This window comes from Bradyrhizobium sp. SZCCT0231 (assembly GCF_018130245.1).
GTDB lineage: Bacteria > Pseudomonadota > Alphaproteobacteria > Rhizobiales > Xanthobacteraceae > Bradyrhizobium > Bradyrhizobium japonicum_F.
The window spans coordinates 225,658-282,220 of the sequence record NZ_JAFCKP010000006.1 but is presented as its reverse complement, the minus strand read 5'-3'; the positions used below and the strand labels follow the sequence as shown (position 1 = coordinate 282,220).

General features: G+C 64.3%; 51 protein-coding genes (2 of these 51 running past the window's edge). 26 read left to right on the top strand and 25 right to left on the bottom strand.

Features of this window, described 5'->3' with window-relative positions:
• Positions 1-790, bottom strand: the 5' portion of a protein-coding gene (locus JQ566_RS17990) for a glycosyltransferase family 4 protein (RefSeq protein ID WP_349643333.1). It extends 308 nt beyond the left edge of the window; the window shows 790 of its 1,098 coding nt (coding positions 1-790); its start codon is at positions 788-790; the stop codon falls past the left edge of the window.
• Positions 791-1,080: 290 nt separating this feature from the next.
• Here JQ566_RS17990 and JQ566_RS17985 point away from each other — a divergent pair, with 290 nt between their 5' ends.
• The gene (locus JQ566_RS17985) at positions 1,081-2,538 is read left to right on the top strand and encodes a lipopolysaccharide biosynthesis protein (RefSeq protein WP_212374033.1); all 1,458 of its coding nucleotides are present in this window, start codon (positions 1,081-1,083) and stop codon (positions 2,536-2,538) included.
• A 19-nt stretch (positions 2,539-2,557) separates the two neighbouring features.
• Complete coding sequence (locus tag JQ566_RS17980) at positions 2,558-3,919, top strand: polysaccharide pyruvyl transferase family protein (protein ID WP_249139529.1); 1,362 nt, start codon at positions 2,558-2,560, stop codon at positions 3,917-3,919.
• 25 nt (positions 3,920-3,944) lie between these two features.
• Here the strand turns inward: JQ566_RS17980 and JQ566_RS17975 are convergent, their stop codons facing one another.
• The 7 genes from JQ566_RS17975 to JQ566_RS17945 form a co-directional block, all read right to left on the bottom strand.
• Positions 3,945-5,072 (bottom strand): acyltransferase family protein, encoded by a 1,128-nt coding sequence (locus JQ566_RS17975; protein ID WP_212374030.1) that lies wholly within the window; start codon positions 5,070-5,072, stop codon positions 3,945-3,947.
• A gap of 231 nt (positions 5,073-5,303) precedes the next feature.
• On the bottom strand, positions 5,304-9,212 hold the full coding sequence (locus JQ566_RS17970) for an RHS repeat protein (RefSeq protein ID WP_212374028.1): 3,909 nt from the start codon (positions 9,210-9,212) through the stop codon (positions 5,304-5,306).
• A 502-nt stretch (positions 9,213-9,714) separates the two neighbouring features.
• Positions 9,715-11,106 carry a hypothetical protein gene (locus tag JQ566_RS17965; RefSeq protein ID WP_212374026.1) on the bottom strand — a complete coding sequence of 464 codons (1,392 nt, stop codon included), beginning with the start codon at positions 11,104-11,106 and terminating at the stop codon, positions 9,715-9,717.
• Entirely contained in the window at positions 11,103-12,377 is a 1,275-nt protein-coding gene (locus tag JQ566_RS17960) for a glycosyltransferase family 4 protein (protein ID WP_212374023.1), read from the bottom strand. Before JQ566_RS17960 ends, JQ566_RS17965 begins: the two co-directional genes overlap by 4 nt.
• A gap of 29 nt (positions 12,378-12,406) precedes the next feature.
• Positions 12,407-13,741, bottom strand: a complete 1,335-nt coding sequence (locus JQ566_RS17955; RefSeq protein WP_212374021.1) for a hypothetical protein — start codon at positions 13,739-13,741, stop codon at positions 12,407-12,409.
• A gap of 109 nt (positions 13,742-13,850) precedes the next feature.
• Positions 13,851-14,990 (bottom strand): glycosyltransferase, encoded by a 1,140-nt coding sequence (locus JQ566_RS17950; RefSeq protein ID WP_212374019.1) that lies wholly within the window; start codon positions 14,988-14,990, stop codon positions 13,851-13,853.
• 259 nt (positions 14,991-15,249) lie between these two features.
• Positions 15,250-16,353 carry a glycosyltransferase family 4 protein gene (locus JQ566_RS17945; protein WP_212374127.1) on the bottom strand — a complete coding sequence of 368 codons (1,104 nt, stop codon included), beginning with the start codon at positions 16,351-16,353 and terminating at the stop codon, positions 15,250-15,252.
• A gap of 181 nt (positions 16,354-16,534) precedes the next feature.
• Here JQ566_RS17945 and JQ566_RS17940 point away from each other — a divergent pair, with 181 nt between their 5' ends.
• Positions 16,535-17,422, top strand: coding sequence for an aldose 1-epimerase family protein (locus JQ566_RS17940; protein WP_212374016.1), 888 nt, complete (start codon positions 16,535-16,537; stop codon positions 17,420-17,422).
• A gap of 55 nt (positions 17,423-17,477) precedes the next feature.
• Here JQ566_RS17940 and JQ566_RS17935 read toward each other — a convergent pair whose 3' ends face one another.
• Positions 17,478-18,326, bottom strand: a complete 849-nt coding sequence (locus tag JQ566_RS17935) for an MBL fold metallo-hydrolase (RefSeq protein WP_212374014.1) — start codon at positions 18,324-18,326, stop codon at positions 17,478-17,480.
• An 86-nt stretch (positions 18,327-18,412) separates the two neighbouring features.
• Positions 18,413-19,570, bottom strand: coding sequence for an acyltransferase family protein (locus tag JQ566_RS17930; RefSeq protein WP_212374012.1), 1,158 nt, complete (start codon positions 19,568-19,570; stop codon positions 18,413-18,415).
• Between the two features lie 287 nt (positions 19,571-19,857).
• Between JQ566_RS17930 and JQ566_RS17925 the strand changes: the two genes are divergently transcribed.
• Positions 19,858-20,673: a response regulator gene (locus JQ566_RS17925; protein WP_212374010.1), complete on the top strand. Its 816-nt coding sequence runs from the start codon at positions 19,858-19,860 to the stop codon at positions 20,671-20,673.
• 56 nt (positions 20,674-20,729) lie between these two features.
• Here JQ566_RS17925 and JQ566_RS17920 read toward each other — a convergent pair whose 3' ends face one another.
• Positions 20,730-21,530, bottom strand: coding sequence for a transglycosylase SLT domain-containing protein (locus tag JQ566_RS17920; protein ID WP_212374008.1), 801 nt, complete (start codon positions 21,528-21,530; stop codon positions 20,730-20,732).
• 249 nt (positions 21,531-21,779) lie between these two features.
• On the opposite strand from JQ566_RS17920, the gene pgm reads away from it, so the two are divergent.
• The 4 genes from pgm (at position 21,780) to JQ566_RS17900 (ending at position 26,551) form a co-directional block, all read left to right on the top strand.
• A complete protein-coding gene (gene pgm, locus JQ566_RS17915) occupies positions 21,780-23,426 on the top strand; it encodes a phosphoglucomutase (alpha-D-glucose-1,6-bisphosphate-dependent) (RefSeq protein WP_212374005.1) in 1,647 nt (548 codons plus the stop codon).
• A 327-nt stretch (positions 23,427-23,753) separates the two neighbouring features.
• The gene (locus tag JQ566_RS17910) at positions 23,754-24,803 is read left to right on the top strand and encodes an aromatic ring-hydroxylating dioxygenase subunit alpha (protein WP_212374004.1); all 1,050 of its coding nucleotides are present in this window, start codon (positions 23,754-23,756) and stop codon (positions 24,801-24,803) included.
• Between the two features lie 3 nt (positions 24,804-24,806).
• The gene (locus tag JQ566_RS17905) at positions 24,807-25,559 is read left to right on the top strand and encodes a GntR family transcriptional regulator (RefSeq protein WP_212374002.1); all 753 of its coding nucleotides are present in this window, start codon (positions 24,807-24,809) and stop codon (positions 25,557-25,559) included.
• An 11-nt stretch (positions 25,560-25,570) separates the two neighbouring features.
• Positions 25,571-26,551, top strand: coding sequence for a PDR/VanB family oxidoreductase (locus JQ566_RS17900; RefSeq protein WP_212374000.1), 981 nt, complete (start codon positions 25,571-25,573; stop codon positions 26,549-26,551).
• Between the two features lie 141 nt (positions 26,552-26,692).
• On the opposite strand, the gene JQ566_RS17895 is transcribed toward JQ566_RS17900, so the two are convergent.
• From JQ566_RS17895 to JQ566_RS17885, 3 genes are all read right to left on the bottom strand, one after another.
• The gene (locus tag JQ566_RS17895) at positions 26,693-28,654 is read right to left on the bottom strand and encodes a putative bifunctional diguanylate cyclase/phosphodiesterase (RefSeq protein WP_212373998.1); all 1,962 of its coding nucleotides are present in this window, start codon (positions 28,652-28,654) and stop codon (positions 26,693-26,695) included.
• 171 nt (positions 28,655-28,825) lie between these two features.
• On the bottom strand, positions 28,826-29,686 hold the full coding sequence (locus JQ566_RS17890) for a DMT family transporter (RefSeq protein ID WP_212373996.1): 861 nt from the start codon (positions 29,684-29,686) through the stop codon (positions 28,826-28,828).
• Positions 29,687-29,752: 66 nt separating this feature from the next.
• A complete protein-coding gene (locus tag JQ566_RS17885) occupies positions 29,753-30,313 on the bottom strand; it encodes a TetR/AcrR family transcriptional regulator (protein ID WP_249139527.1) in 561 nt (186 codons plus the stop codon).
• Between the two features lie 363 nt (positions 30,314-30,676).
• On the opposite strand from JQ566_RS17885, the gene JQ566_RS17880 reads away from it, so the two are divergent.
• On the top strand, positions 30,677-31,621 hold the full coding sequence (locus JQ566_RS17880; protein ID WP_212373994.1) for a hypothetical protein: 945 nt from the start codon (positions 30,677-30,679) through the stop codon (positions 31,619-31,621).
• Between the two features lie 11 nt (positions 31,622-31,632).
• Here JQ566_RS17880 and JQ566_RS17875 read toward each other — a convergent pair whose 3' ends face one another.
• Complete coding sequence (locus JQ566_RS17875) at positions 31,633-31,998, bottom strand: nuclear transport factor 2 family protein (protein WP_212373986.1); 366 nt, start codon at positions 31,996-31,998, stop codon at positions 31,633-31,635.
• 99 nt (positions 31,999-32,097) lie between these two features.
• Here JQ566_RS17875 and JQ566_RS17870 point away from each other — a divergent pair, with 99 nt between their 5' ends.
• From JQ566_RS17870 to hemC, 3 genes are read left to right on the top strand one after another with little or no spacing between them, the layout of a single operon-like run.
• Positions 32,098-32,688, top strand: coding sequence for a TetR/AcrR family transcriptional regulator (locus JQ566_RS17870; RefSeq protein ID WP_212373984.1), 591 nt, complete (start codon positions 32,098-32,100; stop codon positions 32,686-32,688).
• A gap of 52 nt (positions 32,689-32,740) precedes the next feature.
• The gene (locus tag JQ566_RS17865; protein ID WP_212373982.1) at positions 32,741-34,366 is read left to right on the top strand and encodes a GMC family oxidoreductase; all 1,626 of its coding nucleotides are present in this window, start codon (positions 32,741-32,743) and stop codon (positions 34,364-34,366) included.
• Positions 34,367-34,391: 25 nt separating this feature from the next.
• A complete protein-coding gene (hemC, locus tag JQ566_RS17860) occupies positions 34,392-35,372 on the top strand; it encodes a hydroxymethylbilane synthase (RefSeq protein WP_212373980.1) in 981 nt (326 codons plus the stop codon).
• Positions 35,373-35,541: 169 nt separating this feature from the next.
• Here hemC and hemE read toward each other — a convergent pair whose 3' ends face one another.
• The gene (gene hemE, locus JQ566_RS17855) at positions 35,542-36,576 is read right to left on the bottom strand and encodes a uroporphyrinogen decarboxylase (RefSeq protein WP_212373978.1); all 1,035 of its coding nucleotides are present in this window, start codon (positions 36,574-36,576) and stop codon (positions 35,542-35,544) included.
• Positions 36,577-36,682: 106 nt separating this feature from the next.
• Between hemE and JQ566_RS17850 the strand changes: the two genes are divergently transcribed.
• On the top strand, positions 36,683-36,898 hold the full coding sequence (locus tag JQ566_RS17850; RefSeq protein WP_212373976.1) for a hypothetical protein: 216 nt from the start codon (positions 36,683-36,685) through the stop codon (positions 36,896-36,898).
• A gap of 174 nt (positions 36,899-37,072) precedes the next feature.
• Positions 37,073-38,974, top strand: a complete 1,902-nt coding sequence (locus JQ566_RS17845) for a diguanylate cyclase (protein WP_212373974.1) — start codon at positions 37,073-37,075, stop codon at positions 38,972-38,974.
• A 156-nt stretch (positions 38,975-39,130) separates the two neighbouring features.
• On the opposite strand, the gene JQ566_RS17840 is transcribed toward JQ566_RS17845, so the two are convergent.
• Positions 39,131-39,349, bottom strand: coding sequence for a SlyX family protein (locus JQ566_RS17840; protein ID WP_212373972.1), 219 nt, complete (start codon positions 39,347-39,349; stop codon positions 39,131-39,133).
• Positions 39,346-40,092 carry an oxygen-dependent tRNA uridine(34) hydroxylase TrhO gene (gene trhO, locus JQ566_RS17835; RefSeq protein WP_212374124.1) on the bottom strand — a complete coding sequence of 249 codons (747 nt, stop codon included), beginning with the start codon at positions 40,090-40,092 and terminating at the stop codon, positions 39,346-39,348. The genes JQ566_RS17840 and trhO overlap by 4 nt, the downstream gene beginning before the upstream one ends.
• 234 nt (positions 40,093-40,326) lie before the next feature.
• On the opposite strand from trhO, the gene ggt reads away from it, so the two are divergent.
• From ggt to JQ566_RS17810, 5 genes are all read left to right on the top strand, one after another.
• Complete coding sequence (ggt, locus tag JQ566_RS17830; protein WP_212373971.1) at positions 40,327-41,913, top strand: gamma-glutamyltransferase; 1,587 nt, start codon at positions 40,327-40,329, stop codon at positions 41,911-41,913.
• Between the two features lie 67 nt (positions 41,914-41,980).
• Positions 41,981-42,445 (top strand): FKBP-type peptidyl-prolyl cis-trans isomerase, encoded by a 465-nt coding sequence (locus JQ566_RS17825; protein ID WP_212373969.1) that lies wholly within the window; start codon positions 41,981-41,983, stop codon positions 42,443-42,445.
• A gap of 148 nt (positions 42,446-42,593) precedes the next feature.
• Entirely contained in the window at positions 42,594-43,097 is a 504-nt protein-coding gene (locus tag JQ566_RS17820; protein ID WP_212373967.1) for a cupin domain-containing protein, read from the top strand.
• Positions 43,098-43,225: 128 nt separating this feature from the next.
• On the top strand, positions 43,226-43,654 hold the full coding sequence (locus tag JQ566_RS17815) for a VOC family protein (protein ID WP_212373965.1): 429 nt from the start codon (positions 43,226-43,228) through the stop codon (positions 43,652-43,654).
• A gap of 35 nt (positions 43,655-43,689) precedes the next feature.
• Positions 43,690-44,178 carry a VOC family protein gene (locus JQ566_RS17810; protein ID WP_212373963.1) on the top strand — a complete coding sequence of 163 codons (489 nt, stop codon included), beginning with the start codon at positions 43,690-43,692 and terminating at the stop codon, positions 44,176-44,178.
• 116 nt (positions 44,179-44,294) lie between these two features.
• Here JQ566_RS17810 and JQ566_RS17805 read toward each other — a convergent pair whose 3' ends face one another.
• Together JQ566_RS17805 and JQ566_RS17800 are read right to left on the bottom strand one after the other, a co-directional pair.
• Positions 44,295-45,452 carry a hypothetical protein gene (locus tag JQ566_RS17805; RefSeq protein WP_212373961.1) on the bottom strand — a complete coding sequence of 386 codons (1,158 nt, stop codon included), beginning with the start codon at positions 45,450-45,452 and terminating at the stop codon, positions 44,295-44,297.
• Between the two features lie 2 nt (positions 45,453-45,454).
• The gene (locus JQ566_RS17800; RefSeq protein WP_212373959.1) at positions 45,455-46,156 is read right to left on the bottom strand and encodes a FecR family protein; all 702 of its coding nucleotides are present in this window, start codon (positions 46,154-46,156) and stop codon (positions 45,455-45,457) included.
• 233 nt (positions 46,157-46,389) lie between these two features.
• On the opposite strand from JQ566_RS17800, the gene JQ566_RS17795 reads away from it, so the two are divergent.
• Positions 46,390-47,637: a phospholipid carrier-dependent glycosyltransferase gene (locus JQ566_RS17795; protein WP_349643332.1), complete on the top strand. Its 1,248-nt coding sequence runs from the start codon at positions 46,390-46,392 to the stop codon at positions 47,635-47,637.
• 54 nt (positions 47,638-47,691) lie between these two features.
• Here JQ566_RS17795 and JQ566_RS17790 read toward each other — a convergent pair whose 3' ends face one another.
• Complete coding sequence (locus tag JQ566_RS17790) at positions 47,692-48,333, bottom strand: OmpA family protein (protein WP_212373955.1); 642 nt, start codon at positions 48,331-48,333, stop codon at positions 47,692-47,694.
• A gap of 361 nt (positions 48,334-48,694) precedes the next feature.
• Between JQ566_RS17790 and JQ566_RS17785 the strand changes: the two genes are divergently transcribed.
• The 3 genes from JQ566_RS17785 to JQ566_RS17775 all read left to right on the top strand — a co-directional run bounded on the left by JQ566_RS17785 (position 48,695) and on the right by JQ566_RS17775 (position 50,559).
• Positions 48,695-48,931: a hypothetical protein gene (locus JQ566_RS17785; protein WP_212373953.1), complete on the top strand. Its 237-nt coding sequence runs from the start codon at positions 48,695-48,697 to the stop codon at positions 48,929-48,931.
• A gap of 118 nt (positions 48,932-49,049) precedes the next feature.
• On the top strand, positions 49,050-49,295 hold the full coding sequence (locus tag JQ566_RS17780; protein WP_212373951.1) for a hypothetical protein: 246 nt from the start codon (positions 49,050-49,052) through the stop codon (positions 49,293-49,295).
• A 103-nt stretch (positions 49,296-49,398) separates the two neighbouring features.
• Positions 49,399-50,559 (top strand): winged helix-turn-helix domain-containing protein, encoded by a 1,161-nt coding sequence (locus JQ566_RS17775; RefSeq protein ID WP_212373949.1) that lies wholly within the window; start codon positions 49,399-49,401, stop codon positions 50,557-50,559.
• Positions 50,560-50,676: 117 nt separating this feature from the next.
• Here the strand turns inward: JQ566_RS17775 and JQ566_RS17770 are convergent, their stop codons facing one another.
• Positions 50,677-51,591 carry an NAD(P)-dependent oxidoreductase gene (locus JQ566_RS17770; RefSeq protein ID WP_212373947.1) on the bottom strand — a complete coding sequence of 305 codons (915 nt, stop codon included), beginning with the start codon at positions 51,589-51,591 and terminating at the stop codon, positions 50,677-50,679.
• A 202-nt stretch (positions 51,592-51,793) separates the two neighbouring features.
• On the opposite strand from JQ566_RS17770, the gene JQ566_RS17765 reads away from it, so the two are divergent.
• On the top strand, positions 51,794-52,819 hold the full coding sequence (locus JQ566_RS17765) for a LacI family DNA-binding transcriptional regulator (protein ID WP_249139526.1): 1,026 nt from the start codon (positions 51,794-51,796) through the stop codon (positions 52,817-52,819).
• On the opposite strand, the gene JQ566_RS17760 is transcribed toward JQ566_RS17765, so the two are convergent.
• Complete coding sequence (locus JQ566_RS17760) at positions 52,785-53,261, bottom strand: ribosomal maturation YjgA family protein (RefSeq protein WP_212374122.1); 477 nt, start codon at positions 53,259-53,261, stop codon at positions 52,785-52,787. The genes JQ566_RS17765 and JQ566_RS17760 overlap by 35 nt on opposite strands.
• Before the next feature lie 168 nt (positions 53,262-53,429).
• On the opposite strand from JQ566_RS17760, the gene JQ566_RS17755 reads away from it, so the two are divergent.
• Positions 53,430-54,791, top strand: a complete 1,362-nt coding sequence (locus JQ566_RS17755; RefSeq protein ID WP_212373943.1) for an MFS transporter — start codon at positions 53,430-53,432, stop codon at positions 54,789-54,791.
• Between the two features lie 49 nt (positions 54,792-54,840).
• Here JQ566_RS17755 and JQ566_RS17750 read toward each other — a convergent pair whose 3' ends face one another.
• Together JQ566_RS17750 and JQ566_RS17745 are read right to left on the bottom strand one after the other, a co-directional pair.
• Positions 54,841-55,188: a type II toxin-antitoxin system PemK/MazF family toxin gene (locus JQ566_RS17750; RefSeq protein ID WP_212373941.1), complete on the bottom strand. Its 348-nt coding sequence runs from the start codon at positions 55,186-55,188 to the stop codon at positions 54,841-54,843.
• Positions 55,185-55,406, bottom strand: coding sequence for an antitoxin MazE family protein (locus JQ566_RS17745; protein WP_212373939.1), 222 nt, complete (start codon positions 55,404-55,406; stop codon positions 55,185-55,187). The genes JQ566_RS17750 and JQ566_RS17745 overlap by 4 nt, the downstream gene beginning before the upstream one ends.
• 181 nt (positions 55,407-55,587) lie before the next feature.
• Between JQ566_RS17745 and JQ566_RS17740 the strand changes: the two genes are divergently transcribed.
• A protein-coding gene (locus JQ566_RS17740) for an efflux RND transporter periplasmic adaptor subunit (RefSeq protein ID WP_212373937.1) crosses the window boundary here: on the top strand, positions 55,588-56,563 show its 5' portion. Its footprint extends 131 nt past the window's final position; only the first 976 of its 1,107 coding nucleotides appear in the window; the start codon lies at positions 55,588-55,590; its stop codon lies off the right edge, out of view.

The following is a 56,563-nucleotide window of genomic DNA, read 5'->3' as shown; positions in this document are numbered from 1 at the left end:
GGGCGACCACGGTCGCGGATTGAAACAGTCGGCCGGTATCGGCAGGCGAAATGTAGGCGTTGATGGTCTTGACCGTCGGCATCGCCTCCATCCGCGCTCCGAGCCGCGTCATCTCGGGGCCGCGGCCGGCGACGATCGCCTCGTGCGCCACGCCGCGCCCGGCCAGGATATCGATCGCATCGATGAAGACGTCGAGCCCCTTGTAAGCCCACATCCGTCCAAAAAACAGGATGCGTGCGGCTTCGGGCGCGGTGGCCGCACGTCCGGCTGGTGGAACCATGAGCACGCCGTGCATGCTGGAGAGCGTTTCGCCCTTGAAGTCGGGCGAGGCGCGGCGAAAATCGGCGATACAGCTCTCGCCATGCGTGGTGACCACCGACGCGGCTGCGCGCATGCGCCCGCGCCAGGCATCTTCGCGTGGCGAGGTGCCGGAGCCGCCTTCCGAATGCGGAATCGCATCGTGAACCGTCAGCGCCAGCGGAATGCCGAGCGGACGGAGCAGCTGGATCAGCTTGGACGTGTAGATCTCCGGAACTTCGTGACAGTGAAGCACGTCCGGACGAAACGATATTATGTCGAGGAAGGATGCGGGGATGCCGATCGCGCCGCCGCGGCGCAGGCTCAGGTCGCGGATCCGCGTCTCGAACGGCGCCGCCACCGCGATATCGGCCAGTTCCCATTGCTGGTTCGCATCCTTGCGGTTGAGCACGAGGCGTACGTCGCAATGATGCGCCAATCCCGATGCGAGCCGGTAGGAATATTCCGCAAAATGCGGTGCGTAGATGGCCACACGCAAGCGCCTGGAGTTACGGAGAGAACGCTGAGCGGGCGAATTCATCAAGGCATCCATTTTGCATCACTTCGCAAAGGTTGATTGGAGTGTAGTCCACGATTTGAACTCACTTCCACTCTAAATCGGAATCGTGACGGCACTCATCTGATTGCCATCACTCCGTCGTAATGTAGCGAGCATTCAGTGCTCCGCCGTGATCGGAGATGGTGACGTCGCGGCAGCATCGCATGCCACGTCATCTAGTCTGCGATTGTGGTCGGATCTGTCGAAATTGGGTCGAATTGTTGATGAACGCCACGCAGGGCAAACAACATCAGGTCGTGGTTGCCTTGTTCTGGTCGCTTGCCCAGAATTGGGGCGGCCGGGCGCTGTCGTTCATCCTGTTCCTGGTGCTGGCACGGCTGCTCGATCCCGCGGATTTCGGTCTGGCGGCGTTGGTCGCCTTCATTCTGTTGCTCTTGAGCTCGATCGCGGAATTCGGCTTCGGTGATGCGTTGATCCAGCGGCGCACGCTCGAGCCTGCCGATGTCACGCTGCCCTTCTTCTGCTCGTTTGCAGCTTCCACGATCCTGGCGGTTCTGATTGCTGTCCTGGCGACGGATATCGAACATTGGCTCGACGTGAAAGGGCTCGCGCCGCTGTTGACGGCTGCGTCCCTCTCCCTCCCGATCGGCACCGCGACCCTGTTCCAGGAGGCGCTTTACAAGCGTCAGATGGATTTTCGCGTGCTCGCGGTCAGGACCATGGTCGCGACGGCCGTCTCCGGTGTCGTGGGAATTGCCTGCGCCTATGCCGGATTCGGCGCGCTCAGCCTCGTGATCCAGGTGGTCGTTCAGAGCGCGGTCAGCGGTTTGTGGCTCTGGAGCCAGCCGCGGTGGCTGCCGATGCGCGGCTACGATTCCAGAAGCTTTCGCGAGCTCTCCGGCTATAGCGTCCATGTCGTGCTGAACCGGCTGCTGGATTTCGCCATCGTTCGCACCATCGACATGATCATCCTGTCGCTCTACGGCGTCGCAGCCCTCGGCATCTACACAGTCGGTGCGCGGGTTTACATCATCCTGATGCAGCTGCTCACCCAGGCGGTCATGGACGTCGCGTTGAGCGCGCTGTCCAAGATCGCTCACGAGCGCGACCGTATCGCCGGCGCTTACTTGCGTAGCGTCAGTCTCGGCGCGCTGGTCGGCTCTCCCATCTTCGTGCTGCTTGCGGCGATTGCGCCGGAGTTTTCCCTGCTGCTGTTCGGCGCGAAGTGGAGCGGCAGCGAAGCGGTGATGCGGCCGCTGATGCTCATTGGCGCGATCCAGACGGTGCAATTCGTCAACAGCGCCTATTTCGGCGCGCTGGGTAAGCCGAATTACGTCTTTGGGCTGAACATCCTCAAATTCTGCGCGGTCGTGCCCGCAATGTTCCTGCTTCCGTCGCGCGACATTGGTCAGCTGGCGACGATATTCGCGTTCGCACAGCTTGTGGTGACGCCCGTGACGTTTGCGCTGGCGCTGCGGTTGCTGGGCCTGAGCTGGAGCCAGTTTCTGCGTCCCATCGCAGGCTGCCTTTGCGCGATTGTGCTGGCCTACGGCGCAGTCGTGCTGTGCCGCGCGGCGACGCCGGACATCAACCCGTATTTGCGGATGGGGCTGCTGTCGTCATGTTTCGGCGCGGTCTATCTGATGAGCATCCTGCTGTTCTGGCGGAAGCAGCTGTTCTCGCTGATCGATTTCGTCGTGAAGCGCGGTGCGACCGCCTGAGGAAGACGAGGAGGACGATTTGAAGCAATTGATCCCGGTGCCCGTGCGCAGGCAGCTCCGAGGCTGGCTCAACAGCGCGAAGAACACGCCCTTCGCGGTCGATCTCCTCGAGCTGCGCAGGTGGCAGATCGCCAGGAAGGGTATCGGCGTCAATGTGGCGCCGCGCAACGATCCGCGCCGGCTCGTCCTGTTGCCGTCGGACCCCTGGAGCATTCATCAGTCACGCGGCGATGAGGCGATGATCGAAGCTGCTGCCGGCGAGATGAAGCGGGTCTATCCCGATCTCGAGATCTACATCGTCACCGCCACCAGCGCGGCGAGCGCGGACGTGCGCGCCATGGGTTTCAAGCCGCTCGAGATCTGGAAGCAGCCGTTTTCCTATGAGACGGTCGCGCAGGAGCTCTCGATCACCCGGCCGGATTTCGGCGTGATCCTGGGGGCCGACGTGCTCGACGGCTACTATTCTCCGGTGGATGCCGCGCGCATGCTGCTGGTTGCCGATCTGATGGCGGCGTTCGGCGCCAAGGTCAGCGTGCTCGGCTTCAGTTTCAACTCCCGTCCCGCGAAGGCACTGCGCGAGGTGTTCCGGCTGCTCGATCCGGGCGTGGTCCTGAATCTGCGCGATGCGATATCCCTCCAGCGTTTCGACGACTTTGCCCGGAAACGCGCGCGTCTGGTCGCCGACGCGGCGTTCATGCTGACGCCGCGCGCCGACACTGCGGCCGTGAAGCAGATCGCGGTCAGGATCGCGCAGCAACGCGAGCAGGGCCGCAAGGTCTTCGTCTTCAACATCCATCCGATGCTGTTCAAGAAGCCGGAGCCCGCCAAGCTGGAGCGGATGATAGAGCTTGCGGCGGATGCCATGGCGCGTCTGTCACGGCAGCATGATGCAAGCTGGTTGCTGCTCGCACATGACTACCGTCCCGGCATCGCCGACGACAATTGCCTGCGGCCGCTGGCCGCCCGACTTCAGCCCGCGCTCGGGGAGCACGTGCACCATGTCGAACAGGTTCTATCAGCGGGCGAGATCAAGGCCGTTGTCGGTCTGGTCGACGGCGTGATCACCGGCCGCATGCATCTGGCGATTGCGGCGCTGGGGCAGGGCACGCCCGTGGCGGCGATCACCTACCAGGACAAGTTCCAGGGCCTGTTCGCGCATTTCGGCATCAGCGAGCAGCTGCTGCTCTCGCCGGCTCAGTTCCTCGTCGGGGACAGCTTCGAGGCGTTTCTGCTGCACTTCCTCGGCGCGTACCGGGCCGCTGGCGAGCAGGTCCGTCAGATGCTGCCTGATGTCATGGACTTGTCCCGTGCCAATGTCGCTCCCTTGCTGGACGATGGCGCGCCGCGGATCGTGCCGGAGGCCGGCGGCAAGGTCGCCTGAACTCTCCGACCTCTTCCGACAGGCGTCAGTTGACCGCCCGCTCGGTGTTCTCGAAGCGTATGGCGGGTTCGGCTGCGACCGCCTGCGCCTTGCGTGATGACGCAACGCCAATGTCAGCCCAGCGATTGATGAAGCGCCGCGCGGGATTTTCGAAATAGGCGTAGGTGCGATCTGCGATGATGGTGAGGACCGCACAACATGCCAGGGCGTACAGGCCAAACTGATCCGGGCGCAGCTCGAGCCAGGTCCACAACGGCTTGAACACGGCAATAAGGACCGCATCGTGCAGCATGTAGATCGCGTATGAGGTGTTGCCGAGCCGTCCAAGCAGGCGCGCGCCCGGAAACTCCTTGAAGGCGCTTTCGCCGACCGCGGTGAGCAGGATGGCGCAGGAGAACAGCAGAATGGCCAGATCCGGCTTGGCGAAGACGTTGAGGACGAGCACGGAAAGGCCGAACACGCCGATGCCGGCGAAGACGACCGGCTTGCGCCGGTAGGGACCCGACATCCGGAACAGAATGGCGAGCAGGATGCCGTTCAGGAAGCTTGGCAGCGCGCGGAGCATGCCGTAGTCGAAATTGGCACCATACATCTGCGACCGTTCCTGCCAGATCGGCAAATGGCCGTGGGCAAGGACCAGATAGAGCGCCGCCACGATTGCGCCGAGCACGACTGGCTGGACCTTGCGTGCAAGCAGCATCAGGAGCGGAAAGATCAGATAGCAGAAGAATTCCGCGCTGATCGACCATGACGGCGAGTTGAAGCTGAGATGATTGGTGACGCCCCAGGCCTGGAGCAGCAGGAGATTGTACAGGAAATCCAGCGAGGTTGACCGCGCCGTGCGCTCCAGACCGACGCCGATGAGCACCACGAAGATGAGCAGGCTCAGCAGGTGCAGCGGATAGATCCGCGCGATGCGCCGGATCATGAACCGGGAATACGCCCGTACGCCGCGCGCGTCGGAAGGATAGGAATAGGAGATCACGAAGCCGGACAGGATGAAGAACATGTCCACGAACAGGCCAAAGGACCCGTTCCAGGTCGGCGAAATGCCTGGGTCGATCATCTTGAGATGGAAGATGAAGACACCGAGGGCGGCAACGAAGCGATAAAAGTCGAGGACGACAAAACGTCTTGCTTCACTGGCTTCCATCGGGCGTCGAATTCCTTGCGGCGTTAGCCCCTTCTAGGGACCAATTGTGACGCAAGTTCGCTGCGATCGCTGGGCGTACAGCACGAACGCAAAGTTGCAGAACACCATCTGCTCGCGAGCAGCGTATCTTCGTCGGTCGAATTGTGCCTCTCGATGAGGCAGGCGCCTAATGAACGGGCCGGAACCTTGGCTGGTCCCGGCCCGCGTGAGATGCAGTTCTGTCCAGTCGGCTCAGACGAACAGGAAATCGTGGCTGGTCAGGCTGCTGACATAGACGTTCTTCAGGAGGATCGAGTCGTTGGCCGAGAACGTGATGAGCGCGTTCGTGCCGGACTGCGTCATCTGCAGGTGGCTGTAGTCCGCGGCCAACAGCTTCGAGATCTGGACCACGTCGTGGTTCGTGCCGTCGCCGGCCTGGAAGTTGAGGATCTGGTCCTGGCCATGATCGTAGGCGATGGTGGTCGAGTTTGGCGCGGCCGAGAACACGTCGTTGCCGGCCCCGCCCTGGATCGTCACGCCGCTCGCGACGGCCGTGACGTTGTGGGTGCCGTCGGTCTTGGTCTGATCGAAGAACTGCAATGCGCTGGCGCTGTTGTAGTTCTCGTGCTGGGTCGTGCCGGCCTGTCCGTTGAAGTTGAACAGGAAGACGTCCTTGGTGCCGTCGGCATTGTTGGCGATCTCCTGGGTCTTGGTGCCGACGCTGTTGTAGATATCGGTCAGCTTGCTGCCGTCGTCGTGGATGACCTGGGTATAGTCCAGAGTGCCGTCGGCGTGGGTCCGCGTGAGCTCGACCAGCTTGCCCGAGGCGTCGAGGTGCTGATGCTGGGTGGTGTAGGACTGCCCGGTGACGTTGTAGTTCCAGTTGTCCGACGTGCCATCGGCATTCTTGATGTAGGCGGCGGTCTTCACGCCGCCGGTGTAGACGGTCGTGGAGTTGTAACCATCGCTCTTGGTCGTGACCTCGCTGGTGATGACGCCGTTGGCATCGTACCAGTCCGAGGTCTTGGTACCGTCTGCACTCTGCACCAGCGTGAAAGCCAGGCTGTTATCGGCGTGGGTGCGCACGATGTTGGTGAGGAAGCCGGTCGTATCGTAGGTGTCGTGCTCGTTGGTGTAGTTCTGGCCGACGACGTTGAACTGGAACACGTCCTTCGAACCGTCGGCGTGGTAGTCGGTTTCCGTCTTCTTGACGCCTGATGCGTCGTAGTTGGTGACGACGCTGCTGCCGTCGCTGTTGACGACCTGGGTGTAGTCGAGCGAGTTGTCGGCATGCCAGCGGATCACCTCGGTCGTCTGGCCGGATGGATCGAGGTGCTGGTACTGCGTGGTATAGCTCTGACCGGTGATGTTGTAGCTATAGTTGTCGTGGCTCATGTCCGCGTTGGTGATGTAAGCCGCGGTCTTCACGCCATTGGTGTACACGGTGGTCGAGCTGTAACCGCTCGCCTTCTGGACGACCTCGCTGGTCAGGACGCCGCTGGCGTCGTACCAGTCCGTCGTCTTGGTCCCATCGCTGCTCTGCACCAGCTTGAACGCCATGCTGCCGTCGGCGTGCTTGCGGATCAGCGTGGTGAGGAAGCCGGTCGCATCGTAGATGTCGTGCTCGGTCGTGTAGTTCTGGCCGGTGATGTTGAACAGGAAGACGTCCTTGCTGCCGTCGGCGTGCAAGTTGGCTTCCTTGATGCGCGTTCCCGCGGCATCGTAGTTGGTGATGACGCTGCTGCCGTCGGCGTTGATGACCTGCGTAAAATCGAGCGTGCCGTCGGCATGCTCGCGGGTCACGGCCGTGATCTTGCCGGACGGATCGACGTGCTGGATCTGTGTGGTGTAGCTCTGGCCGGTGATGCCATAGGCGTAATTGTCCTGGCTGCCGTCGGCATACTTGATGTAGGCGTTGGTCTTCACGCCGTTGCTGTAGGTCGTCGTCGAGGTGGTGCCGGCGGCTGTCTGCACGACCTCGCTGGTGAGGGCGCCTGCGGCATTGTACCAATCAGTCGTCTTGGTGCCGTCGGTGGTCTGGACCAGCTTGAAAGCGAGACTGCCGTCGCTGTGCAGACGCGTCAGGCTGGTGAGGAAGCCGGTCGCGTCGTAGACGTCGTGCTCGGTGGTGTAGTTCTGGCCCGTGATGTTGTAGGTCCAGACGTCCTTGCTGTGATCGGCATGATATGTGGTCTGCACCAGCTTGACGCCGGTGGCGCTGTAGGTGGTGATCACGCTGCTGCCGTCGCTGTTGTAGACCTGGGTCGAGTCCAGCGTGCCGTCGGCGTGGCTGCGGGTCACCGAGGTGACCTTCCCGGAGGCATCGAGGTGCTGCACCTGCGTGGTGAAGCTCTTGCCCGTGATGCCGTAGGTGTAGTTGTCCTGCGAGCCGTCGGCGTTCTTGACATAGGCGGCGGTCTTTACGCCGCTCGTGTAGAGCGTGGTGGAGTAATAGCCGTCGGACTTCTGCACGACTTCGCTCAGAAGGATGCCGGCGGTGTTGTAGGTGTCGGTGGTCCTGGTTCCATCGGTGGCGATGTGAACGAATTTCGTCTGCACGCCGGCGGTGTAGCTGATCAGATCCTTTGAACCGTCGGTGTAGGCCACGGTGGTCGAGGTCGGCTGCCCGCTCGAATTGAGGCCGGTGTCGGACTTCGACAGCAGGTGTCCGCTGGCGTCATAGGTCTTCGTGTTGCTCCAGGTCGCGGCCGTATTCGTCACCGAGAACGAATATCCGCCCTGGATCTTGGACAGCGCGCTGCCGTAATGGGCGATGATGTAGTCCATCGTCGCCTTCGAGGCGACCGGCAGGACGTGGGAGTCGGTCAGCGTGATGCTCTGCAGCGCCGTCGAGTCGCTCAGATCGGACAATTGCGGCACGATCTCTGCAGCCGTCCCGCTGACGCTGGTCCGGGTGTCCACGGGAGGCGGCGTGGTCGGGGGCGCGTCGATCTCGATGATCAGCGGGTGATCGCTGACCGGAATGGTAATGGTGCTGACGTCGGTGTAGCTGGCGATCGCCGTGGTTCCCGTCAGCGTGTCGTACACCTTCACCGTATGATGGACGGCGCCGAGGTTCACCGTGACGGTCTGGGCCGCATTGGACAGCTCGGTATCGGTCGCATCGTTCCAGAGCTTCGGCTCGGCCCAGACGACGAGCTCGTAGGCGCCGTTGCTCTTGCCGAGCACCATGCTGTTGCCCGAGGCGGGCATGTTGCTCAGGGTGTAGTTCAGCGGATCAGTCGGCTGCAGGCCGCCCTTGCCGTCGTCGGCCAGAATGGTCGTGAGATTATGAATCGCCGTCGCGGCGAGCTTGGGCGTGCCGTCGGAATTGAACAATCCGAAGTTCGCCTCGGGGTTGGTGTTGGCGGCCGAGGAGTCGCGGTCGAACAGCTCGTAGAGATAAGTCGCGCTGACGCCGGCCTTGTAGGCATCGACCAGCGTGTTCAGGATCGATTTGGCCTGCACCGTCTCGTTGACGCCGAGATATTGGGTGTTGGCCTGCGTGGTGTAGCCGGTCTCGGTGATGACGACGGGCTTTCCCGGTGCCGCGGTCATAACGGCGCTGAGCGTTGCCGCGATGGAGCTGCCGGTGGTCAGGCTGGTGCTGACATAGGCGTGGGCGTTGGCATAGTCGACCGAGCCCGACATGTTGCCGAGCTGGCTGTAACCTTGCGGATCGTTGTAGGCCAATGACAGATTGTAGACGGGGATGCTGGCGAGCGCGGCGTTAGAATTGACGGCCTGATAGAGCGCGCTCTGGAACTGAGCCGCGGCCGAGAGGCTGGAGCTGCCATTGTAGCTGAAGGGCTGGTGATTGGCCTCGTTGAGGCCCTCGATGGCGCTGATGCTGCCCGCGTGGGTCGTCGCGAACTTCTCGAGCGAGGCGATGTATTTCTGAAGTCCGGTCGTCCCCATCTGCGGCAGGGCGGAGGAGACCAGGAAGTCGAACTTGTAACCGGCGGCGGCGAGACCCTCGACCACCGGTTGCGCAGCGGGGCTGGTTCCCATCGCGTCGCGGAGTTGGGTGACGCCGAGATATTTGAGGTCATCGACCATCACCGCGAGATTGTTGTAGCCGGTCCACCCGAAACCGGCATGCGTGTTGACGCCGATGGAGTTGACGAAGCCGTTGGCGGACAGGATGGTTTGATCTGACATTGCTCACTCGATTTCAGCGCGAACGAAATTGCTCGCAGGGATTTGCGTTCAAGCTTCTCTGTCGAGTGTGAATTTCAGATAAAAATGGAAGCTACAAATCGCGAGCGAACTGGGTTCCTTGCGCAGGAACCGATTTGCTCGTGTCGCAGCAGAATATTGATGCGATGCCGGTGCAGCATGGCGTGAGGAAGGCACTTTCAAGATTTTCGCGTTTTGCACTGCTGAATGTATGCGCATGCCGTACGAATACGACGAGTTTGCAATGGAACATGCGGCACTCTTGCAGTGCTCGACACCGGCTAAGGGCACTCATCGCTTCCGCAATCCAACGGGGTCCGTGATCTGCAGTCCGGAATTCCTGCACAGGGCGTTTGCAGATGCCGTTTCTATGGGCGGTTAAAGCACAGGATATACCCGCAGCGGTTGTGTTTGCCCGATGATGGTGCACGCACACGCTGCGGGAGCCGAGACAGGTGATCCGCAGACTGGCCGGTGCAGCGAATCAGCTGCGGCGAGCGAGCATGAGAAAGTCGCCGCGCCATGCGATGACCGCCGTCGCGAGCGCAGCGATCGCGATCTTGCCGGCGAGCCATGCTGCGGGCTCGGTCGGCATCGAACCGAGCGAGCCGATCAGGATCGCGGCCACCAGCGCCTGCACGACCAAGGACCAGCGCGGGAATGCCTCGAACCGCAGCGTCGGACCGAGCGCGACCAGGATCGTTGCAATGGTGGCTAGCGAAGCACAGTTCATCGCCCCCCGCGGCGACAGCCCGGCCGACACCGCGATCAGGGAGAGGGCCACGACGATGGCGAGCTGGCCGGCCGCGACCAGGACCAGCCTGGTCGCCAGCTTCTCGAGGTGGGGGACAACCGCGATCGTCGCCTGCAAATGGGTATGCAGGAAATAGAAGGCGGCGATCGCAGGCGCCGTCTCCAGGAATCCGCCCAGGCTCTCCTGCGGCACCAGGATTCGCGCAGCATCGGGAATGAAGCCGACCAGCCCGCCGAGCAGCACGAGGGTCGTGCAGATCATGAACTCGAACATGCGGCGTGCCGATTGCACTGATTTTGTGCCGGTCCCGTGCTCGAAATCGTCGACCACCTCGGGATAGCTCACGGTGTGGATCGCCGCATTGAGGACCCAGAAGGGGCGTTGCAGCAGGTCGAGCGCGATCGAAAATCCGGCGCCCGCCCCCGTCGCACCCAGCCGGCCGATGACGATGACACGGAGCAGCACCGGCACCGACAAATGGATGACGGACGCACCTGCGGCGAGCATGCCGTAGCGGGAGAAATCCTTCCAGTCGGCGAGCATCGTCCGCAGCGAAACGCGCTCGAGGGGGGTGCGATAGGCCACCAGCCCGGCGACGAGGCTCAGCGCGTGGCCCCCGCTAACGCCGAGCAGCGCCGCTTCGGCCGTTCCTGAAATCGCGGCTCCCGCGGCGGCCCCGGTCAGGAGAGCGGTGGCGCGAAACGCCAGAAGAAAGGACGCGATGCCCAGCCGATCGGACAGGCGGACCGACAGGAAATAGAGATCCGTCAGGCCCTGGAGCACGGATATGCCGAGGCCGAGCGCGATGATCCCTGTCGGGAGCGCGCTGGCCAAGGATGCGCAGCTCCCGATCACGACGAGCGCGCCAGCACTCGACAGGCCTGCGGCGAACAGCGACCACCTCAGCCGCGCCGCCTTGCTCTCCCTCGCCGCCGCCAGAAAGCGCAGTCCGGCAAGCTGCAGCCACTCGAACATCAGGACGCAGAGTAATTGGCTCGAGGCCAGCGTGAAGGAGAAACTGGTGTAGGCGGCGGCGGGCAGCAGATGGCTGATCGCGAAGATCAGGATAATCGCCGCGGCACTCTGATAGACGTAGCCCGCCATCGCGAAGAGGCGTGTCATCTCGGAATGAGGCGCTCCTTGCCGACGGCCGGTCCCTGCGGCGCTTCAGTCATTGCTGCGCGCATGCGCGACATCCGTTGCTCGCGCAATTGCTCATACAGGTTCTTGTATGAAGACAGCACGTCGGCAAATATCCACTTGTTGGTATCGGCGATCAGGCGTCGGCTGATCTCGTCGATCTTGTGCGGATCTGACGCGACTGCGAGCATGCTTTTGGCCAGGGATTGTGGATCGGCGTCGGTCAGCCAGCCCGTCACGCCATGCTCGATGACCTCGGGCATGCCGCCAAAGCGCGTTCCGAGCAGCGGCCTGCCGGCCGCCTTGGCATCTGCGACGACCAGTGGACCGGGGTCGTGCCAGATCGACGGCGCGATCACCACGTCGACCTGCTTGTAGAAATCGTCCGGCACCACGAAGCCCATGAACTCTATTCGCGCATGCGGCGCAAGCTCCCTCAGGCGGCGTTGCTCTTCCTCGCTGACACGGCCGGCGATCATCATCCGGATGCGATCGCGGGGCAGCAGGGCAAGGGCCCGCATGAGGTTGTCGATGCCCTTCTCCTCCGTGAGGCGGCCAATGAACCCGAACGTCACTTCCGTGGTGCAGATCGGACGAGGATAGGGCGCGCGCGGCGGCTCGGTCGACGCGTTGCGGATCACGGTGCGGATCGGCGTCTCCGCGAACATGCCCATGTCGGTATGAATGGACAGCACACGCTCGCTCACGCCGACCACGGCGCTGAGCCAATGCGTGGCCCGCTTGCGATGAAAGCTCAAAATTCCGCAGCTCGTGCAGGTGTGCTCGCAGGAGCGTCCCTTGTCGAAGCGGGAGCAGCGTGGACAGGTCAGATAATAATCGTGAAGCGTATGGAGCACCGGCACGCCGAGCTGGGCGGCAACGCGCCAGATCGCGGTGGTGAGACCCGATAAATTGTTGGAGTGCAGGACGTCCGGCTTGAAGGCCTGGATTCGCTCCGCGATCAGGGGCGCCTGCATTTGCCAGTCGTCGACCGCGTGCCAGATGCTGCGTAAGGCGGCGTTCTTCTGCTCCGTGAAGGGCAGATAGACGTTTCGCACCGGCGCGGAATAGATGTCGATGCCGCTGCAGGTTTCGCGCTCCTGCCCAGGGGACGATGCGGCGCGGATCACCTCCACCTCATCGCCACGCTGCGCCAGGCCTTCGGCGAAACGTCGCGCGAAGATCTCTGCACCGCCGACGATCTTGGGTGCCAGAGGCGTCGGATAAAGCGTGGACGTCAAAAGAACTTTCATCGCATAACCTCATCTCTGCAAAATCGCGCCTACCGCGCCGGACGTATCTCCAGGGCGGGAATGGCACCGTTGGTGGCTGCAATAAGAACCGGCGTGCTCGAAACCGGAATCCAGGCCCCGGATGCCGGTCTTGCGGCCGCATCGCACGGCAGTGCATAGGTTGCGCCGTGCTCATCGCCTTTGAGCCGGATTTCGTAACGTCGATCCGGAGCCTCGGACCAGACCGCAACTCTGCCGCCGGACGTCGTTGATGCATTGATCGACACGACGCCGCTGGCGAGCTCTCGTCGCTCGGCACTCAGGCTGGAGCGAATGAAAGCCCAGGCGCCCTGGGCCGCACAGGCGACGGGCTTTGGCGAATTGTCGAAGCGATAGAGGCCGAAATTGTGCTCCAGCTCCGATGGATTGTTGCCGCTGTCCTTGAGCTCGTAGATCCAGATTCCCTTGAGCCAGCGCGTCGCGGTCGACGCCCACAGGATGAGCTGCGCCGTATTGTCGGCCTGGGCCTGTTCGCTGACGCCGCATTTGTTGGTGGCCGTGGTCCAGCCGGTCTCGGTCACATAGATCGGGAAGTCGGGATTTCCGCTCGCCTGGCCGACGAGCCGGTGAAACGCCGTGAGCCGCTCGATGATTTCGGCCGAGGTGCGCTTGCTCGGGCCCATGCAGAAATTGTAGAGATGGATCGAAGCGCCGTCGGCATATTGCAGAATGCCGGTCCGCAGCATCTTCTCCGTCCATGTCCAGCCCGGATCGTCGCCGAGCGCTCCGACCAGGAAAGGCGCATTCGGGGCAACCCGCTTGACCGCCGGTCGTGTGGCCTCGGCAAGCGCCAGATAGTTCTCCGGTGAGAAGGCGGCATCCTTTTTCGCCGCCAGGTTCCACTCGTTCCAGAGCTCGAAGAGGGGATGCTGCGCCACGACGGATTGCGCCGCCGCAGCGGCATAGTCGGCGAACCGCTGCCGCGCCTCATCGGTCGTCGGCGGCGAGGAATTCGGAACGAGATGATGGCCGAAGGCGAGGATCAGGAGGGGACGTGCGACGCCGGATTTGACTTGCGCCTCGAGCCTGCCGAGCCTGGGCGTGAAGCCCATCCGGCGTCCTCCCACCTCGAAATCGGACCAGGGGAAATCGTCGCGGAAGGCGTTGAGGCCGAGTTGCTTGATCTGGGCGATGTTCTCTGCAGGCACGTATCCCCGCGCGCTCACCGGCCCGCCCAGCCCCTGATGGGTGCCGACCCCGAGCAGGAATCGAGTGTCGAGCGGTTGAGCGTGCTGAGCGCAGGCCGGGACCGACAGAAGAATGGACGAGATGAGGCCCGCGAGGCGGAGGACACTGTCGCGAACCAAGGTGCGTGGGCGTGTCATGGTCTAGATCATGCTCACGCGCGATGCACTGGCGGTGATATCAAGCCCGGCTCAGGGCATCGCCGTCGCGCCTTCCTGCATCTGCGAGGGCAAGCGTGCATGTTGATCATCAGAAATTCTTGGAGAGATCCGACTGCAGCCCCGCCTTCGTTTCGACGGGTGTCCGGTCGTCCTGTAGGAGCTCGATATAGACCTGCTGCAATTGTCCATGCGTCTTCTCGACGTCATACAGCTGCTTGAAGCGGTCGTAGCCGCGTTGCCCAAGCACCTTGAGATCGAGATCGAGCGCTCGCCGGAAACCGTCGACGAGCGGCTGAACGGCGACGGGATCGCAAAGCACGCCGGTGACGCCGTCGACGACGAGCTCGGGCAATGCGCCGCTGCGGAACGCCAGGATGGGCTTGGCCGCGCGCATCGCCTCCAGGGCAACGAGACCGAAGGCTTCCCATCGCGACGGAATCACGACGAGGTCGGCGGCCTCGAGCTGGGTCTCGATGGCCGGGCGGTCCAGCCAGCCCAGCAGGGACACGTTGGACGGGACCGTCGGGCCTTCATACTTGTTGACGACGGAGGCGCCGACCATGCGGACGTCGAGGACATCCTCGAGCGAGCGTGCCGCTTCGATCAGGAGATCAAAGCCCTTCTGCCGGTCCAGGCGTCCGATGAACAGCACCTTGACCTTCTTGGAAGTCCAGTCCGCCGCAACGGGCTGCGGCGTGCGGCTCTTCGAGATGCCATTGTGGACGATGGTGAGGCGGTCGGCAGGAATTCCCGCGCGGACCGCTTCATTGAACTCGTCGCCGGAGATGCAGATGATTCGGTCCGATGTGCGCGCGAGAAGATTCTCCGCCGCCTTTGTCATCACATGACTGAGGCGGCCGGTCTCGCGCGAAAACGCCCAGCCGTGCGGACAATAGACGACGCGCGGTCCGCCCGAGCGGGCCGCCAGCGCGGGCCGAAGCACGAGGCCTGCAAACGAGGAATGCAGGTGCACCACGTCCGGTCTGAAGGCATCCAGCGCTTGCATGCTTGCGCGCAACATCTGGAACAGCCCGGAGACGCTGCGGCCGGATCGATCGAACGTCGTAATCTGGTTGTCATCGATCGCGCCGAGATCGCGACGATGATCCGACGGCACGACATAGTGCACGTTCTCGGCGCCGAAGCTCGCCTGCTGCTGCGGATGCAACTCGTTCAGATAGCTCGCAATCCCGCCACGGATCGTCTCGGCGACGTGCAGCACTTTCATCGTTGGCCTCGCATAAGGCTGCGTCGGAGAGCCGGACATCGTGGATCCCTGTTTTGAGCGTCACTGATGGCGGCACAGTTCCTCGAATACGTAGCGATATTGGGGCGGCGATGTGGTGATGTTGCGCCAAGGTCTTTGGTGCTTGCGATCACCCGCAGCAACGAAAAGAAAAAGTGTCATGGAACTAAGCAAAGGAGCTGCGAGTTGCAAATCCCTTGTGCAAAAACCATTGCGCGCAGCAGGCGAGCTGCGTCGAATTTCAAGCAGCGCTGGCGACGTTCGCTGGGCCGGCGAGGTGATCGAGCAGGGCCTTCGCCGATTTCTTCCACGAATAGAATGTCACGCGATCCCGTTGCCGCATGCGTTCCTGGTCCGAGATCGCGCCGAGTGCCAGTCTTTCGAGCATGAGCTGCTTCAACGCTTCGGCATCAGTGGCGCGAAAATACGCAGCCGCGTCACCGCAGGTCTCCACGACGGCATCGGCCGTCGAGGCGATGACCGGGCAACCGAAGATCATGGCTTCGAGCGGCGGCACGCCGAATCCCTCGTAAAGCGAGGGAAACACGAATGCCGATGCGTGCGCGTACAGCGCCGCGATCTCGCTGTCGGTCAGGCGGCCGGCGAGCAGCAGCCCCGCAGCCCCTTCGCCCGAATTGTCCTGAAACACCTTGCTGTTGTCGCCGCCCACGATGACCAGGGGAACGTCGGCCCGGTCGAGCAGCTGCATGGCACGGATCGCGACGGAAAGATTCTTGTTCTTGGTCCTCGAGCCCACATAGAGGAAGAATTTCTGCGGCTGAACCCCGAGCCGGGCAATGATGCCGAGATCTGGTTTCGTCTTGGCGAAGTGCTCTGCGCTGTTGGGGAAGACCGGGATCGCCGTTGCCGATAGATTCAACACCTCGGCGAGCTCTCCGCGCGAAAAAGCCGATACGGTTGCGATGCTTGCGTGCCGGGCGAGCAGCCGGCCCATCGTTCGGTGAACTGCCAGATAGCGCCAGTTGAAGAAGTCGGGCCGGCGAAAGACCTGGGCGTCGTGGATGACGACAATGTGGTCGCGATGGAAGACGGGACCGGAATTGGCCAGGCTGATCAGGCGGCCTCCGGCAGCGGCGCGCGCGAGATCGATTTGATCCCAGGCATGCCCATGCAACCGGCCGACAGTGCGGATCTTGATCCGATCGAGATCAAGCTTTTCGCTTGCATCCGCGGGCGTCAGCAACTGCCAATCTGCATTGCGCAGCGAGGCCGGAGTCTGCTCGGACGCCAGCAGCACGTCGATGGCCTTGACCATTTCGGCGGCATAGCGCTGAACGCCCGTGAGCTTTTGCGACAGAAAGCGGCCGTTGATGAAGAGTTTCAATTGACTACCACGATGGTTCAGCGGAGTCCCGGCCGGGTTTGCGGGGAGCTCGCGGTGGAGGAACCGCAAGTGAGCAATCGTTAGGTACAGAAATATGACGCAACTCGGCATGGCTCCGAGGCGCCGCATGCATGGCCGGCGCCGCCTTGCTGCGTGTGAGTCCGCAGTGTAGAGGTCGGCAATGACCGATGACACCCACTCCATTCGCAGCGGCTCCCTCACCGCGACCGTCAAGGCGCACGGCGCCGAGCTGTGCTCGCTGAAGGACGGCGGCATCGAATTCCTTTGGCAGGCGGGTCCGGAATGGCCGCGCCACGCGCCGCTGCTGTTCCCGATCGTCGGGCGCCTTGCCGACGACGAATTGCGGCACCAGGGCAAGACGTATCGGCTGACCCAGCACGGCTTTGCCCGCGACAGCCGCTTTGTGTGGGCAGAACGCGGCGAGAGCCGCTGCACCCTGGTGCTCGATGACAATGAGGCGACGCGCGCGCTCTATCCGTTCGCGTTCCGGCTCACGGCTGGCTATGCGATCGATGACACCGGCCTCGATCTGACGCTCACGATCGCCAACACCTGCAAGGAGACGTTGCCGGCGTCGATCGGCGGCCATCCCGCCTTCAATTGGCCGCTGCAGCCCGGCGCGGCAAAGGAGAGCTATGCGCTGACTTTCGCGCGCGCAGAGTCGTCCCCGGTCCGCCGTCTCGATGGTGGACTGCTGCGCCCGGCAGTGGAGCCGAGCCCGGTCAAAGGTGCCGCGCTCTCATTATCCGAATCCCTGTTCACCGACGACGCCATCATCTTCGACCGGATCGAGAGCACTTCGGTCCGCTATGCCGCGGGGCAGGGTGCATCGACGGGGCCCTGGTTGAAAATGTCATGGCGCGGCTTTCGCGAGCTCGGCGTCTGGTCGAAGCCGTCAGGTGCGCCGTTCCTCTGCATCGAGCCCTGGCGCGGCTATGCCAGTCCCGCCGGCTTCCAAGGCGAGTTCACCGACAAGCCGGGGCTGATGCAAATCGCGCCGGGCGCTGAGGAAGAATTATCCTACCGGATTGAGATCGGATCGTCCTGACGCCGGACAGCTTCCGCACGCGTGATCAATTGCGGCGCGCGTGCCTCGATGATGCTCAGACCTCGATGCGCATGAGGTCCTCGCCGAGCACGACCGGCCCCGCATAGTCCTGCCTGACATCCGCCAGCAGCGCGTTCAACATGGCATCGTCGGTGCGCGGCCGGTGATGGGTCAGCGCGAGCTTCCTGACGCCCGCCTTGGCCGCGATCTTGCCGACGGTGTCGCCACAGGCGATCGTGTATTTCGCAAGCCGGCGCAAATGCTCGTTGTTGATCTCCGGCGTCGCCAGGAAGCAGCATTGGACAAGCAGGTCGGCTCCCAATGCCAGCCGCTCGAGCCCGGGGCAGGGGACGGTGTCGCCGGAAATTGCAATGACCTTGCCCTCCGCTTCGAAGCGGTAGCCGAGACACATCCAGCGCGCGAGGAAGGCCGGCGGCATGTCGAGGCCATCGCCATGCGAGACCAGCTCGGCGCTGATCTTCCAGCGCCCGGTGTCGAGAACGGGACCCGGCACGATGTCCGTAGCGGCGACAGGCTTCCAGCCGCCGAAGCTGGGCTCGCCCTTGTCCCGCCACGCGATGTCCTTGTCGTAGACCTGCGTGATCAGCGTGCTGACGAGCCGCTCGGTATCCGGCGGTCCATAGACGCGCAGCGCGTCCTTGCGCCCGTGCATCCATGAATTCAGCATCACATCGTAGAGGTCACCGATGTGGTCGAAGTGATGATGGGTGAGAAAGACCGTGTTGATGGCGCCGAGCGGCACGCCGGCCTTGCTGAGCTGCAGCACGACGCCGCGGCCTGCGTCGAACAGGATATTCTCGTCGCCGAGCCTGATCAGCGTGGTCGTCGCCATGCGGCGCGGGTCCGGGCGCGGACCGCCGGTGCCGAGCAGTATGACCTCCATGACGCCACCTCCAGCGTGAAGATATTCACACTAGATTCGAAGGCGGCAGCGAGGCAAGCCGCGTCACGCCGTTGGGCACCGGGCGTTCAGTGCAGACCGGCCACTGTGGCGGCGATGGTCGGCCGGAGGGTTGACTGGCGCGATTCCTGAGACGTCAGGCGGTGCGCCAGATCCTGGGCGCGCCGTTCCACCAGATGCCATGTTGCGCGTGCGACGAGATAGCTCAACGCGGCGCTGACGACATAGGCGATGAGCAGCGAGACCAGTCCATCCGCGAGCGGCCAGAGCTGGCGCAGGCCATAGATCACCGCGAAGTGCGACAGGTACATCGAATAGGAGTTGCGGCCGAGCGCCTCGAGCGGCTGGAAGCGGATCGCAAGCTTGATGCAACCGGCAACCAGCGCGCCGAGCACGAAATTGATCATCAGATAGTTGAACTCATGCGAGCCGGTCGCGCGGTCGGCAGCGAAGGACAGCGCGATGAAGACTGCGACGATGGCGGCGTCGGACCTGGCGAAGCCGTCGCGCAGTGCGAAGAACAGCGCGCATCCGACCAGGAAGACCGGAAGCTGGTTCAGGAAGCTGATGTGCAGCGTGGTCCAGACGAAGGCCTCGTGGCCGGGGCCGTAATAGGCCGAGAACAGCGCGAAGGCCCACGGCTTGAACAGGCAGACATTGACGAGATGCAGCACGATCGCCAGCGCGAGATAGAGATGACGGCGCGAGCCGAACGCGGTGATCAGAAGCGGGAAGACGAGATAGAAGGTCATCTCGGCCGCGATCGACCAGTCGCCGGGCACCACGCTGTTGACGCTGTCCGGCCAGAAGCCGTGCAGGAACGTCGCGGTCAGGATCACTTGAAGGGCCCCGATGCCGTTGGGCGCGTTGTCGCCCGGTCCGGTACCGTTGATGACGAGGTAGGCCGGGATCGCGAGCCAGAACAGCGGCGCGATGCGCAGGAAGCGGCGGATGTAGAATTTGCGCGTCGGGCTGGTTTCGACACGCTGCGTCCACATCAGGCACATCGTCATGGCACTGACGAAATAGAACACGTTGACGCCGGTCCAGCCGCACATGAAGGCAAAATCGACGGCACGGATGTTGGACGGAAATGACTGCGACACGTGAATCGCCATCACGCCGGCGATGGCGAGGCCGCGCAGGACGTCGAGCGTGTGCGAACGGCCGAAAGGCACCGTGCCTTGCTCGGTTCGACCGGCGGCCGATCGGGCCTGTCCCTGCATCACGCCTGCTCCGTGGTTCGCATTTGCAGGCGGGACAATAGAGGCGCGAGGGGGTCTTCCGAAGCCGAAGCCCTTCTTTACGTTAACCGCGGCTCAATCCAAAGCCGGATGTGCGGGATCGGCGGCTTTGGGTTGGTGCGAGGCCGCTTGTGCGGCCGTCCGTGCAAGGATGCGCGGAATGAGAATTGTGCGCCAGTTCATACTTAATGCTGCGAGATCATGACCAATATTGTTTGCACATCACAACGCGCCTAGTATCGCGGCAATTTCGGGGGCTCGAACAGGCTGTGAATATCCGTTCACATGACAGCGCGTTGCGCGGCGACTTGAATATGCAGGCCGGGTCGCACGCACACGGGACACCCAGGACCGTGGTTGCTTCCGCACGACAGGACTTGCGTCCGGCCGGCCGCGAGCGGCTGATCGTCGTCGAGGACGATCCGGTGACGCGGACCATGCTGGTCGGCTATTTCAGCGAGAACAATTTCGACGTGGTCGGCGCCGGCTCCTGCGCGGAATGCCGTCAGGCGCTGCGCGCGCGCACCGATCTCGTCTTCCTCGACGTGCAGCTGCCCGACGGCGACGGCTTCGAGCTCGCCAAGGAGATCCAGGCCGCGAGCAACGCGGGCATCATCTTCGTGACGCGGCGCGACACCGACGTCGATCGCATCCTCGGTCTCGAGGTCGCCGGCGACCATTACGTCACCAAGCCGATCAACTTGCGCGACCTGCTCGCGCGTGCGCGCAGCGTGCTGCGGCGGCGCTCGATCGACCGCAAGGCGGCGCGCAACCACAATTCGATCGCGTTCGGCGACTGGATCATCGACCTGACCCGGCGCGAATTGCTCGGCAGCGACGGCAAGCCGGTGGCGCTGACACGCGCCGAATTCGACCTGCTTGCGGCGCTCGTCGGTGCCGACGGCAGGCCGCTCAGCCGCGACTATCTGATCGAGGTCGTCAGCAACCGCCAGGCCGAAGTCGACATCCGCACGGTCGATGCGCTGGTGGCGCGGCTGCGCCGCAAGCTCGTCGGCAGCGGCACGCCCGTGATCGCGACCGTCACCGGGGTCGGCTACAAGCTCGCGCTCAGCGAGCGACTGTAGAGCATGTGTGCGGCGGTTTTCCGACAAGATCGTGCTCAAACAATAGGACATCGCCGTCAACGCGATGCGACGCGCTTCCATCTGGCTTCGATGCGCGCCTTGATCTGGCTGACCCTAGCCTCGTGTGCGGCCCAATAGGCGCGGCTGGCGGCGGCGGTGCCTTGACGATAGCGGGCATAGACCGCTTTGGGCTGCACCGGCATCTTCGGGCGGCTCGCCGGTCTGGCCGGAGCTGCAGCCACAGCCGCGACCGGGGGCGCCGGATCCGGAGCAGCCGCAGCTTCGGTCCCGACCGGCGAGGCGTTCATGGCGGCGAGACGGTTGCGGGCCCTGTTACAATAGACCTGCGAGCGCGCGGTCATCTCCTCTTCGCCATGACCTGCACGGTACTTCATCAGGGCGCGGCAGAGGTCGCCGCCGGCCAGGCGCCAGGCCCGGCTGAGATAAAGCACCCCGTAATGGATGTTGATATCAGGCTCGGCCAGTTCCGCATTGCTTCCGCGGAAGCCCAGCATCGCCGCCGTCTCAGGCCGCACCTGCATCAGGCCGATTTCGCCGACGCTGCCGATGACCGCCGGGTTATAGCCGCTTTCGACGAAGACGACCGCCTCGGCGATATCTGCCGGCAAATCGGTGTTTGCGGTTTCTCTCTCGATGATCTTCCGGATCACGGCTCGGGATGACGGCGTTTCGCCGGCGCCGAGCTCCGTCCTTGCGCCGGCGATCGCCGAGGTCGTGCGCGGCCCGTCGATATCGCCGTCGCCGGCATGTGCGCCGATCGGGGCCGACAAAAGCAGGACGACCGCCGCATGTCTCCACGTCGCGCCGAGATTGAAGCGTGCCCTATCCCACAGCATGGGTTCGTCATAGGGCTCCGGAGTTAACAAACCGGCCTCCGGCGCAAGGTCACTGTCGCGCGCGGGCGCTCTGATCGGTGGATCTTGCTTGCGAAGGCTCCGCCAGCTGCTGATCGACCGCATAGAGCGTGCAGGTGACACCACCTTCGCCACCCACGGAACGCCGTCCCCAGCGCGCGTGTTGTGCCTTGGCGGGGGCCCGGTCGATGCTATGGTGTCCCGCACTCACGACAGGACGAGGATATTTCAGTGGCTGATGTTCATCCCGCGGCGGGCAAGCAGGCTTCGCCGGACGCGCTCACCAATATTCCGCGGCTGGTGACGGCCTATTTCGCGGGCAAGCCGGGTGCGTCCGATCCGGCGCAGCGCGTGGCGTTCGGCACGTCGGGCCATCGCGGCACCTCGTTCAAGAACACGTTCAACGAAGGCCACATCCTCGCGACCACGCAGGCCATTTGCGACTACAGAAGAGAAAAGGGACTGACGGGTCCGCTCTTCATCGGCATCGACACCCACGCGCTGGCCGAGCCGGCGCTGGTCAGCGCCGTCGAAGTGTTCGCCGCCAACGGCGTCGAGATCATGATCGACAAGGACGGCGGCTACACGCCGACGCCCGTCATCTCGCATGCGATCCTCACCTACAACAAGGGCCGCACCAGCGGGCTTGCCGACGGCGTCGTCATCACGCCCTCGCACAATCCCCCCGAGGACGGCGGCTACAAATACAATCCGCCGCATGGCGGTCCCGCCGATACTGACGTGACCGGCGTGGTCGAGAAGCGCGCCAACGCCTATCTCGCCGACGGCCTCAACGGCGTGAGGCGCATCGACTATGCCAAGGCGCGCAAGGCCGCGAATGTGCATGCCTATGACTTCATCACGCCTTACGTCGCCGATCTCGGCAATGTCGTCGATCTCGACCTCGTCAAATCCTCCGGCATCAAGATCGGCATCGATCCGCTCGGCGGCGCCGCCGTGCATTACTGGCATCCGATCATCGAGCGCTACGGTCTCAAGGCCACCGTCGTGAACGAGGCGATCGACCCGACCTTCCGCTTCATGACGGTCGACTGGGACGGCAAGATCCGCATGGACTGCTCCTCGCCTTACGCGATGGCGAGCCTGATCGGCATGCGCGACCGCTTCGACGTCGCCTTTGCCAACGACACCGATGCCGACCGTCACGGCATCGTCACGCGCACCGGCGGGTTGATGAACCCGAACCATTATCTGGCGACCGCGATCGCCTATCTGTTCGCGCACCGTCCGAACTGGGGCAAGGATGCCGCGATCGGCAAGACCGTGGTGTCGAGCTCGATCATCAATCGCGTCGCCAGGAAGCTCGGCCGCAAGCTGGTCGAGACGCCGGTCGGCTTCAAATGGTTCGTCGACGGCCTCCTGACCGGCGGCTTCGGCTTCGGCGGCGAGGAGAGTGCAGGGGCCTCGTTCCTGCGCCGCGACGGCACGGTGTGGACCACCGACAAGGACGGCATCATCCTCGGCCTGCTCGCCGCCGAGATCATGGCCAAGACCGGCCGCGATCCCAGCCAGCTCTTTGGCGGTCTCACCGCCGAGTTCGGCATGCCGCATTACGCCCGCATCGACGTTGCCGCGACCGGGCCGCAGAAGAACATCCTGAAGTCGGTGACGCCCGAGCAGCTCGGCCTCAAGGAACTCGCCGGCGATCCGGTTCGCGCTACGCTGAGCAAGGCGCCCGGCAACGGCCAGCCGTTCGGCGGCATCAAGGTCGAAACCGATTTCGGCTGGTTCGCCGCAAGGCCGTCCGGCACCGAGGACGTCTACAAGGTCTACGCCGAAAGCTTCCGCAGCACCGAGCACCTGAAACGGATTCAAGAAGAAGCCAAGGCCGGGCTGGCGAAGGTGTTTGCGGCGTAAGGCACCCGCTTTCTTACCCTCCCCTGGAGGGGGAGGGTCGGCGCGAAGCGCCGGGGTGGGGTGATCTCTCCCCACGGGCGCTGTTCGATGCGGAGAGACCGTCACCCCACCCCGCTCGCGCTGCGCGCGATCGACCCTCCCCCTCCAGGGGAGGGTAAGAAGACGCCGCGTGCGGTCATTCGCGCCTTCGCGGACAGCAATCAGTCGGTCTATATGTATACATAGGCTGTGTAAAAGGTATCAAAGTAAGCAAAATTTGAGCTTGAACGTTTCCATCCCTCCGTTATTGTATACATAACGCATACATAAGCCGTGGGAGTGAGACCAATGACAAAACCCTTCCCCATGAACGCCTGGTACGCCGCGGCCTGGGACGCCGAGGTGAAGCCGGCGCTGTTGCCGCGGACGATCTGCGGCAAGCATGTCGTGATGTATCGCAAGGCCGACGGCTCGGTGGCCGCGCTGGAGGATGCCTGCTGGCACCGCCTGGTGCCGCTGTCCAAGGGGCGGCTCGAAGGCGACACCGTCGTCTGCGGCTATCACGGACTGAAATACAACGCGCAAGGGCGCTGCACCTTCATGCCCTCGCAGGAGACCATCAACCCGTCGGCCTGCGTGCGCGCCTATCCCGTGGTCGAGCGTCACCGCTACATCTGGCTCTGGATGGGCGATCCTGCGCTGGCCGATCCCGCGCTGGTGCCGGACATGCACTGGAATCACGATCCCGCCTGGGCCGGCGATGGCAAGACCATCCACGTCAATTGCGACTACCGCCTCGTGCTCGACAATCTCATGGACCTCACCCACGAGACCTTCGTGCACGGCTCCTCCATCGGTAACGACGCGGTGGCCGAAGCGCCGTTCGACGTCACCCATGGCGAGAAGACGGTCACGGTGACGCGCTGGATGCGCGGCATCGAGCCGCCGCCGTTCTGGGCCAAGCAGCTCGGCAAGCCCGGCCTCGTCGATCGCTGGCAGATCATCCGCTTCGAGGCGCCGTGCACCATCGCCATCGACGTCGGTGTGGCGCCTAGCGGCACCGGTGCGCCGGAAGGCGACCGCTCGCAGGGCGTCAACGGCTTCGTGCTCAACACCATCACGCCGGAGACCGAGAAGACCTGCCACTATTTCTGGGCCTTCGTGCGCAACTACCGCCTGGGCGAGCAGCGCATCACCACCGAGATCCGTGAGGGCGTCTCCGGCATCTTCCGCGAGGACGAGCTGATCCTCGAAGCGCAGCAGCGCGCCATGGACGAGAACCCCGATCGCATCTTCTACAATCTCAACATCGACGCCGGCGCGATGTGGTCGCGCAAGCTGATCGACAAGATGGTGGCGAAGGAAAACGCGCCGCAGCACCTTCAGGCAGCGGAGTAGAGCATGGCCGAGCGTGAGATCGACCGCTCCGTCTCGCAGACCGTGAAGGCGCAGCTCGCGCTGCGCGACCAGATCTTGTCGGGGTCTTTACGCCCCGGCGAGCGCATCTCCGAGCTTCAGGCGGTGGAGACAACAGGCGCCTCGCGCACGCCGGTGCGCATGGCGCTGGTGCGGCTGGAGGAGGAGGGCCTCTTGGAGGCGATCCCCTCCGGCGGCTTCATGGTCAAGGCGTTCTCGGAGCGCGACATCTCCGATTCCATCGAGCTGCGCGGCACGCTGGAAGGCCTGGCGGCGCGCTTTGCCGCCGAGCGCGGCGTCTCCGCGCGCGAGCTGGAGCCTCTGAAGGAGTGCTTGGCTGCGATCGACGAGCTGCTGCGGCAGGTGCCGATCTCGGTCGATGCCTTCTCGTCCTATGTCACGCTGAATGCGCGCTTCCACGCACAGCTCACGGAGCTGTCGCGCAGCCCGCCCCTGATCCGGCAGATCGACCGCGCCTCGGCACTGCCGTTTGCGTCCCCGAGCGGCTTCGTGATGGCGCAGTCGGCGCTGCCCGAGGCGCAGCAGATCCTGATCATCGCCCAGGAGCACCACCGCGTCGTGATCGACGCCATCGAGAACCGCGAAGGCGCCCGTGCCGAGGCCGTCATGCGCGAGCATGCGCGGCTCGCGGTGCGCAATTTGCGGCTTGCGCTGCGCAACCGGACCCATCTCGATCTCCTGCCGGCGCTCGCGCTGATCAAGACCGCAACCGACTGAGGGCCGTCACCATGCGCTTCATCGAAACCTGGATCCCGGCGACGCTCGTCTCGACGCGCGACCTTGCGCCCGGCATCCGCGAATTCCTGATCAAGCCGGATCGGTTCGACGGTGCGGCCTATCCGGTCGGCAGCCACATCAATGTCAGCGTCGCCATCGACGGCCAGCCGGAGACGCGGTCCTATTCGCTGGTCGGCGAGGCCTCTTCGCACGGCCTTCGAATTGCGGTGCGCCGCGCCGAGGATTCCCGTGGGGGCTCCCGTTACATGTGGTCCTTGCAGCCGGGCGCGCGGCTCGACATCACCCAGCCCGCCTCGCTGCTCGCCGTGGACTGGGCGCGCGAAAACTACTGCCTGATAGCCGGCGGCATCGGCATCACCCCGATCCTGGGCGCCGCGCAGGCGCTGGCGCGGCGCGGGGCGGATGTCGCGCTGCACTATGCCGTACGCTCGCGCCGCGAGGCCGCCTATCTCGACGACCTCGCCGCGATGCTTGGTGACCGCCTCGTCGTTCATGCCAGCGACGAAGGCAGGCGGCTCGATCTCGACGCGCTGTTCGCCTCATTGCCGCAAGGCGCGCTGGCGCTGTTCTGCGGCCCGATGCGGATGCTCGATGCCGCCCGTCACGCCTGGATCGGCGCCGGCCATCCGCTCGCCGATCTCCGCTACGAGACCTTCGGCTCCAGCGGCACGCTGCCGACCGAAACGTTTCGCGTGCGATTGAAGGACACGAACATCGAGCTCGAGATCCCGCGCGAGCGCTCGATGCTGGACGTGCTCAACGCCAGCGGCCATGACGTGATGTTCGACTGCAAGCGCGGCGAATGCGGCCTCTGCGCCATCGACGTCGTCGAGGTCGACGGCGAGATCGACCATCGCGACGTCTTCTTCAGCGACCATCAGAAAGAGAGCAACCAGAAGATCTGCGCCTGCGTCTCGCGCGCGCGCGGCACCATCACGGTGGACACGCTGCTGCGGGCGGATGCGGTTTGAGGCGCGCCCTCCCGGCAATTTTGGGACGGATCGTAGCCCGGATGGAGCGGAGCGCAATCCGGGGGCGGTGTCGCTCCGGCGCACACTCGTCCCGGATTGCGCTCCGCTCCATCCGGGCTACGAAGGATCAATCGTAGAGTCCTACGCCGCGTAAATCGCCCGAAGCTTCTTCGTCTCCAGCAGCGCCATCACCCCATCCGCAGCCACCGGCCGGCTGATCAGATAGCCCTGCACCTCGTCGCAACCGATCTGGCGCAGATATTCGAGCTGGTCGGCGGTCTCGACGCCCTCGGCGACGACGTTGATGTCGAGGTCGCGCGCCAGCGAGATCACCGACTTCACGATCGCGGTGCAGTCCGGCTGCACCAGCATGTCGCGGATGAAGGACTGGTCGATCTTGATCCGGCTGAACGGCAGCTTGCGCAGGTAGGTCAGCGATGAGAACCCAGTGCCGAAATCGTCGAGCGCGACGGTGACGCCGAGTTGCAGCAGCGCGTTCAGGATCGACGCGGCCGAGCCGTATTTCGACAGCAGCATCGATTCCGTGATCTCGATCTCGAACCGGTTGGGGGAGACTTTCGCATCGGCGAATGCCTGCACGATGGTCTGAAGGATGGCCGTGTTGTGAAACTGCGACGCGGAGAAATTCACGGCAACCCTGATGTCTTCGGGCCAATCCGCCAGCGTCGCGCAGGCGCGGCGGATGACCCATTCGCCGATCTCGTGGATCAGTCCGGTCTCCTCCGCGACTGGTATGAATTCACTCGGCGGCACCAGCCCGCGCGAAGGATGGTGCCAGCGCAATAGCGCCTCGAAGCCGGTGATCCGGTTGGTGCCGAGATCGAGGAATGGCTGGAACACCAGGAACAGCTCGCCCCGCGCAATGGCACCTTCGAGGTCCGCTTGCAGCGCCTTGCGATCGCGGGACAGCCTGTCGTCGGCTTGTTCGAAGAAGCAGACCGTGCCCGGTCCCGCCTTCTTGGCGCGATAGAGCGCAGCGTCCGCGTTCTTCATGATATCGAGCGGCGTGCTGCCGTCGCGCGGTGCCAGCACGATGCCGACGCTGGTCGCGCCGACGATCTGGCGGCCCTCGATCTGGAAGGGTTCGTCGAAGGCCGCGACGAAGCGCTCGGCGATCTCGAGCGCATCCTCGGGCCGCGCCAGATTGGCCATCACCAGCGCAAACTCGTCGCCGCCGATGCGCGCGACGTGCTCGGCTGCGCGCGTGCAGCGCTGCAGGCGGCCCGCGACCTGCACCAGGAATTCGTCGCCGGCCGGGTGGCCGAACTTGTCGTTGACCTCCTTGAAGCGATCGAGGTCGAGCAGCAGCACCGCGAACTCCTCGCCCGAGAGCGCAAGGCGCTTCAGCGCGGCATCGAGCGTCTCGTTGAAGGCGAAGCGGTTGGGCAGTTGCGTCAGCGGGTCCTGCCGCACCGTGCGCTCGGCCTCGATCTGCCGCATCACGCGCCGCGCGAACGAGAACGAATTGACGAACACGCCGCGCAGCAGCACGCTGCCATAGACCACGACGAGAAAGGCGATCAGCAGGAAGGCGAGATCGCCATTCCTGCCGAGGCAGATGGCGATGCCGAGGAAGATCGGGGCCGTGAAAGCGATGGCCGCGATCGGGATCGTGGCGAAGGCCAGCGCGCCGCCGGCCAGCATGCCCGAGCACAGGCAGGTGATGACGAGCTGGCCGCCGGTCGAGGCGTCGGCGAAGAAGGCGACCGGGACGATGCCCCAGGCGGAGCCAAGGATGAAGGCGTTGCGCACCAGCCGGTGCATGGCGCGGCGCGAGACGAATTGCGGCTTGGTGATGCGGCGCGCGGCGTGGGATTGCAGGCCGAATCCGATCGCGGCGCCGGCGACAGCCACCGCCCAGATCAGGGCGGGAATCCTGTCCGGCGACGGCCACAGCGCGATGGCGAGCACGATGGCGTTGCAGGCATTGGCGAGCATGATGCCGACCGAATAGCCGAGCACGAGCGACATCTGTTCGGCCCGGATATGCCCGGCCACGGCCTCGTCGGTTGCGGGACCGCCGAACGCCGACAGATCGCCGGCGAACAGCCGCGCGACATAGCTGGTCGTTTGAGTCCGCATTCAATAGCCTAGCAGCACGGGCCGTTCTTTTCGGCTCGATCTGGAGAATTCGTCGCAAACCTTTGACGAACTATGAATTATCCCCGTTTGCCGCGCTGGCCGCGACCACTTCTGCGTGTTCGTCACGCAGTATCGATAACAAATCGATACAAATGCCCGACAGGCCGGACATCATACGGGGCGAGGGCGCGGTCTCAGCTGGGTGATGGCGACCCCGGAGATCGCGAGCAGTCCGCCGACGATCAGCTTGGGCGTGAGTCGGTCGCCGAGAAACAGTACGCTCGAAAGCAAGGCAAACACCGGAAGCAGCAGACCGAAGGGCGCGACGCGCACCATCGAGCAACGGGCGATCAGCCAGAACCAGAGGCCAAACCCGAGCATTCCCCCCACGAAGATCGTGTAGGCGAGCGCCAGCCAGCCAAGTTCGCCCGCCGTCACAAGGCTCGCCGCTTGTCCATATTCAAGGAGCAGCGACATCAACATGACCTGCGGTACCGTGAGCAGCGAGGACCACCCCATCAGCATCAAGGGATCAAACGGGCCGTAACGCTTCGTCAAGACGTTGGACACCGCGAAGGCAAAAGCGGCACCAGCCACAAGCAGCAGCGGAATCAGGTTGGTCGACAGGCCCGGCTCCGCCGCGAGCACGGTCACGCCCACGAATGCAAGCACGACTCCGGCAGAGGTGGCGAGAGACGGCCTCTCCGCCAGAATGGGCCAGGACAACAGGATGGTGAAGGGCGTGGCGAGCTGGTACGCGACGGCCGACATGCTTCCCGAGCCGAGTCCAAGGCCGACATAGAAGAGCCCGAAATTCAGTCCGCCCAGGAACAGCGAAATGGCCGCAACAGGACCGAGTTGTCGACGCGTGGGCCTATCGACGAAGGGAACAAGCAGCACTGCGATAGCCAGAAAGCGTAATGCGAGGAAGAACAGCGGCGGAAACTCCGCGACGCCTACCTTGATGGCCACGAACTGATATCCCCAGATCATGGGAACGGCGATGGCGCAAACGATCTGGATGCCAGACATGGCGCACCCTTTCAGGACCGATCGGTCCAAATATGGATGCGCCGATATGCCAAGGCATCCATGGGATTACTTCACGAAGCGGCCGACGAGAGCGTCGGCGGCGGCTTGCGATGCGATCCGTGCCGGAGCCGTTTTGCCGACCACACGCAGTCCTTCGACGAAACAGACGAGAATGTTGGCGGCGATCGCGGGCTCGACACCGTCGGCCAACTTGCCGGCCGCTTTCGCGCGGGACAGTGCATCCGTCACCTTGGCTTCCATGGCCTTAAAGAAGCTCGCAACGCGGCGACCCACCTCGGCATCCTGGCCGGCCAATTCCATGGCTGTGGCAACCAAGAGGCATCCGCGCCGGCCGTTGCTCCCGCTGGTGCGCTCGACGTAGCCGGCAAGGTAGGCCCGCAGGCCCGCCACCGGATCGTTGCCAGGATCGAATTCCCCTTCCATACGCCTCAAGGCATCCGCGATGTAGCGATCAAGCGCGCGCAAGAACAGCGAATGCTTGTCACCGAAAGCGGCGTAGAGGCTGCCCCGCGACAACCTCGTTGCACGAAGGAGGTCGGGCAGCGCCGTGGCATGATAGCCACGCGACCAGAACACCTCCATCGCGCGCTCGACGGCGATTTCCATATCGAAACTTCGCGGCCGGCCACGGGGCAGCCGCGCTGGGGTTGTCTGCCTCATGCCGATATATATAGACCGATCAGTCCTTAAATGGCAAGCGACGCACGGGACTTGCGCGCTGCGCGCTCCGGATGGATCTTCAGCCCTTCCGAATGGGAGTCGCGCCAAGGTCCGGCCTGAGGCGCGTCAGCGTCTCGCATCAAGGCCTGAGCGGCTCCCGCTCCCGGAAGAGCGGCTCCTCGATCGGCTTTTGCGCACCTGGCGGGATCGAGACGCCCCCTCGATCGCGTGATACGCTTCGTGAACCGGCCAGGCCACCGTGCGCCCGCGGTCGGCACTGGATGCATTCGAAATCCCGAGGGCCTGTCCATGAGCGAGCCTTCAGCCGATGTGTCGGCAACGGTCGAATACACGATGGACAAGTGGCGGATGGACCGGGTCCCATGGGCCATTTGGGCTTGCGTCGCCGGCCTTGCGGTCGCGCTTCACGCCGAGAGCCGTGGCCAGAATGGAGCCGTTTTGGCCCTCGTCTATCTGGCCCTGCTGGCTCTGGCGTTCGCAGGCTATGCACTGACGAGCCTGATCGGGCGGTCCGGCCTGCCATTGCTTCTCGAATTATTTATCGGCCTCCTGGTCCTGATCATCGTCTCTGCCCTCATCGGTGGGATCAGCCTGATGGTCAGCGGGTCGACCGGCGGCGCCAGCTATGTCGGCACGATGCGCAGTCACTATTGGACTCATCTCGTGAACCCATCGCTGAACGTTTTCGGCTGGATGTTGCTCTATCTGGGTTTCGGATGGATCGCGTTTTCAGCTTACCGGCACTTCTACGCGGATCGGGCGGTCGTCTCCATGTCTGCCACGGGCATCCACTTTCACAGGCCCTGGCTCAAGGGTCTCTTCATTCCCTGGCAGGAGGTGCGCGGGGTGGGCCATCTCGTGGTTCCCGGCATCTCGGGGGTGCCGTACGTCAGTCCATATGCTGCGGCCGTCACGGTCGGTCAGGATTTCTATGAGCAGCACATCGCCCCGAAGCTGGGCTTCCTCGCGCCACCCGGGTTCGAGGCCATGTTCCAGCCGAAAGGCGAGATGATGCAGGTGGTGCTGAGCAGCGCCGACATGGCGGTCAAGCCGGAAGATTTTCTCGGGCCTGCCGAGGCGCGGTGGAGGGCATTTCGGGATCAGCCGGCGTCGCCATCCCAACGCGGGGGCACCGTCTTCTACGGACGCTGGTCGATCGATGGCTCTCGGTGGCAGGCCGTTCAGTTTCTTGCGCCTCTCGTCGGCCTGGTCGTGGTCATGCTGTACCGATAGGGCATTCCCGCTCAGCGTCGGAGTTGCTTCGGATCGTAGAAGAAGCGCTCCTCGATGATCTCATTGCCTCGCCAGGTCTGCCACGCGATCTCCTCCAGCGTCTGCGTCACGCCCTCGGCGTTGGTGAAGGAGAATTTCCAGCGGCTGGCGACAACGTCGCCATCGATCAGGCTGGGGCCGAGGCGCACGGCAGTGACCTTCTTGAACGCGGCCAGCACGCCACGCTCCTTGTCCGCGAGCTTGTCGCGCCCAACCACGGGCGCGGCGAGGTTCTCATAGGTCGCGGTATCAGGGGTGTAGTAGTCGAGGATCGCGCCGACGAAGTCGCCATCCTCCAGGCGCTTGGCAAAGGCTTCGACGATCTCACGGCTCGGCATGGCGACCTCACAATTAAAACCGACTGACAGTCGGTAATTACCGACCGATAGTCGAAAAGTCAACTGGCCGCCCGGGTAGAATTCGACTAGACGAGACACATGGCCAAACAGGCGGAGCGGCGGGCAGCAACATCGGAGGCGATCCTGGCGGCGGCGCGCCGCCTGTTCGGGACGCAAGGCTTCGCCGCCACCACGATGGATGAGATTGCGGAAGGCGCTTTCGTCGCCAAGGGGGCGGTCTATCATCATTTCAAAACCAAAGAGGCGGTGTTCGCAGCCGTGTTCGACCAGGTCTCGCGCGACCTCGTCGCCGAGATCGACCGTACCGCGCGGGCCGAGAAGGACGTGCTCGCCGCGATGGTCGCCGGCACCCAGCATTATTTCGCCGCGACCGCGAAGGGGCCGACCGGCCAGATCATCCTGCGCGACGGCCCCGCCGTGCTCGGCTGGGAGCGCTGGCGCGAGATCGACGCGCAGCACTTTGGCGGCAAGATGCCGCGCGCGCTTTCCGCTGCGATGGAGGCGGGCCTGATCGTGCGGCAGCCGGTCGAGCCGCTGGCGCGTCTGCTGCTCGGCGCGGTGACGGAAGCCGCGGTCGCCTGCGCCGGGCGCACCGATATCGCAAGAGCAGGTGCGGAATATGCCCGTGCGTTCAGGTCGCTGGTCGAGGCGCTGCGCGTCAAAGCATGATTGTGCTAGTGACGAACCGGAAACGCCACACCAACAAAAAGAACAGTAGCGCATGAACGCAAATTCCGCCCTCGCACCGTCAGATCCCGAATTCGACTACATCATCGTCGGCGCCGGCTCCGCCGGCTGCGTGCTCGCCAACAGGCTCTCTGCGAACGGCAAGCACAGCGTGCTGCTGCTTGAGGCCGGCCCGAAGGATTCCAACATCTGGATCCACGTTCCGCTCGGCTACGGCAAGCTGTTCAAGGAAAAGACCGTCAACTGGATGTACCAGACCGAGCCGGAGCCCGAGCTGAAGGGGCGCCAGGTGTTCCAGCCGCGCGGCAAGACGCTGGGCGGGTCGAGCTCGATCAACGGCCTGCTCTACGTCCGTGGCCAACACGAGGACTACGACCGCTGGCGCCAGCTCGGCAACACCGGCTGGGGCTATGACGACGTGCTGCCCTATTTCAAGAAGGCCGAGAACCAGTCGCGCGGTGCGGATCAGTATCACGGCACGGGCGGGCCGCTGCCGGTGTCCAACATGATCGTGACCGATCCGCTGTCGAAAGCCTTCATCGATGCCGCGGTCGAGGCCGGTCTGCCCTACAATCCCGATTTCAACGGCGCGACGCAGGAAGGCGTCGGCCTGTTCCAGACCACGACGCGCAACGGCCGCCGCGCCTCGACGGCCGTTGCCTATCTCGGCCCCGCGAAGACACGCAGCAATCTGACGATCGAGACGTCCGCGCTCGGCCAGCGCATCCTGTTCGAGGGACGTCGCGCCGTCGGTGTCGAATACCGGCAAGGGGCGCAGGTTCGCCGCGCGCGGGCGCGCAAGGAGGTCGTGCTGTCGAGCGGCGCCTACAACTCGCCGCAGCTGCTCCAGCTCTCCGGCGTCGGCCCGGCCGATCTCCTGCGCAAGCACGGCATCGAGGTGGTGCTGGACGCACCGGGCGTCGGTCACGACCTCCAGGACCACATGCAGGTCCGCATCGTGATGCGCTGTTCGCAGAAGATCACGCTGAACGACACCGTCAACAATCCGCTCCGCCGCACCATGGCCGGCGCACGCTATGCGCTGTTCCGCAAGGGCTGGCTGACGATTGCGGCTGGCACGGCGGGCGCGTTCTTCAAGACCAGCCCGCGGCTCGCCTCGCCCGACATCCAGGTCCATTTCCTGCCGTTCTCGACCGACAAGATGGGCGAGAAGCTGCACGATTTCTCCGGCTTCACCGCCTCGGTGTGCCAGCTCCGTCCCGAAAGCCGCGGCTCCCTGCGCATCAGGAGCGCCGACCCGACCGTGCCGCCGGAGATCCGGATCAACTACATGTCCACCGATACCGACCGCACCACCAACGTCGAGGGCCTGAAGATCCTGCGCAAAATATTGAACGCACCGGCGATGAAGCCGTTCGTGGTCGACGAGTACGATCCCGGGGCGAAGGTATCCACGGATGCCGAGATTCTGGATTATTGCCGGGAGCGCGGCAGCACGATCTACCATCCGACCTCGACCTGTCGTATGGGCAGCGACGCGCTCGCGGTGGTCGATCGGCGGCTGAAGGTGAGGGGGCTCGACGGCCTTCGCGTCGTCGATGGCTCGATCATGCCGGACCTCGTGTCGGGGAACACCAACGCGCCGATCATCATGATCGCCGAAAAGGCCTCGGACATGATATTGGAGGATGCGCGATAAACGCGCCTCACGAAAGGACCTGGACTTGGCTACGCGATTCAGGATCGGCACCCGCAAGAGCGCCATGGCGCTGGCGCAGACGGAAGAGATCGCGCGCCGCCTGACCGCCGCCGTGCCCGGTCTCGATGTCGAGATCGTCAAGTTCGACACCACGGGCGATCTCGACCAGACCAGCAAGCTGTTGCCGCATGGCGGCAAGGGCGGCGCCTTCGTGGCGCAGATCCGCGCCGCCGTGCTGTCGGGCGAATTGCAGGCGGCGATGCATTCGCTGAAGGACATGCCGGGCAACGAGGACACGCCCGGCCTCGTCATCGGCGCCACGCTGTCGCGCGATCCGCCCGGCGATGCGCTGGTGCTCCGCGACGGCGTGACGCTGGAGGCGCTGCGCCAATCCCGTGGCAAAGGTTTCAAGATCGGCACCAACGCGGTGCGCCGGGCCGCCTATGCGCGGCGGTTGTTCCCGGAGGTGGAAGTGATCCACTTCCGCGGCGCCGCCGACACCCGCGTGCGCAAGCTCGACAATGGCGAGAAGCAGCGCCTGCCGGATGGCGGCGCGGTGGGGCCGGCCGATGCGTTGATCATGGCGCGCTCGGGCCTCGACCGCGTTGGTCTGGCTGATCGCATCGCCTACGAATTCACCGCGGCGGAGATGCTGCCCGCGGCGGGGCAGGGCATCGTTGCGGTCGAATGCGCCGCGCAGGACTGGCAGACGCGGCAGATCCTGTCGTCGATCGACGACGCCTCTGCGCACGCCTCCGCCGATGCCGAGCGCGAGGTGCTGTGGGTGCTGAACGGTCACTGCAATTCGCCGGTGGCGGGCTTCTCGACCATCGCCGGCGATCAGATGTCGCTCACCGCCTCCGTGCTCGACCTCTCCGGCAACACCATCATCGAAGCCTCGCGCACCGGGCCGGCCAACCGCCCGCGCGAGCTCGGCCGTGCGGTGGGTCTCGATCTGCTGGCGAAGGGTGCAGCGGAGATCATCGAGCGCAGCCGGCCGCGCTAGACTCTCACCAATTTCTCATGGGGGCAATGATAGCATTATGCCCCTGTTTTGCCCGACGGGTCAAACGCGCGGGATGGGCCATGCCAGCCCAAAGTTTTCAATGACTTGGCTACTGTGCATGGGGTTGTTTTCGCGGTTTTTCTTTTGCCGCGCCCGAAGGGGCGAAAAATCAGCCCCGCACCCGCCGGATCATGTGCTCGACATGGGCGATCGGCGTCTCCGGCTGGATGCCGTGGCCGAGGTTGAAGATCAGCCGCCCTTGCGCAAAATTGGCCAGCACGTCATCGACCGCGCGGTCGAGCGCGGCGCCGCCTGTGATCAGCGCCAGCGGATCGAGATTGCCCTGCACCGCGACCTTGCTCTGCACGCGCTCGCGGATGAAGGCCGGCTCTGCGGTCCAGTCGATGCTGACCGCATTGACGCCGGTTGCCTCGACATAGGCCGGCAGCAGCGCGCCGGCGCCGCGGGGGAAGCCGATGATCTTCGCATCCGGCACCTTGGCCCTCACGCCCTCCACGATGCGCCGCGTCGGTTCGGTCGACCAACGCGCGAACTCGGCGGGCGGCAGCACGCCGGCCCAGGTATCGAAGATCTGCAAGGCATCGGCGCCGGCAGCGAGCTGCGCCAGCAGATAGTCGATCGAGCTGTCGACCAGCACGTCGATGATTTTGGAGAACGCCTCGGGATGCCGGTAGGCCATCATCCGGGCCGGCGCCTGGTCCGGCGTGCCGTGGCCCGCGACCATGTAGGTCGCAACCGTCCAGGGCGCGCCGCAAAAGCCGATCAGCGCGGTCCTGGGATCGAGCGCGCCGCGCACGATCTTCAGCGCGTCGAACACCGGTTGAAGCTTGCCCAGATCGGCTTGCGGCGACAGCGTTGCGACCTTGGCTGGATCGTCGAGCGGCTCGAGCCGCGGGCCCTCGCCGACCTCGAAGCGCACCGAGCGACCGAGCGCATAGGGGACGACGAGAATGTCGGAGAAGATGATCGCCGCGTCGAAGCCGAATCTGCGGATCGGCTGCAGCGTGACTTCGGCGGCAAGCTCCGGATTGAAGCAGAGATCAAGGAAGCCGCCGGCCTTGGCGCGCACCTCGCGATACTCCGGCAGGTAGCGGCCGGCCTGGCGCATCATCCACATGGGCGGGACGGTCTGGCGCTGGCCGGAGAGCACGTCGATGAAAGGTTTCGTCGAAGACTGGGGCACGAATGGTCCTGAAGAAGGTTACGGCTCCTGATACACCGCCCCGGCGCTCAGCGGAACAGGGGAACCAGCCCGATCGGGTCGCGTTGACCAGCCAAAGGAGGAGATCATGGCTGAGAGATTCAATCCCGCCCCGCACGACAAGCACGCCGTCGATCCGCACGAAGGACTCGCTGCCGATCGCAACGCCAAGCTCGACGATGGGCTGAGGGACACGTTCCCAGCTTCCGATCCCGTGAGCGCCGCGCAGCCGACGCCCTCGAAGGCCGATGCCGATGCCGAGCATCCCTCGCTCTGGCACAAGGTTAAGGCCATCTTCAGCTAGCAGCGAGGGGCGCCGGATTCCGATAGGTTCGCTAATGTCTTGTTAGCGATGCGCTGATCCCGGCGTCCGTAAGACTACTGGAAACCGGGGAGATCGCCGCGTATTCCGGTAGTGATTTCAGAGTTTTCTAAGAGAAGCGGCAGAGTTTCCGAAACGATCGGAGAATTCTGCCACATGAGCGCTACCCAAAGAGCTGGATGGAGCCGCCTGCCGCTGCGCGCGGCGGCTTTCGTTGTGCTGACCTGCACGACCATCCTCGGCGTCAGCGGTTGGCGCGAATGGGCGGCACGCGACGCGGTGCTCAAGGGTGCCGAGACGGAGATGGCGAACGTCGCCCGTTCGCTGACACAGCATGCCGAGGACAGCCTCGATCTTCTGGACTCCGGCGTCGTCGGCGTGGTCAGCCGGTTGGAGATGGATGGCACCGGACCGACCACGATCGCCAAGCTCGGCACCGTGCAGGAAGCGCGCAAGAAGGCGATCGCGCGCATCCACAGCCTCGCCATCATCGACGATAAGGGCAATTGGCTGACCTCGCCCGGTACGATCGGCTCGACCTTCAGCGACGATGCGTTCTTCCGATATCACCAGCTCTCGCCGAAGCGCGAGGCCTATGTCGGCGGTCCCGTGAAGAGCCTGCTCGATGGCGAATGGGTCGTCCCCCTGTCACGCCGCTTCAACAAGCAGGACGGCAGCTTCGGCGGCGTGGTGCTCGCGACCATCAGCTCGAAATATCTCTCGCATTTCTACGAGCAGTTCGAGATCGGTCGCAACAGCTCCGTAGCGCTGACACATGGTGACGGCCTGATCGTCGCACGCTACCCGAGCAACGAGACATTCGTCGGACGCAGCGTCGCCGACAAGCCGCTGTTTCGCAACCCGAGCCTGCAACGGCCGAGCGGCGCCTATCACTTCAAGTCGCCGCTGGACGGCGCCGAACGCGTCAGCTTCTTCAAGCGCAGCAACCGCTATCCGTTCTTCCTGCTCGCCACCGTCGACAAGGACGAGCTGCTCGCGCCCTGGCGCGCCGCGGCAATCTCCCGCATGCTCTATGTTCTCGCGCTGGTGATGCTGATCGCGATCATCGGCGGCGTGCTGGTGCGGCAGTTGCACCGGGGCCAGCACATGGCCGTCGCGCTGGTCGAGAAGGAGGCGCATTTCCGCCTGCTCGCCGAAGGCTCCAGCGACATGGTGACCCGCATCGGGCTCGATGAGCGGCTGCGCTACGTCTCGCCCTCCTCGGTCCGCATCGTCGGCTGGCGCCCCAATCAGCTGATCGGCACGCCGGCGCTTGCGGGTATCAATCCGGAGGACCTGCCGGAGGTCCAGGCGATCGTCGACGCCATGAAGCGCGGTGAGAAGGAGGAGGCGCGCGTCACCTACCGCAACTCGCACCGGCAGAAAGGCGAAGTCTGGCTCGAATCGACCATGCGGGTGACGCGCAAGGACAGTGGCCGCATCGACGGCGTGGTCGCGATCTCCCGCGACATCACCGAGCACAAGAAGCTGGAAACCAGGCTCGAGACGCTTGCGATCGAGGACAGCCTCACTGGCCTTGCCAATCGCCGCCGCTTCGACGAGCGGCTGAAGGAGGAATGGGCGCGGGCCTACCGCGACCGCTCCAGCCTCGGTCTGTTGATGATCGATGTGGACCACTTCAAGGCCTACAATGATGAATACGGCCATCCCGCGGGCGATGCCTGCCTGCGCCGGATCGCAAAGATCATCGCGGCCGAAGCGCAGCGCGCCGGCGATCTGGCGGCGCGCTATGGCGGCGAGGAATTCGCCGTGCTGCTGCCGAACATCGATACCGCCGGCTGCGCTCTGGTCGGCGAGCGGATCCGCAGCGCCATTCACGAGGCCGGCCTCATTCATCGCACCAATCCGGCGGCTGGGTGCGTCACCGCCTCGGTCGGCGGCGCGACCTGCCGGCCGGCGCTGGAGCGCACGGCGGGCGTGGCCTCGCTGGTCGAAGCCGCCGACCGGGCGCTCTACGCCGCCAAGGACGCAGGCCGCGACCACCTGGTGATGTCCGGCGAGGTCACGAACCTGCTGCCCAGGGCGTCCGGACAGTAAGAGCTGTCGACCTGAGAGCCATCATGTCCCGGACGCGACGCAGCGTGAAACGATGCGGCGCCGAGCCGGGACCCAGCTCTTTCTTCGCCGCAATGATGGGCGCCGGTTCAGCAGCGCATCGCAAAGCGCGCTGCGCTGCGCCCGGGGGACAAGCATTCAATAATGCGGCGGAGGCTCGTTGGCAGGCCCCGATGCATTTGCCTCGGCCTCCTGCAGCCGCTCATTGAGCTGCGCGATCTGCCGCGTCAGCGTGTCGATCTGCTTCCACTGCGCGGTGATGGTCTGGTTCAACGTCTCGATCGTGTCGTCCTGGTAGGCGAGGCGCGTCTCCAGCGTGTCGATGCGCTCGCTCAGCGTCTTGATCTCATTCGTCACGTGCCCGCGTCCTTGTCCCGTTCCCGCAAACCGTGGCCGAGCGCGACGCGCTCGTCGAACACGAAGCATTCGCCGCGCCAGCGGCTCTCCGTCTCCGGCACCTCCTCGAGATATTTGAGGATGCCGCCCTTGAGGTGATAGACCTCGGCAAAGCCGCGTGCGAGCAGATGCGCGCTCGCCTTCTCGCAGCGAATGCCGCCGGTGCAGAACATCGCGATCCTGCGGTGCTTGGCCGGATCGAGGCTGGCTGCGGCAAAGTCCTTGAACTGGCCAAAGCTCTTGATCTCAGGGTCGACCGCGCCCTCGAACGTCCCCATCGCCACCTCGAAGGCGTTACGGGTGTCGAGCAGCAGCGTGCCTGGGGCACCGATCAGCGCGTTCCATTCGCGCGCATCGACATAGGTGCCGACCTGACGCGTCGGATCGGCGGCCGCATCGCCCAGCGTGACGATCTCCTTCTTCAGCCGCACCTTGAGCCGGCCGAACGGCATCGCCGCCGCAGTCGAGAACTTCAATTCGAGATTGTTCAGCCGGCCGCCGAACAGGTCGCCGTGCGCGAGCTCGCGGGCGAATGTGTCGATCGCCTCGGCCGCGCCCGCGATGGTGCCGTTGATGCCCTCCTCGGCCAGTAGCACGCTACCTTTCAACGCAAGGCCAGCGCAGAACGCGCGCAGCGGCTCGCGCAGCTCGCGGTAATCGGGCAGGGCGGCGAATTGATAGAAGGCGCAGACCTTGTAAGCCATATTCTCGGAAATCATGGCCGCCCGTTTAGCAGGCGGCCGGCGCCCGGAAAACCCGCATCGCGAGCGCCTGCAAAAGGTCTATACGCCCAGCGGATGGCAGCCATTTCCCTGGTATGCCAGCATTGCCCCGACCGGCCGGAATGTGTCATGTAGACCCGGTTTTTCCGAGACGGCGCGGCGCGCGCAGCCACGGCCAAGAAAGCCTCAAGAAAGCCTAACGAGAGCAAGAATTCGATGAGAAACTTCCATTTCCCCGGCAGGTCCACGGTCCACGCCACCAACGCGATGGTTGCGACCTCGCATCCGCAGGCCTCGCTGGCCGCGATCGAGGTGCTGCGCGAGGGCGGCACGGCGGTGGACGCCGCGGTCGCGGGCTCGGCCGTGCTCGGCGTGATCGAGCCGCAGTCGACCGGTATCGGCGGCGACTGCTTTGCGCTGATCCAGCCGCGCGGCGAGGGCAAGATCATCGCCTATAACGGCTCCGGCCGCGCCCCGAAGGCGGCGAATGCCGACTGGTATCTCGAGCGCAAGATCGCCTCCGTGCCGCTGACCTCGGCGCATGCGGTCTCGATCCCCGGTGTGATCGACGCCTTCGCGACCGTGCTACGCGATCACGGCAAGTTCGGCTTCGACCGCCTGCTTCAGCCCGCGATCAAGGCGGCCGAGGAGGGCTATGTCGTCGCCCCGCGCATCGCCTTCGACTGGAAGAACCAGTTCGAGAAGCTGAAGGCTGGCACCAACACCGTGCGCTACCTGCTGCCGGGCGGCAAGCCGCCGGTGGCCGGCGACGTCATCCGCCAGGCCGAGCTCGGCAAGACGCTGCGCGCGATCGCCAAGGACGGCCGCGACGCCTTCTACAAGGGCGCGATCGCGGAGGACATGGTCGAGACCCTCAGGGGCATCGGCGGCCTGCACACGCTCGACGATTTCGCCGCGCACACGACCGAAGTGACCACGCCGATCGGCACCATGTACAAGGGCTACGACGTCTGGCAGTGCCCGCCGAACGGCCCGGGCGTCACCGCGCTTCTGATGCTCAACATCCTGTCGCGCTTCGACCTGGCCAAGTACGCGCCCGTGAGCGTCGAGCGCTTCCATCTCGAGGCCGAAGCCGCGCGCATCGCCTACATGAACCGCGAGATGCACGTCGCCTCTCCCGACCACATGAAGATCAACGTCGCCGAGATGCTCGAGAAGGGCTTTGCCGACGAGTACATCAGCAAGATCCGCTTGGACGGTATGCTCGACCTGCCCAATGTCGCGCCGCCGATGAATCCCTCGACCATCTACATCACGGTGGTGGACAAGGACCGCAACGTCTGCTCGTTCATCAATTCGGTCGCGCATTCCTTCGGCTCGGCGATCGTCTCCAACAAGACCGGCGTCTTGTTCCAGAACCGCGCCGGCGGCTTCCGCATCCAGCCCGGCCATCCCAACTGCATCGAAGGCGGCAAGCGCCCGCTGCACACGATCATGCCGGGCCTGCTGACCAAGGGCGGCCGTTCCACGATGTCGTTCGCGGTGATGGGCGGCCAGTACCAGCCGACCGGCCAGACTCGTCTGCTGACCAACATCCTCGACTACGGCTGCGACGTGCAGGAGGCGATCGACATGCCGCGCGGCCTGCATTACGAGGGCCAGTATCAGCTCGAGGACAGTGTTCCCGCCGACATCGTCGAAGGCCTGAAGAAGCTCGGCCACAAGACCACCAGCGTGGTCGGCCCGCTCGGCGGCGCTCAGGCGATCTGGATCGACTGGGAGAAGGGCACGCTCACCGGCGGCTCCGATCCGCGCAAGGACGGCTGCGCGCTCGGCTATTGAGCGGCCGGGGCTGGAAACGTCACCCTCATTGCGTTAGACACCTCCCGCCTCAAACGGAAGGTGTCCTATGCAGCGTTTCCAGCGCGTGCTCCTCGCCCTGATGTCGGCACTGGCGATCACCGTGATCGCCAGCGTGTCGCATTTTGTTTCCACCACGGCCTCGGCCCAGACCGCAGGAAAGACCATGACCACAGCTTCAGGCTTGCAGATCATCGACTCCACCGTCGGCACCGGTGCCTCGCCGCAGCCCGGTCAGACCTGCGTGATGCACTATACCGGCTGGCTCTATGAGAACGGCCAGAAGGGCAAGAAATTCGACTCCTCCGTCGACCGCAAGGAGCCGTTCGAATTCCCGATCGGCAAGGGCCGCGTCATCGCCGGCTGGGACGAAGGCGTCGCCTCGATGAAGGTCGGCGGCAAGCGCACGCTGATCATCCCGCCGCAGCTCGGCTACGGCGCCCGCGGCGCCGGCGGCGTGATCCCGCCGAACGCGACGCTGATGTTCGACGTGGAATTGCTCGCGGTGAAGTGACCGAAGGTCATTCCGGGGCGATGCGCGAGCATCGAACCCGGAATCTCGGGGCAACGCGGAGCGACTGTGAGAGTTCCGATTTTGGTATGGCTCGACGGGCCGGCTTTGGCTAGCCTGCCGCGCACGGAACCAACAGAAAGCAAGTCCCATGACCGGCCATGACCACTCGCATTCCCACCACGATCATGATCGCTGGAAGCATGACGGCGTGCGCGTCATTCCGGGCAACCAGCTCGATACCAACGTGCCGTCGACGGCCGGCATGGACCGCGCTGCCGCGATCAATTTCGCGCGCGTCGGCGCGCAGAAATTGTGGGCGGGCACCGTCAGCATCAAGCCTGACGCCAAGACCGGCGCGCATCACCACGGCCATCTCGAAAGCGTCATCTATGTGGTGAAGGGCAAGGCGCGGATGCGTTGGGGCGAGAGCCTGCAATTCACAGCGGAAGCCGGCCCCGGCGACTTCATTTTCGTCCCGCCTTACGTGCCGCACCAGGAGATCAACGCCAGCCCGGACGAGGTGTTGGAATGCGTGCTGGTGCGCAGCGACGGCGAGGCGGTGGCGATCAATCTCGACATCGAGCCGGTCGAGAAGCCCGAGACCGTGCTGTGGATCGACCCGGTGCACCGCGATCCCAACGAGAAGAAGTAAGACTCTTCAGGGGCGGGGGGCGGTGCGACAGACCCCCCGCAGATCGGGGTCCAAAAATTTGTCGGAAGCGGTGTCGGATGGCGGCCTGGCCGTCCGTCCTTGGGCAGAACCCCGCCAAGGAGCTTCCGATGCCTAAGATGATCTTCGTCAACCTGCCGGTGACCGACCTCAAGCGCGCGACCGCTTTCTACGAGGCGGTCGGCGCGGTCAAGAACCCGCAATTCAGCGACGAGACGGCGAGCTGCATGGTCTTTTCCGAGACCATTTTCGCCATGCTGCTGACCCACGACAAATTCCGTCAGTTCACGCCGAAGCCGATCGCGGATGCCAAGACCTCGAACCAGGTGCTGTTTTGCCTGTCCGCGGACAGCCGCAGCGATGTCGACGATATCGTCGCCAGGGCCGAGGCTGCGGGCGGAGTGGCCGATCCCGGCCCCAAGGACGAATACAGCTTCATGTACGGCCGCAGCTTCGAGGATCCCGATGGACATATGTGGGGCGTGAACTGGATGGATCTTTCGGCCGCGCCTCTGCAGCCCGACATGGCGAACGCCTGATCCAAGCCCGGAAGACCTGAAGAGGAGTATTCACGATGCCCAAGCTCGTGCCCTGCATGTGGTTCAACGGCGATGCCGAGGACGCTGCAAAATTCTACGTCTCGCTGGTCCCGAATTCAGCGATCACGCACGTCCAGCGCAACGTTTCGGACGGCCCCTCCGGCAAGGAAGGCTCGGTGCTCGTCGTCGAGTTCACCGTGGCCGGGCAGCCGCTGGTCGCACTCAATGGCGGCATGAAGATGGAATACACCCACGCGATCTCGCTGATGATCCATTGCGACGACCAGGCCCAGGTCGACAGCGTCTGGAACGCGTTCCTCGCCCATGGCGGCAAGGAGGAACAATGCGGCTGGTTGAGGGATCGCTGGGGCGTGGCCTGGCAGGTGGTGCCGAAGGTGATGTTCGAATTCCTGTCGAGCCCGGACAAGGCCGCAGCCGCGCGCGCAATGCAGGCCATGATGAAGATGGTGAAGCTGGACGTCGAGGTGTTGCGGCGGGCGTTCGAGGGCAAGTCGGCGGCGTGACACCAGCACAGGTGCCGTAGGGTGGGCAAAGGCGCGTTTGCGCCATGCCCACCATTGTCTCCTGTTGAGAGAGAAGCGGTGGGCACGCTACGCTTTGCCCACCCTACGAAACTGTCTCAATAATTGATCCTCAGCCCCACGCCGCCGTGGATGGTGTTGCCGACCGGCTGTGGGCCCAGCGTGCCGTTGGCGAACAGGTCCACGATCCAGCCCTTCTGCACGCGGAAGCCGAGGCGGCCGCCATATTCGAACCAGCCCTGGTTGCCCATGGTCGGCACCACCACGCCCTGGCCGGTCACTGTGGCGACAATGCCGCTGTGGCTGGCGAAGGACTGCACCCAGCCGCCATTGATGTTGGTCTCGATGTTGCTGCCGAACAGATGCGTCCACTGGCCGCCGATCTTGACGAGGCTGGTGCGGTCGGTGCCATCAGCGATGCTGGCGCCGAACGGATTGAACGCCACTGCGCTGTCGGTATAGCCGGAGACGCGTTGCCAGAGCTGCCAGACCTCGATCGAGGCCGCGACCTCGTCGCGCGGCGAGAGGCGGCTCATCCAGCCGGCGCGGCCGTAGACGGCGTAGTTCGAGGCGTTGGTCGAGCTCGTGACGCTGACCGGGCCGAGGCTGGTGTCGTAGCTGCGCGTGTAGCGCGCCTTCTCCCACGGCGTCAGGATGGTGCCGACATCGAAGAACGGGCGCGACGAGCCCCAGTCGGTGAAGTCATAGCGTAGCGCGAAGGCGCCGATCGGCGCACTGGTGATCTTGTAGCCGCCCTCGTTGTATTGCGTGTAGGCGATGCCGGCGAGCAGCGACAGATTGTTGGTCAGCTCCTTGCGGCCGTGGATGCCGGCCGAGAACGAGCCGGCCGAGCCGAACGCGCTGATGCAGTCGCTGCAATTGATCTGCTCGTTGACGCCGAGCAGCACCGTGCCGAGCACCCGGTTGGTGATCATCTGGTTGAAGCGCTGACCCGCGAGACCGCCGATCGAATTGCCGCTGGAGCCCGCGCCGGTCGGCGTCGGGCTGGGTGACGGATACGGGCTGGGCGAGGGGGACGGATAGGGGCTCGGCGACGGGGAGGGAGTCGGAGTGGGTGACGGAGACGGCGACGGAGAATAAGTCGGAGACGGGCCGGGATTTGGTTCACCGCACCCGGACCCGCACTCCGACGCCTGCGCAGCCGCCGGGCGGGCATTGAACGTGACAAGCGCAAACGCCGCAGTTGCGGTCAGCGCAGCGGCAAGGACGAGGTGCCGGACGTTGAACTTTGTCATCGTCACCGCCCGCACAGCATGCCGTCGTCCTGGACGGCGGGCGTGATGGTCGGCGGGGCGCCGGCGTACTGGTTGACTGCGCATAACCCGGCGCTCGCGGCGCAGTTGGCGGCGAAGGTCCAGGGCGGCGTGTTGGTCTTGGTGATGCTCACCTTGCCGCCGGTCGAGGTGATGATAGCGGTGTCGCCGGGCTGGGTGAGTTGCACGCACTGAGAGCTCTTCGTGCAGACGCTGGCCGCGCCGTCCTGAAGCACGACGACGGAGCGCCCGCGCTGCGAGAGAATGTCGAGCGTGGTGCCGCGCACGCCGATGGTCGCGAGCGGCGTCGTGATCTTGTAGGCGGCCTTGTCGGAGTGTCCGGTGACGAAGCGGAAGGCGCCGGTGGTCATGCGGATCGCGACGTCACGATAGCTGTGCTCGTCGTTGAAGACGGTGCGGTCGAGCTTCAGCGTTGCGCTCGGCCCGAGCGACAGGTTGGTGCTGTCGGCCATCACGAAACGCGCCGCGCTGTCGGCGCCGGTCCGCACGGTCTCGTCGCGCAGCATGCTGTCGCCGACATTGATCGGCGTCGTGGTCGCGGCGACCCGCACCACTTCGTTCCGGATCACGACGGCCTCGCCGACGCGCGTCTGCGCCTTAGCGCCGGACGCCGCGCAGATTGCGGCCGTGAGCAATGTGGGGAAAAGCCAAAAACGCAAATTCATTTCGCAACCGATCGATGTGTCCCTGATCGTACCGGATCGCGCGCGCTTCTGATGTGGCGGAATTATCACAAGCGGCGCGGGACGTGCGTCATGCTTAGTGACAGTTGCGGCAGAATGCGTTCAATGACCAGAACCAGTATATTTTCCTCCGCGGTGAAGCAGATTTGCCACGCAAGACAGCCCCACCAAAGACGCTTGAATCGCCTGCAGCTCCAAAGCTGTCGCCGAGCGCAGTGATTGCTGTCGCGATTTTCCTGGTTGCCCATCTGGCGCTGCTGATCGGTCTCACCACGCCGGAAAAATTCGTCTTCGACGAGGTGCATTACGTGCCGGCGGCGCGCCAGATGCTGGCCCCCGTGATGTCGCAGCCGATGCTCAATCCGATGCATCCGCCGCTGGCCAAGGAGCTGATCGCGGCATCGATCGCAACCTTCGGCGACAACGCGCTTGGCTGGCGTTATCCCGCGACAGTGTTCGGCGCGCTGGCGATCGTCGCGGTCTATCTGTGCGGCCTCGCGCTGTTTTCCGCGCAAGGGCCCGCGATCGCGGCGGCGCTGATCGCCGGTTTCAACCAGATGGTCTATGTGCAGGCGCGCATCGCAATGCTGGACATTTTTGCGCTCGGCTTCGGCCTGCTCGCGACCGCCGCCTTCATGCATGGTTTTCGCAGAGAGCGGCCGCAGGCGATGTTTGCGCTCGCGGGCAGCCTGTTCGGCTGTGCCGCGGCCTGCAAATGGAGCGGCTTGTTTCCGCTCGGCGTCTGCATCGTCATTGTTGCCTTGATCCGCCTGATGCAGGGCTGGCATACGCTGTTCTCCGACGCGGAGCCGGACGACTGGTATCGGCCGGAGCTTTGGCCGGGCCTGAAGCTGCATCATGTCGCGCTCTGCTTCGCCGTCCTGCCGGCGGTGGCTTATCTTGCCGCCTTCGTCCCGCTCTACGGATTGTCGCTGCCGGATTTGATCGAGGCGCAGCGGCGGATCTTTGCTGACAACACCACGACGGCCATCGCCGGCCACACCTATATGAGCGCATGGCCATCCTGGCCGTTGCTCGCGCGCCCGGTGTGGTTCCTGTTCGACAAGACCGCAGAGGAGAACGTCGCTGCGATCGTCTTCCTCGGCAATCCGCTGGTTGCGTGGCCGGCGCTTCTCGCGCTCGTCGTGGTGCTGCGGGATTTCATCGTCGCGCGGCGCTGGGACGCGTTCCTGATCGCGGCATTCTATTTCGGTCCCTGGCTCGCCTGGGCGTTGCTGCCGCGCACCCTGGGTTTCCTCTACTACTATCTGCCGGCCGCCACTGCGGCGTCCCTGGCGCTGGTCTATGTGCTGCGCCGGGATGGGCTACCGCGCTGGCTGCTGTGGACTTATGTCGGCGTCGCCGCGGCCGGTTTTGCGATCATGCTGCCGATTTCCGCAGCGTTCATCGGCACGTCCATGCGAACTTTCGGCCGCCTGATGCTGTTCCAAAGCTGGATATGACATCGCCGCCTGCCGGGCTGCGGCAGGCGGCGTGTTTGGCCCGACGACCGCGAGTCACTTCGCCGCGGTCTTGGTGTCCATGTTCACGACCTGGACGCGGCGGTTGATCGGGGCGGCGCCGTTGGCGGCATCCTTCAGCTTGGTCTTGCCGTAGCCGACGGTGACCAGATCGGTGCCGTTGAGGCCGTAGTTCTGCATCAGGTACTTCTTGATGGTGTCGGCGCGCCGTTCGGAGAGCCCTTGATTGTACTCTTCGCCGCCGATCGCGTCGGTGTGGCCGGCGACCACGAAGGTCGAGCCCTTGAGCGCCGGATCGGACAGGGCCTTGCCGAGCGCCTGCACCGAGGCCACCGACGTCTTGGCGATGTCGGCCGAGTTGTAGTCGAACTGGATCTCCAGATCGATCTTCGGCTTGGTCGCAGCTAACTCGGCGATCTGCTCGCGCTCGCCCGTCGAGAGCGAGCGGGTCGAGCGGTTGCGCACGGTGTTCAGGAAGCTCGCTTCCTTGGCCTGCGCGGTCGTGTCGGCCTGGGGACCGACGGAGAGGCCGCGGGTCGCCGGCTTCGGCTTCAGTGCATCGACGATCTGGCCGGCGGAGATGTTGTTGTCGCCGGCCAGCGCAAGGCCCGCCGTCATCGACAGGGCTGCGGAGAGAGTTATCGCCTTCAGTCCAAAGAACTTATCAAAACGGGTCATTGTCGGATCCTCGCTGTTACGCCTGATGGCGATTTGATGCTGCGAGCCTAGGGCAGGTTCAACGGCGCTGATGTGATCTTGGTCACATTCGAAACTGCGAGCCGAGGGCACTCTGGTCTGGTTCAATCGAACCGGCAGTCGCGGGTTCCGGGAAACCTGCGTGAACGTTGCAAAGGCGTCGCCTCCCGGCCCGCCCGCGAACAATAATTTGTCCAGAAGCCCGCCTAGCACGCTTCGATCATTCGACAATTCATCCGCGACAGGAGCCGAGTTCCGTCCAGTGCCGAGGCCAAGTGACTATCAGCGTGACTATCAACCCTATCGCAGTGGCCCGCCGGATCGGACAGTGTCCCTGAGCTCAATGCCCATCTATATCGGCGCGGCGATGATCGCGGTGGCAATCCTGCTGTCGACGCTGATCACTGGGCTGACTTCCCGCTATGTCGGGCTCGAAGGGCCGACCGACGAGAACATGTGGCTGGTCGACCGCCTCACCGGCAGCGTTTATCGCTGCCAGGCGGAGGGACGTGGCAAGGCTGTGTGCGAGCCGGATGTCGCGACCGGAAGCCTCGGGGAGCGCCCAAAAGCCGCACGCTAATAGCTGGCTGGCGCTGCGACGCAGCAACGAAAATGTCTTCTCCCTGAAACCTTGTCGCTGAAGAATGCCTCGTGTTGGCCGGCATGGCGCCGGTTTTGTTCTACGGAGGAGACCTTCGATGAAGACGTTGCTTTCGGCCGCTCTGCTCGCCGCCTTCGCGGCCTCGCCGGCTTCTGCGGCAAAGATGCAACCCTGCACAGGCGAGGCTATGGGCAAGTCGATGACCGCGATGGGAACCGTAGATTCGCCCGCCAAACAGGCGATGGCCAAGGAAATGGCTTCAGCCAACTCCGAGATGAGCAAAGGCAATATGCGCGGCGCCTGCAAGCACTACATGAAGGCACAGACGATGAGCGCGAAATAGTTTGCGCGTTCGTTGACCGGCCGCGCTGTCAGCAGATGGCAGCGCGGTTTTCTTTGCCTCTCCTGTTTGCCTCGGCGCGAATCCCGCTACATTGCCACCTGCAATGTCCCGCACGCCCAAACCGCTTCCACTCACCACGACACAGGCCCGGCAGATCTGGCTGCATGCCCAGCGGCTGGACGAGCGCACCCCGTTCGGCGAGGGCGCGCACGCCGTCGCGGACGCCGTCACCCATCTCGGCTATGTGCAGATCGACACCATCAACGTCATCGAGCGGTGCCATCACCATATCCTGTTCAGCCGCATCCCGTCCTATCGCCGCGCCGATCTGCGCCATGCCCAGAGCACCGACAAAAGCGTGTTCGAATACTGGACGCACGCGCTCTCCTACGTGCCGGCGAGCGAGTTCCGCTTCTTCCTGCCGGCGATGCGCGAGCATCGGCGCGAGGGGCACAAATGGTTCGCCTCGGTGAAGCCGGCCGACACGCGCAAGGTGATGCGGCTTCTGCATGCCGGTCCGCTGACGATCCGCGACATCGATGACGACGTGCTCGTCGAGAAGGAGCATCTGTGGCAGAGCCGCAAGCCGTCGAAGCGGGCGCTGCAGCTCGCCTTCTATACCGGCGCCGTGACCATCAGCGAGCGCCAGGGCATGCTCAAGACCTATGAGCTGATGACGCGCCATTTCGGCTGGGACAAGCTGCCGAAGCCGGCGTCGGCCAAGGAGATCACGGCCTATCTGCTCGACCGCGCGCTGCGCTCGCAGGGCGTGGTCAGCCTCGATTCGATCTGCCATCTCGACGCGCCGCGCAAGAAGCCGGTCGCGCGCCTGATCGCCTCGCGCGTCCGCCGTGGTGAGCTCGTGCCTGTCGCGCTCGAGGGCGCCGGCAAGCAGGAGCATTGGGCCCGCCCCGCAGCGCTGGAGCCGCATGAGGTGTCGCCCGATCTGGTCCACATCCTTTCGCCGTTCGATCCCCTGATCATCCAGCGCAAGCGCACCAACCTGATCTTCGGCTACAATCACCTGTTCGAAGCCTATGTGCCGAAGGCCAAGCGTAAGCTCGGCTACTTCGCGCTGCCGGTGCTGGTCGGCGACGAGATCGTCGCCGCGCTCGATCTCAAGACCGACCGGCAGGCGAAGAAGCTGTTGATGCAGAAATGGACCTGGGTCGGCGAGGGGAAGAAGACGGCCGGACGCCGGGAGCTGAAGCGCAAGGTCGAAGAGGAGCTGCACCGCTTCGCGCAATTCCAGCTGGCCGATTAACGCGCGACGGGATTTGGACGAATCGTCATCGCGCTCGAGGTTGTTGTTTGCTCACGATCCTTCCGGAAAATCGCTTCGCACTTTTCCGGATCATGCTTCGAGCGTCGCTGCCTCAGCCTATCCGCGAGCTCGTGCGAACCCTTCGGACGCGACGTGCGCATATCGGTCCAGCACGTCGTCTGTCGAATAGCTCGGGCGTCGCGCGAACTCCTCCCGCAGGCCCAGCCGTGCAGAGGCTTTCAACCGCTCCGCTGTGGCGACCGCCATCAGGGGATCGAAGCCCAGTTCGCGCAGGCCCGTCGCCACTCCGTCCATTTCGACCGCGCGGCGCTCGGCATGCAGCACGTCGGAGCGGACGCACATGTCGAGGAACTTGCTGAACGTGGTGGCATCCATCGACGCGCAGAGCCCGCGCATGGTTTCATCACGCACGCCGGCGAGCGTTGCCGCGGTCAGCGCCTCGACCAACAGCGCTTCCATGCCTTTCGTCACCACGCTTCTCAGCATCTTCACCGCTGCTGCCGTTCCGGCTTCGGGGCCCGCCACCTCGATGCGGAAGCCGAGCGGCCTGAAGGCCTCGGCGAAGCGCTCGGCGCCGCTGCCGGACGTGTAGAGCGTGACTGCTGCGCCATAGAGATCGACCGAGCCCATCAGGTTGGCGTCCGCGAACACGCCGCCGCGAGCCTCGACGGCTGCGGCGACACTTTTTTTCGACTGCGGGGTCGCGGCGTTGATGTCGACCACGAGACAGCCGGGGCGCATGACCCTGGAAATGGCCTCACCCGTCTCGGCTGCGACTGCAACGACGACAGCAGAAAATATCACATCCACTTCCGACAGATCCTCGAGCCGATCGAGGAGGGTGACGCCACAATCGGCCGCCAGCGCACGAAAGGCCGGCGAGTAGGGCGGCGCGTTGGTCTTGCCCTGGCAGAACGCGACGATCGGCGCTCCGGTCTGGGCCGCGAGGTGTTTTGCGAAACATTGCGCGGCCTCGCCAAATCCGACGAAAGCGACCTTGGGGTGCGGCATGAAGTTTCTCCGTATCGACCGAGGGATGAGGTCTATTCGCGGCTTCACCGCAGCATTGTGCCGGGTTCGCCACAGGAGTCAATGAACCGGTTCATCGAATGCGTCGATTCCGGACAGCTTGTCCGCAATCTTATCCAAATTGGCAGACAAAGCCGTGATGGAGACTTGCTGGGATGAATGAACCGGTTCATAATTTCCTATGATGATGCGTCGGCCGCAAACCGTAAAAGTCAGGGACGTGGCGCGTGAGGCTGGCGTGGCCGTCGGCACGGTCTCCCGCGTGCTCAACGATCATCCCAGGGTCACCCGAGAGCTGCGCGAGCGGGTCGAAAAGGCGATGGCGCATCTCGGCTATGAGGTCGACGTCACGGCGCAGAGCATGCGCGCGGGACGGTCACGGCTCGTCGCCTGCGCCATTCGCGATTTCGACATTCCGCGCTTCGCGCTGTTCATCAAGGAGGCCGAAGCGGTCCTGCGCGAGGCTGGATACACTCTGCTTCTGGCCAGCACCACCAACCGCCCCGACATCGAGATCGGCCTGCTGAGCGCCTTCCGCAGGCGCCGGGTGGACGGCGTGATGATGACGCTGAGCGACGAGCAGCACCGCGGCGTGCGCGAGGCGCTGTCGGCGGCTCCTATGCCGGTCCTGCTCATCGACAGGGACGGCATCGCCACCCTCGATCGAGTCACCGCCGATCATCGCGAGGGGGCGCGCCTTGCGACGACCCATCTGCTTGGCCTCGGGCACTGGCGGATCGCCATGCTCGTCGGCGATCTCAAGGCCTTTCCATCCCGAAGCCGGCTCGAGGGATTTCGTGAGGCGTGTTCGGCGGCGGGCATGGTGCCGCATCCGAGGCTGTTGCGCGACAACGTGCTCTCGGGCGAGGACGCGTATCGGGCGACGGCGTCTCTCATGGCGCTTGCAGAGCCCCCGACGGCGCTGTTCGTGGCGGCGATGGACACGCTCGGCGGTTGCCTGAGGGCGCTACGGACGATGGGCATCGCTGCTGGCGACGGCATTTCGGTGGTGGCCGGCAGCGATTCCGATCTCGCCGAGTTGTACGCGCCGCCCATCACGGCGATCACGTGGGATCTGGCGGCGATGGGCCGCCACGCCGCAACCATGCTCCTGGAGCGGATGCGCGGCGACGAGATTGAGGGCGGCCGTGGTCTTGCCGTGCCGACGGAGCTGATCATTCGCGGGTCGACCCGGCCGCTTCCGAGTTGAGCTCACTCTGCCGAGGCGCGATCCGGCTCCGCGCGATGCGGCTGTCCAGCCAGGCGCCGGCCACGATACCGATGAGGTAGGCCACCAGATTCCATGGTGAGAAGATGCGTCCGAGCAGCAGTGCGCCGGCCGTGGTGAGCCGGAACGCATCGAGCCAGGGCGTGTGCACCAATCGCGAAAACTCGACGAGAACCGCGATCACCACCGCGATGGCAGCAATCTGCGTCCGCGACAGCCGCGGCAGGCAAACCGCGATCAGCAGAAACACCATCATCGCCCACAGCAACGAGCCGCCGTACTTCACGACGAAGGCCGGAAACCCGAGCGGGAAGCCGTACCAGCGCAGCGACAACCCGCAGACGATCACCACCACGGCGAGGGCGGCGCGGATCAGCGATGTTCGGAGCGGTGCAACAGGTTTATCCGGCTGCGCTCCGTGCATTGCTCGCTCCATTGACTCTTTGCCCGCGATGCCCAAAACCGCCAACAGAAGCGTTTTCGAGCGAAGTGGATACCGGTTCGCGTCAAGAAAACGCGTCAAAACAAGAATCTAAAGCCGTTCCGATTTGGAGCGGCTTTAGCCACAAAAGCAACAACCCTGGGGGAAGCCATGAGTCAGACCACCTATGCCGGTTCCGCCGGCGATGCCAAGAGCGCCAGCAAGGGTGCCAAGAGCGCCAGCAAGAGCGACATCGAGACCTCGACCATCCGCGCCATCTCCTGGCGCCTGATTCCGTTCCTGGTGCTGGCCTACTTCTTTTCCTATCTCGACCGGGTCAATCTCGGCTTCGCCGCGCTGACCATGAATGCGGAGCTGAAGTTCACGCCGCTGATCTTCTCCTGGGGCGCCGGCATCTTCTTCATCGGCTACTTCATCTTCGAGGTGCCGAGCAATCTCGCGCTGGAAAAATTCGGCGCCAGCCGCTGGATCGCCCGCATCATGGTGACCTGGGGCATCATCTCCGCCCTGATGGCGATGGTGAGCGGCGTCACGAGCTTCTATGCCCTGCGCTTCCTGCTCGGCGTCGCCGAGGCCGGATTCTTCCCCGGCATCATCCTCTATCTCACCTATTGGTATCCGGCCGAATATCGCGCCCGCTTCCTTGCGGCCTTCGCCGTCGCCGTGCCGGTCTCGACCGTGATCGGCGCGCCGATCTCGGGCCTGCTGCTCGGGCTCGACGGCATGATGGGGCTGAAGGGCTGGCAGTGGCTGTTCATCATCGAGGGCATCCCCTCGGTGCTGCTCGGCATCGTCACCTGGTTCTATCTCACCGACAAGCCGGAGAAAGCGGACTGGCTCTCGGCCGAGCAGAAGGCCTGGCTCAAGGCGAAGCTCGATTCCGAAATCGCGGCCAAGCAGGCGGTGAAGCATTTCTCGCTCGGCGAGGCGCTGTCCTCGCCGAAGGTGATCGCGCTCAGCCTGATCTATTTCGGCTTCGTTGGCGCGCTCTATGGCATGCAGTTCTGGCTGCCGCAGATCGTCAAGGCGTTCGGCCTCACCAACGCGCAAACCGGCTTCGTCACCGCGATCCCGTATCTGTTCGGCACCATCGCCATGGTCCTGTGGGCGCGGCATTCCGATGCGAGCCGCGAGCGCGTCATGCATGTCGGCGCACCGCTGCTGCTCACCGCAATTGCGCTCGGCGTCTCCTCCTATCTGACAGATCCGACGCTCACGATGGCGGTGCTGACGGTGGCTGCGATCGGCGTGTTCTGCTGCTTCGGTGTGTTCTGGACCCTGCCGACCGCCTGGCTCTCCGGCACGGCCGCAGCCGGTGCCATCGCGCTGATCAACTCGATCGGCAACCTCGCCGGCTTCGGCGGGCCCTATCTGATCGGCTGGGTCAAGGAAGCCACGGGCCAGACCTCGACCGGTTTGCTCGTCCTCGCGATCCTGCCGCTGATCGCCGGCATCCTGGTGTTTGTGGGCGGCCACGACAGCAAGCACGAGTTTGTCGGGCAGGGGCGGTAGAGCGGTCCTGATGTCGCCCGGATGGAGCGAATGAAATCCGGGCGACGGACTAATCGGTACTTCTTTGCGAACCAGCCAATCCAAGAAAAACGAGCATCGCGCGGTTGAGACGCAAGAGGTCTTCGTCGTCGAGGCGTCCCACCAACTTTCCGATCTTGGACCTGGGCACAGTGGTGATCTTGTCGACCATCAGCCGGGAGAGGACCCTTAGACCATTGTGTTCCGTCGGGTCGACCGGCAGGCGAAACAGAGGTGCTTCAGTCTCGTTGGTCGTGAAGGCGCAAACCGTGACCGAGTTCGCTGCGTCGAAGCTGTCATCCTGGACGATGACCACTGGGCGCGGCTTTCCTGCGTAGTCTTTGCCGCCAGCAAGTGTCCAGATCTCGCCGCGCTTCATTCTTCGTTCAACATGGAAACGGAGTCGATGAAGGCTTGGTCGTCATATTCCTGAGTGCTCGTCGCGACCGCGAGCGACTGACGATGGGCTTCTGCCTTGAAGGATGCCGAACGCACATCCGGCACCCAGATCTGGATTGGACGCAGCCCCTGTGCACGCAATCGATCGCGGTGGGCCTGCACCTTCAAACGAGACGGCTTGGGCTTTGAAGGGCTCATGGGAAAATTCCCTCCGGTTACATGTAACCTAGCAATAAGCTTCACAAATCTCCAGCGGTGCATATGGCTTCCAATCCTTGCCACCCCTTAACGATCACGCTTTCCTGATGACTGACGATTATTGACTTTTATCAGTGATTAGTCGACATTCCTCTCATTGCAGCCGCAGGAGTATCCTCCGATGTTCGTCCGGTCCGTTTTGTCCAGCTATTCCAAGCTTTTGGCGGGTGTGTCGCTGGCCCTGATGGCCGCTGCGCTGGCCGGGTGCAATGATACCGTCGCCGAAAAGGCCGAGCCGCCGCGGCCGGTTCTGGTGGCGACCGCCCATTATGATGCCGAGACGCCCGAGCGGAGCTTCGTCGGCACCGTCCGGCCCCGGATCGAGAGTGACCTAGGCTTCCGCGTCGCCGGTAAGGTTGCAAAACGCCTCGTGGAAGTCGGCCAGACCGTCGAAATCGGCCAGCCGCTCGCTACCCTCGACGAGGTCGACCTGAAGCTCCAGGCCGAACAGGCGCTGGCCGAGCAGACCGCCGCCACTGGCGTGCTGGCCCAGGCCGCCGCCGCCGAGCAGCGCGCCAAGGACCTGAAGGCCAAGGGCTGGACCACCGACGCGCAGATGGACTCGAGCCGCGCCGCTGCGGACGAAGCCCGCGCCCGCCTGAACCGCGCCGAGCGCGCGCTCGAGCTGAGCAAGAATTCCCTTTCCTACGCGACGCTTGTTGCCGACGCCCGCGGCGTCGTCACCGCAACGCTGATCGAGCCCGGCCAGGTGGTCGCCGCGGGCCAGGCATCGATCCGCGTCGCCCGCTTTGCCGAGAAGGAAGCGGTCGTCGCGATCCCTGAGACGCTGGTTGGACGCGCCAAGTCGGGCGTCGCCAGCGTCACTCTTTGGTCGGAGCCGGACAAGAAGTATGCGGCCAAGCTGCGCGAGATCGCGCCGGCAGCCGACCCGGCCACGCGCACCTATCTGGCGAAGTTCTCGCTGCCGGAAGCCGACGACAAGGTCGCGCTCGGCATGACCGCGACGCTGACGCTGTCGGACGCCGCGACCGAGCGCGTCGCGCGGCTGCCGCTGTCGGCGCTGTTCAACGAAGGCGGCAAGCCGTCCTTCTACGTCGTCGACGACAACGGCGCCGTCACACTGAAGCCGGTGACGG

Excerpts from the sequence above, each read along its gene's own strand:
- JQ566_RS17985 (WP_212374033.1), top strand. The coding sequence starts at position 1,081 with ATGAACGCCACGCAGGGCAAACAACATCAGGTCGTGGTTGCCTTGTTC.
- JQ566_RS17975 (WP_212374030.1), bottom strand. The coding sequence starts at position 5,072 with ATGGAAGCCAGTGAAGCAAGACGTTTTGTCGTCCTCGACTTTTATCGC.
- JQ566_RS17970 (WP_212374028.1), bottom strand. The coding sequence starts at position 9,212 with ATGTCAGATCAAACCATCCTGTCCGCCAACGGCTTCGTCAACTCCATC.
- JQ566_RS17965 (WP_212374026.1), bottom strand. The coding sequence starts at position 11,106 with ATGACACGCCTCTTCGCGATGGCGGGCTACGTCTATCAGAGTGCCGCG.
- JQ566_RS17960 (WP_212374023.1), bottom strand. The coding sequence starts at position 12,377 with ATGAAAGTTCTTTTGACGTCCACGCTTTATCCGACGCCTCTGGCACCC.
- JQ566_RS17955 (WP_212374021.1), bottom strand. The coding sequence starts at position 13,741 with ATGACACGCCCACGCACCTTGGTTCGCGACAGTGTCCTCCGCCTCGCG.
- JQ566_RS17950 (WP_212374019.1), bottom strand. The coding sequence starts at position 14,990 with ATGAAAGTGCTGCACGTCGCCGAGACGATCCGTGGCGGGATTGCGAGC.
- JQ566_RS17940 (WP_212374016.1), top strand. The coding sequence starts at position 16,535 with ATGACCGATGACACCCACTCCATTCGCAGCGGCTCCCTCACCGCGACC.
- JQ566_RS17935 (WP_212374014.1), bottom strand. The coding sequence starts at position 18,326 with ATGGAGGTCATACTGCTCGGCACCGGCGGTCCGCGCCCGGACCCGCGC.
- JQ566_RS17930 (WP_212374012.1), bottom strand. The coding sequence starts at position 19,570 with ATGCAGGGACAGGCCCGATCGGCCGCCGGTCGAACCGAGCAAGGCACG.
- JQ566_RS17920 (WP_212374008.1), bottom strand. The coding sequence starts at position 21,530 with ATGCTGTGGGATAGGGCACGCTTCAATCTCGGCGCGACGTGGAGACAT.
- JQ566_RS17910 (WP_212374004.1), top strand. The coding sequence starts at position 23,754 with ATGACAAAACCCTTCCCCATGAACGCCTGGTACGCCGCGGCCTGGGAC.
- JQ566_RS17905 (WP_212374002.1), top strand. The coding sequence starts at position 24,807 with ATGGCCGAGCGTGAGATCGACCGCTCCGTCTCGCAGACCGTGAAGGCG.
- JQ566_RS17900 (WP_212374000.1), top strand. The coding sequence starts at position 25,571 with ATGCGCTTCATCGAAACCTGGATCCCGGCGACGCTCGTCTCGACGCGC.
- JQ566_RS17895 (WP_212373998.1), bottom strand. The coding sequence starts at position 28,654 with ATGCGGACTCAAACGACCAGCTATGTCGCGCGGCTGTTCGCCGGCGAT.
- JQ566_RS17890 (WP_212373996.1), bottom strand. The coding sequence starts at position 29,686 with ATGTCTGGCATCCAGATCGTTTGCGCCATCGCCGTTCCCATGATCTGG.
- JQ566_RS17885 (WP_249139527.1), bottom strand. The coding sequence starts at position 30,313 with ATGGAAATCGCCGTCGAGCGCGCGATGGAGGTGTTCTGGTCGCGTGGC.
- JQ566_RS17880 (WP_212373994.1), top strand. The coding sequence starts at position 30,677 with ATGAGCGAGCCTTCAGCCGATGTGTCGGCAACGGTCGAATACACGATG.
- JQ566_RS17875 (WP_212373986.1), bottom strand. The coding sequence starts at position 31,998 with ATGCCGAGCCGTGAGATCGTCGAAGCCTTTGCCAAGCGCCTGGAGGAT.
- JQ566_RS17870 (WP_212373984.1), top strand. The coding sequence starts at position 32,098 with ATGGCCAAACAGGCGGAGCGGCGGGCAGCAACATCGGAGGCGATCCTG.
- JQ566_RS17865 (WP_212373982.1), top strand. The coding sequence starts at position 32,741 with ATGAACGCAAATTCCGCCCTCGCACCGTCAGATCCCGAATTCGACTAC.
- JQ566_RS17850 (WP_212373976.1), top strand. The coding sequence starts at position 36,683 with ATGGCTGAGAGATTCAATCCCGCCCCGCACGACAAGCACGCCGTCGAT.
- JQ566_RS17845 (WP_212373974.1), top strand. The coding sequence starts at position 37,073 with ATGAGCGCTACCCAAAGAGCTGGATGGAGCCGCCTGCCGCTGCGCGCG.
- trhO (WP_212374124.1), bottom strand. The coding sequence starts at position 40,092 with ATGGCTTACAAGGTCTGCGCCTTCTATCAATTCGCCGCCCTGCCCGAT.
- ggt (WP_212373971.1), top strand. The coding sequence starts at position 40,327 with ATGAGAAACTTCCATTTCCCCGGCAGGTCCACGGTCCACGCCACCAAC.
- JQ566_RS17825 (WP_212373969.1), top strand. The coding sequence starts at position 41,981 with ATGCAGCGTTTCCAGCGCGTGCTCCTCGCCCTGATGTCGGCACTGGCG.
- JQ566_RS17820 (WP_212373967.1), top strand. The coding sequence starts at position 42,594 with ATGACCGGCCATGACCACTCGCATTCCCACCACGATCATGATCGCTGG.
- JQ566_RS17815 (WP_212373965.1), top strand. The coding sequence starts at position 43,226 with ATGCCTAAGATGATCTTCGTCAACCTGCCGGTGACCGACCTCAAGCGC.
- JQ566_RS17810 (WP_212373963.1), top strand. The coding sequence starts at position 43,690 with ATGCCCAAGCTCGTGCCCTGCATGTGGTTCAACGGCGATGCCGAGGAC.
- JQ566_RS17805 (WP_212373961.1), bottom strand. The coding sequence starts at position 45,452 with ATGACAAAGTTCAACGTCCGGCACCTCGTCCTTGCCGCTGCGCTGACC.
- JQ566_RS17800 (WP_212373959.1), bottom strand. The coding sequence starts at position 46,156 with ATGAATTTGCGTTTTTGGCTTTTCCCCACATTGCTCACGGCCGCAATC.
- JQ566_RS17790 (WP_212373955.1), bottom strand. The coding sequence starts at position 48,333 with ATGACCCGTTTTGATAAGTTCTTTGGACTGAAGGCGATAACTCTCTCC.
- JQ566_RS17785 (WP_212373953.1), top strand. The coding sequence starts at position 48,695 with ATGCCCATCTATATCGGCGCGGCGATGATCGCGGTGGCAATCCTGCTG.
- JQ566_RS17780 (WP_212373951.1), top strand. The coding sequence starts at position 49,050 with ATGAAGACGTTGCTTTCGGCCGCTCTGCTCGCCGCCTTCGCGGCCTCG.
- JQ566_RS17775 (WP_212373949.1), top strand. The coding sequence starts at position 49,399 with ATGTCCCGCACGCCCAAACCGCTTCCACTCACCACGACACAGGCCCGG.
- JQ566_RS17770 (WP_212373947.1), bottom strand. The coding sequence starts at position 51,591 with ATGCCGCACCCCAAGGTCGCTTTCGTCGGATTTGGCGAGGCCGCGCAA.
- JQ566_RS17765 (WP_249139526.1), top strand. The coding sequence starts at position 51,794 with ATGATGCGTCGGCCGCAAACCGTAAAAGTCAGGGACGTGGCGCGTGAG.
- JQ566_RS17760 (WP_212374122.1), bottom strand. The coding sequence starts at position 53,261 with ATGCACGGAGCGCAGCCGGATAAACCTGTTGCACCGCTCCGAACATCG.
- JQ566_RS17755 (WP_212373943.1), top strand. The coding sequence starts at position 53,430 with ATGAGTCAGACCACCTATGCCGGTTCCGCCGGCGATGCCAAGAGCGCC.
- JQ566_RS17750 (WP_212373941.1), bottom strand. The coding sequence starts at position 55,188 with ATGAAGCGCGGCGAGATCTGGACACTTGCTGGCGGCAAAGACTACGCA.
- JQ566_RS17745 (WP_212373939.1), bottom strand. The coding sequence starts at position 55,406 with ATGAGCCCTTCAAAGCCCAAGCCGTCTCGTTTGAAGGTGCAGGCCCAC.